We start from the raw sequence: 57,671 nt of genomic DNA, 5'->3' as shown, positions 1-57,671 counted from the left end.
GGAATTTTATGAGGATGAGGTTGATCCCCTCCTAACCCCCGTGACCATCGATCCCTCCCACCCATTTCCACGCGTGCTGAATAAAGCGCTCTGCATCGGCCTCCTGCTGCGACACAAGCGTCGAGGCATCAAGGCGCCTACTGCCCTTGGCGTGGTGACCGTACCTCGCGCGCTGCCGCGTCTGGTTTCACTGAAATCCCCAGAGGGCAGCTGCGACTTCATTCTGCTGCACGAGCTGGTTGAATCTCAGGTCGAGCGGATGTTCCGAGGGTATGAGGTGTTGTCTCGATCCGCATTCCGCGTCACCCGCAACAGCAATCTCTACATGCAGGAGGAAGAGTCCCGCTCGGTTCTCGAAAGTGTTCGCGCTGAGTTACATAACCGGCGTAAGGGCGACGCGGTTCGAATGGAGATTGAAAGCACGGCAACCGAAGAGATTGTTGAGCGGCTGCGTATCAACTTCGAACTTGAGCCTGAACAGGTTTTCAGAACCGATGGGCCTGTGAATCTATCGCGTCTCATGAATCTTTACTCTGAGGTGAAGCGGCCGCAACTGAAATATCCAGCCTTCGTTGCGAAAGAGTTCAAGTTGAGTGCAAAGTCCACCGACATCTTTGACGAGCTGCGAAAGCGAGACGTGATGTTGCACCATCCCTTCGACTCGTACAAGGCAGTCGAGGAGTTTATCGAGGCCGGAGCGAAGGATTCCAGCGTCATCTCGATGAAGCAGACGCTTTATCGCACGAGCAAAGACTCTCCAATCTTCACAGCGTTGACTGAGGCCGGACAGAGTAAAGAGGTGACCGTCGTAGTCGAGCTGATGGCGCGCTTCGATGAAGACTCAAACATCCGGTGGGCGCGAGAGCTTGAGGACGCGGGCGTCGGCGTTTTTCATGGCATCTTTGGGCTGAAGACGCATTGCAAACTTTCGCTGTTGGTACGGCGCGATCCCGATGGCGTCGTACGACGGTACGCTCACCTGGGGACAGGAAACTACAATCCTGTCACAGCTCGCTTTTACACTGACATCAGCCTCCTGACCTCTAAGCCGGAAGTAACCGAAGAGGTGCAGAAGGTCTTCAACTACCTGACTGCCGAAACCGAAGCAGAATCCTACAAGCCGCTGCTGGTCGCGCCGCTGACGCTCGCCGATAGCCTCGTTGCACTGATCGAAAGAGAGGCTGCTCACGCCAAGGCAGGTCGTCCAGCATCGATCATCGCCAAGATGAACGGCCTGTTGGATCGGCGAACCATAGAGGCCTTATACGCAGCTTCGAAAGCTGGCGTCGAGATCGATCTGATTGTCCGCGGCATGTGTTCCCTGCGTCCTGGGCTCAAGGGCGTCAGCGAAAGAATCCGAGTACGAAGCATCGTAGGTCGCTTCCTCGAGCACAGCCGTATTTTCTCCTTCGCAAACGGAGGCAAGGAAGAGGTGTACTGCGGAAGCGCCGACTGGATGCCGCGAAATCTGATTGAGCGATGCGAGGTGGTGTTTCCAATCACTCAGCCGGACCAACACAAGCGGTTGCGCGAAGAGATTCTTGCGGCCTACCTGGCGGACAACACGAAGGCCCGAATACTACAGCCGGATGGCGAATATGAGCGAGCATCAAAGAATGGAACTCAATTCAGCGCTCAAGACTACCTGATGCGAATCGCCGAGGGCGCGGACGAAAAGGTTCCAAACGAAAAAGTTCCTGAAGCTGTGAAACACGAGAAGGCTGCGGTCCACTAAATACTTTACGAATCCGAAACGCATTCGCTATTGAATTGTGATGTTGATGGTCGCCGTCTGGATGGTCGAACCGCCGGACGCTCTCACGATCACTGCATAACTTCCAGCCGAGAGAGAATTCGCAGCGTTGGGAGCGACTCCACCGCTACCGCAGCCACTCATGAGACCCAACATGAAGAGCACGACCAGCAAATTCAATGAGCGCCAGCGATGCGTATTCCATCCAGGCAGCATGAATGCAATCATCCCCGCGCAGACTGCCCCCAAAACTGGCATGAGGCCGTGAGAGATTGGCGGCTCCGCGGAGCGGCCGGCCAGAGCAATCGACGAGATTGTGAGGACCGTAGTTCCGACGACGGAATCAGTGGGCGCAATCGAAGCTGGAGTGAAGAGACACATTGCTCCCGAAGGAAGCCCTCCAGTGCAGGCAAACGTTATGATCGAGTGAAAGCCCCCAGCGGGCGCGACAGTCAGCGTGACGGCGCTCGAGTTCCTCCCCTGCGCCATGGTGATCGACGTCGACGACGAGGACAGAGTAAAGCCGCCGACTGGATCGAGAAGGGTAAGCGTGGCGGCTGGCGATGTGCTGGCTAGATGATTACGGTCGCCTGAGTAATTGACTTGAAGGGCGTGAGTCCCGGACTGAAGCGTATTCGTAAGCAGAGGAAGAGTAGTCGAAGCACCGGTCAAGGGAACGGGGCGGCCATAGAGATTGCCGTCAAGCAGCAGTTGCGCCGTTCCGCTGGGAACAGGAGACACCGGCGAGATGGTAGTCGTGACAGTCGCGCCAGTTCCTCTATCAACAGCAGCGGGCGACACGGTGATCGTTGCGATGCTCGGCACAGTCGCCGCACCAAGCGTGAAGGGAGTAGGTGATGAAACGGACGCTTGGTACATGGCGTCGCCAGAGTAAAGCGCCGAGATCAAGTGAACACTTGGTGCGATCCTCACAAGTTGGCTAGAAACGCTCACCACCCCAGAGGAGAGCGGCATCGGCTTGCTGATAGCTTGACCATCGCTGAGAAACACAACCGTGCCAGTAGGCAGCGGGTTGTTGGGGGAAACCGCGGCGGTGAAGCTATACGAATCCCCCTCCGCCACGCTCGAGTTCGATAAGCTCAGTGTCGTAGCGCTCATGCCAAGAGCTGAACTGGTGACATATACACTAACGGGCGGGAAAGTGGATGGTTGATAGTTCGCATCCCCTGAATAGCTGGCAGTAATTGTGTCGTTACCAATCGAGAGTTGACTGGCTGGAAAAGTGAAACTCACCAACCCATAGTCCGTGGTGAACGCAGGATAAGCATTCTGTGTGACAGACGCGCTGCCAAGGGAAGTCCCACCTGACGCGAAGGTAACTGTACCGCTGGGAGCGGCAACGCCAAAACCTCCAAGTCCGTTCGCAGCAAAGCCAAGTGCGTTGATCCGAGCCGTGAGTGTAATCGTTGCCGCCGCCGACACCAAGCCTGTGCTCGATTGAAGCACGCTACTAGTCGGCGCTTTTACGATCGTGAAAGTGAACGGGGCCGATTGGCTCGAATTAAAGCTTGCATCGCCGGAGTAAGTCGTGGCGAGCACATGCACACCCGGGGCCAGTGAGCGGCTCTGATCCTCAGTATTCGAGGCGGAGTTGAGTCGAAACGTGCCTCCATCGAGGGCAAAGCCTGAATCAGCAAGCGTGACGTTACCCGTGGCCAGTCCCTGTCCAGAGGCCCCCGCAACATCGACACGAAAAAGAAAAAAGCCGCCGTAAGGGTATGTAGAACCAGACGGAACTGGCACGACGGCGCCGTCGGCCGGACTGTAAAGAAGAGGCGTCAAACTCGTCGTGCTCGCCTCTGGGTTCACGGTTAGCGCAACGGCATTGGAATCGCTCGACGCGTAGACTCCGTCACCGCTGTAATGCGCCTGAACTGAATAAGAGCCACCAGGAAAGCTACTGAGCTGTGCGTTATAGCTTCCATTCTGGAGAGTCCCCGTCTGGACAGAACCATTCGACGCGAGGGCATTGATCGAAACGTTGCCGGTCGGGTTGCCTGCAGCTGAGGTTACGATAACGCTCGCCGCTATAGGGCTACCATGTGAGATCGCCGATGACGAGAGTCGGAGCGTCGTCGAACTCGCCGTGAAATTAGCATTTGTCCAGCTGTTGACAAGGTTCGCGGCATTGACGCTGCCCAGGCCTGTGGTGAGATCGTACCCTGCACCACTGTTGTAGCCGGAGAGCACGCCATATTTATCGGCAGCGCCATTCACAGTGCAGTTGGGACTGCCCTTAAGGCACGGCATCGCGATCGTGTCAGTAGTTATGTCGTTGAAGACACAACCAGCAGCCGGAGCTCCTGAGATTGCGCTACAAGCTGTACCAGCTTTTTGCTGTTGGCTCGCAAGGTTGTAGAGAACATAATTAGCGTTCCCTTGACGGCTGCCGGTCTTCTGATTGATCAGGGAGAGTATGCCCGCAAATGCAGGCGCAGCTACCGAAGTGCCTCCATATCCCGCAAAGTCATAGGTCGGAGCAGCATCGTTGCAGGGCTTGCCGTCCGTATTCGTGCTCTGCTGACAGACGACGTAGAACGCGCCAAAGAAACCTGCTCCAGCAAACAGAGAGACGTCGGGCATATCGCGAACTCCATCGGAAGGCACTCCAGCGCCTGTCTGCCAGGAGGGTTTGCCGTAGCTTCTCTTACAACTCGAAGGCGAAGATCCATCGGACTGAATACACGAGCTGCCCCCTCCCCCGCCCCCAACAACCGAAAGAAGACCATCCGCAAAAGCGATGCCGCTATTACAAATCTGTTCGGTTACCTGTCCGGAGAAAACACGAGAGGTCGCAAAGACCGTATTGGTGCAGCTCTCGTTCCACGGAGCCTCTGGGATATAGCCCTTCGCTGAAGCCTGGGTCGTTGAACTGTTTGCGATGTTCCAGAACGCAGCTCCGCCTTGGGGCGTATAAAAGTCAGTCCCGCCGACGGAGATGTTATACGGCGTGCTGCCAAGTCCGTTGACGCCAAGTCCATAGCTCGCACCGGTATCATCCGCAATATCGCAACCCGCTGCCCCGGTGTCTCCACTGGCCACCAGAACCGAAATACCTTGTGCCGCAGCCTGCTGCCAAAGCGCTTTATAGAACGCGTTACCAGACGTGCCAAGAAAGAGCTCGCACTGTCCGTAGCTATAGCTCATCACAGGAGCAAGATTGTTGTCGACGATATACATAGCCGAGAGATCGGTGCCTTGGGTAGTCTCAGTCCCTTCCGAAACCACATAATCGATGGTCGCTCCCTTTGCGATAGCAGCCGACCATTGTGTGTCGATATCTGCTTCTCCTTCGTCCGCAGTAACGCCGGGGTTAGGACCGTTATAGATGATGTTTAGGTATTCGGTTCCAGTCGGCGTGGCAGTATTGCCCACCGGCAGGTTGAAGAGCTTACGAAAGTTAACGAAGTCTGCAGGATTGATATCGGTCTGGCCGACAACAGCAATCGTCTGGCCGATGCCGTCGATGGGTGTGCTCGCGTTCCACAGCGGCAGCACGTTGTAGATTGTTGCGAAATCATACGGGGTCACGCCATAGATGGAGTTGCCTCCGCTATTGATGGTGAAGGCCGGCTGCACCTTGCTAGCGGTCTTTTCTGGAAGTCGAGTCGTTAAATTCGTAGCGGCATCGTGCCGAAAACTGCCAACTCTGTGGCTCGCAGGCTTCCGGGCAAAGCTGTTCAGCGAGGCAACGCCTGCCACTATCGGTTCGAGCGCAACCGGAATCTGCGGATCGGAATCATTGGCGAAGTGCTCCTTGCCCTGAACAATATACCGATGCATGTTGGTGCGAAACGTCGAGCGTACCGTTCCCGCGGTTCCGCTGAATTCAATTAACGTGCGACCGGAGTTCACTCGGATGTCCTCGAAGCCATGTGACGAAAGCCACGCGGTGACGGACTCGAGATCGTGGTCCGACGGACCAAACGTATCGCCGAAGCTCTCAGGGGTGAGCCACTGATGATACGTAGAGGAGCTCTTATCCTGCTGCTGGTCGATCAATCGCCGCAGCTCTGCCTCCTCCTCAGGACCGCGCCCGAGAACCAGAACCATGCGGCGAAGAGGAGCAGCATCGGCCATCGCGCCCTGATCAAACTCGGCGCGCGCCAGCGGGTGGGTATTTCCAACAAGCGTGACGCGGCGGCCATCATCAACGGCCTGCAAAATCCTCGACCTTGGAGAAAGCGAGGACTGCGCAAAACTCCACGCAGAAGGTCCAAGCGGCAGCGCAATCGCCGGAAGGAAAAGCAGCAGCTTTCCGATCATACGAATCATTCGTTCGTTTCCTGCTGCTAGAAAGGCAGAAAATTCTTAGCAGATAAATTGAAACAATGACTTCCAGGCACGATTCTTTCCTGCCCTCTATCGAGGGTCAAGAAACATCGTCAAGGAGATTTGCATATCTTGGAGAGCAGTTCCATTAAAGGAAAAGCCGCGCTCCACAGAGCGCGGCCTCGAAGATCCCATCTTCTTACTGCGGTACGGTGTAAGAGATCTGCACGCTATGCACCAAACTGCCACTTATGGCTGTAATAGTGAACGTATAGGTGCCCGGAGCCGAATTTGTCATCCCCGGAGTAGTTCCTCCTCCGCCGCCACCACCGCTCCCGCCAGAATTCGAACTGCTTCCTCCACACCCAACCGCAGTAAGAGCAGAGATAGAAAGAAGAGCGACTAGCAGCGCGCTCAAACGACGCCGACGCGGCAGCATAAGGAGACACAAGCCGGCAAGCGTAGCACCCGAGCCGGCGGCATACCAGGGCATCTTGCCTGAACCACCCCGGCGAGTGGGCCCGAACCCAGGTGCGATTGATTTCGCAGTTGCTGTCGGCTCAGAAGCCGTGACGACAAACGAAGTGGTAACACCTGCCGAGGTAGTGATATTTATCGGCGACACCGAGAAGGTGGTCGTAGCGGCCATTCCATCGGGGTTGGTGACAGTTAGGTTGACCGGACCCGTAAACCCGTTGAACGGCGTAATCGTAAACGTCTGGCCAGCAGCAGTAGCGCCACCCTGCACCGTCACATTCGCGCCACAAGTAGGAGCCGAAATGGAGAAGTCCGGGGTCTTACTGGAGACGACATCAACCGACGCAATCGCGCCGTTTGGATAGATCGTGAACGGAGTTCCATCCTGATAGACGACTCCGCTGAGACTGACCGGGGCAAGAAGCGTACCCTTCGAACCCGTATAGTTGCCATCGCCGGAATAACTCGCACTGATGACGTGTCCGCCCGATGAAAGGGCAGACGTGACAAGACTGTAGGTCGCAGCGCCATTCGCCAGCGTTGTTGTACTGCTCCCAACCGCTACATTATCGACAAAGAACTGAACAGTTCCGGTCGGCGTCGGACCCGAGGCAGTGCCCGTCACTGCCACACTCAGCGCAAGGCTACCGGAGGAGACCGAACAAACCGAACTGCCAGTGGCAGACGTCACAGTAAGCGCCGTCTTGCTTATGTTTGCCCCAACGCCCCCACCCCCTGTGCCAACCGGTACCACCCCGGCCCAGCCCGTGACCAGTTGATTGACGTCGAAACTGCCAAGACCAGAAGCCTGATCGTAGCCAGTTCCCGCCGTATAACCGATCGACCCGCCATTTGGACAGTTCGACGTTCCCTGAGTACAAGGAACAGAATTATTGCCAGAAGTGATGTCGTGAAAGACGCTGCCGTAAGTTGGACCATTGAGGAAGCCATAAAGCGTAGGTCCGATATTGCCAAGCCCACCTGTCCCCAGCTTTTGTTCCACCAGCGCCAGGATCCCCGCAAACGTTGGCGCCACAAAGGAGGTACCTCCGAACACGTTGGGTTGACCGTTGGAGGAAAGAAAACCGTTGGTGCAGGGTCCCACCCCCCCCAGGCCATCCCCCGAGCTGCAGACCAGATAGCCATCATGCATCGCCGCGGCGTTCAGCGAGATATCGGGAACATCCCTCGATGAGTCGTTGGGGACGCCTGTGCCTGTCTGCCAGAAGGGCTTAGAAAAGACGGCACTGGCGCCGCCGCCGCCTGCACCGCCCCCGGTACCACCTGGAGTGAGGCCCGCAGAAGCAGTGGTCTCATTCCATGGCACCTCAGGAATATATTTGATGGCCGACCCGCCAGTCGTCCCATTCGCGCTGCTCCAATAGGTGGCCGGCGTGTTTACGTCGCCACTGAACATCGTCCCACCAGCGGACGTGGCATAGGGTGAGCTGCTCGGAAAGTCGACGTTGAGCCCCTCGGTGGCGAGGCCGGTCAAGTCGCAGTCCGTCGCACCAGAATCACCGGACGAACTGATGACCGTCTGGCCCTGAGCGTTTGCCTCCTCAAGCAGCATGTTCAGGCTGCTCACCAGCGCCGATCCCAAACCGCTCTCGCATCCACCGTAGGAGATCGTAATAATAGGAGCTACCTTGTTAGTAACCGCATATCCAAGCGCAGCGTTGAAGATATCCGCATCGTAGATATACAAAATTGCAGCCCCGGGAGCAGCGGTTCCGGACCACTCGACATCGATATGCGCCTCATCCACATCTGGATTTGTCGGCGTCGAAAAGCCGGGATCGGTCTTGGCCAACTGCAACTTCAAATTGATCGCGGGAAGCCCCGCCGCCGTGCGGAACTGTGTAACATCGCTGTCCGGCAGAGTATTCGCCTCGTTGAAGTCGGTCTGTCCGAGTACCGCGATGTCTCCGCACACCGTACCGGAAGGCTTCGACCCGCACTGGCCGACCCCGGAACCCGTAAGGCCTGCCGATGTCGGAGGAAAGTCGTAGATCGTGTAAAGATCAGCCGGCGAGATGTAGTGGCTGGTAACACCACTGATCGTCTGCGTGTACAACGGCTGAGAGGGATCGATAGGAGAAGAGTTCCGCGCGCGCAACTTCGGCTTCGGCCTGAAATCGTTCAATCCGGTGATCGCGTTTACAACACCCGCAACGGCCGCCGGAAGAGTTGGATCCGTCATATTCGAAACATGCTGCTCGCCGTCTACAGTGAGACTATGTATGGATGTGCCGAAGGCCACCTGCGCCTGTGCCGCCGTCCCGCTAAAGCTGATGTAGTTGGAGCTGCGCGCAGTTCCCGTAATCGTAAAGCCCTGGCTGGTAAGCCACCCCGAGACCTTCGCTAGATCGGCGCTGCTGAGGCCGAAGCGGGCACCAAACTGCTCCGGTGTCAGCCATTGATGATAGCTCGCAGAGGCTGGATTTAGCTGATCGGCCAAAAGCTGGGTCAGATCCGCCTCCTGCGCCACAGTCATGCTGAACCGCAACGACATCTCCAGTCTCTTGCCCGCCGGGGCGACGCCAAGATCGGCAGCGCGTTTCGCCCGCCCCGTAATCGTACCGGTCAAAGGAGTGCGAGCCCCGCTGTTGACCGAACCAGCAATCCGGTTCTGAACAACAGCATGAGCAGAGGGAACAAACGTAGCGGCAACGAAGGCAATAGGGGCGATCAGATGAGAGAGACGGCGGCTGCGCATGGATATTCTTCTACCTTATTACCGGGTTACGGAGTGGCCTGCTGATACACACACTAAGTTCGAATCGCCTACGGCCCTGAGACAGGGACCGAGGTACATGCTTAGACAGACGATAAATCCAAATGTTGCGCCTACAAATGTAAAGAGATTATTTCGCCTATCTGATTGTGCCATTTCAGGAAGATAAGCCGAAACTGGGCCTGCCTATCCGCCCCAATCCCTTTCCCCGGCTATCGTCTCGAGCGGAAACGAAAAAAGACCAGTCGGAAAAACTCATCGACTGGCCTTCAATTCGAATCAAGCGACGCCTAAATGCTGTACTTCCCGGCTTTCAGGACATACTGAGCCACCTGCCGTCGGAGCTTGATCGTATCCGCCGAATCGTGTTTCGAGAGCCGCCGCAGGATCGTAAGCTGAGTCCGCAGCATATCTCCCTCCGCCACCGCCGCAATCACCTTCCGCGCCGCCAGCTCAATCACAGCCATAGCCTTATCTGCATAGATCCGCGCCATCGCAACATAGACATCGGTCGCGTCCCCAGACTGCCTGGCCGCAATCTTCTCTGCTCGCAGAATCGCACTCTCCATCGCGAAGACCTCGATGATCATGTCCGAGATCGCCCCCATCACCTCCTGCTCGTCCGCGATCTGCGTCATGTACTTCTGCGTCGCAGCACCCGCAACAAACAACGTCACCTTCTTCGCATTCGCCAGCAGGTTGCGCTCGTCACCCAGCGGTCCTTCGCGTTCTATCTTCTCGCTAGGCCCCGACATCACCTCGTCCATCAACTTCTTGATCGCCGGCATCAGCGCCAGCTTGCCGCTCATCGCCGACTTCATCAACCAGCCGGTAATAATCAATCGGTTGATCTCATTCGTCCCCTCGAAGATCCGATTGATTCGCGCATCGCGGTAAGCGCGCTCCGCAGGAAACTCTTCGACATAACCGTAACCAGCGAAGATCTGCAGCGTCTCATCGACCACCATATCCAGCATCTCGCTCGCCCACACCTTTACGATCGAGCACTCCACCGCATAGTCCTCGATCCGTTTCTGAATCTCCTTCGTATCGTTCTTGTCCACGCCGGCCAGAGCCTTATCGATCAGCCCCACCGTGCGATAACACACCGCGCCACCCACAAAAATTCCGGCCGCGCAGTTCGCAATCTTCTCCTGAATCAACCCAAACTCCGAGATTGACTTCCCGAACGCCTTACGATCGATCGCATACCGAATCCCATTATTCAGCGCCATCCGAGCGCCGCCAATCGCAGCGTTCCCCAACTTATACCGCCCCACATTCAGAATATTGAACGCGATATGATGGCCCTTCCCCACCTCGCCCAGAAGATTCCCAGCCGGAATCACACAGTCCGTCAAAATCAACGGGCAGGTCGAGCTGCCGCGAATCCCAAGCTTGTGCTCCTCTTTACCTTGCGTAAAGCCAGGGGTCCCCCGCTCAATCAAAAACGCCGTCAGCTTTTCCTTCCCTGCATCCGGCCCATCCGGAATCGCGCACTTCGCAAACACGGTAAACAGATCCGCAAAGCCTGCATTCGAGATCCACATCTTCTCGCCGTTCAGCGTGTAAGTCTTCCCATCCGCCGACAGCACCGCCTTCGTCTTCGCGTTCACCGCATCCGAGCCACTCGTCGACTCCGAAAGCGCATACGCCGACACGATCTCCCCCGAAGCAATCTTCGGCAGATACTTCTTCTTCTGCTCGGCATTCCCGTACCAGACCAGCGGCAGCGTACCAATGCCGGTATGCGCCGAAAACGCGACAGAAAAACTCGCCTGCTTCGAGATGTTCTCAGCAACAATGGCCGAAGTGGCCTTATCCATCTCCAGCCCGCCATACTCCTCAGGAATATCGATCGCCGTTAGCCCCAGCTCTGCAGCCTCCTTCAGCAGCCGCTTTGTCACCGAGAAATCCTTCGCCTCAATCGAATCAGACGCCGGCATAATCTCGTTCACAGCAAAGTTCGCCGTAGTCTCCGCGATCTGTTTATGCTCGTCGGTAAAGTCCTCGGGAAAGAAACAATCGGCGGGCGCCGGATCGCTGATCAGGAAGCTGCCACCTGCGATGCGGGCAGTGGTAGTCGGCTCAGGTGTAGTCATCGTTGCCATAGTGTTACTCCTTCTACGAATTCTGAACGTTCAAAAATGCAGACCTAACTCACTTCAGCGATCATCTCGCCGGATCCCAGAGAGTTCCATCGGACAACACACTGCTGACCCTTCCAGCGAAACGTCTCCAGTTCCGCTTCGGCCAACGTTACCGGCGGCTGCTCCACAATGATCCATCTCTCATGCGCCTTACCCTCAGAGACGTACTTCGCAAGAATCGAAACCTCATAGAGAGCCACTCCGCCGCCTTTCGCGTTGTTCACGAACTGAATCATCTTCGGCTGAACGTCTTCAATAGTCGCCGTCGCACATTTCCAGTTCTGTTCAATCTCTTCTCGATGCAGGCGCTTGATAAAAAACGTAACCGCAATAACAACTGCAATTACCGCGACGTACCCAATCACCACTCGAATTTGATGCCAGTCACTCCTACCCGCCGGACGCAACTTCGTCAGCGCTGTTCGATCCGGCATGGAGTATCGACGCATACTCTAATTCACAGCCTCATAGATCCCCGCAGCACCCATCCCTCCGCCAACGCACATGGTCACAATCCCATACTTCGCCTTGCGCCGCGGCATCTCGCGCAGAAGCGTCGCCGTCAACTTGGCCCCCGTGCAACCCAACGGATGCCCCAGCGCAATCGCGCCGCCATTGACATTCACCTTCGCAGCATCAATCCCCAGCACCTTCAGCACCGCAAGCGACTGCGCCGCAAAGGCCTCGTTCAACTCAAACAGATCGATATCATCCAGCGACAATCCAGCCATCTTCAAAACCTTTGGAATCGCATGAATCGGCCCAATCCCCATCTCCTCCGGATCGCAGCCAGCATAAGCGAACGCGATAAATTTCCCCATCGGCTTAATGCCCAACTGAGCCGCACGCTCCGCAGACATCACAACCGCCGCCGCCGCCCCATCCGATGTCTGGCTCGAGTTACCCGCCGTCACCGTCCCCTTTGCATGAAACACCGGTTTCAGCTTCGCCAGCGCCTCAAGCGAAGTATCGGCACGCGGGCCCTCATCCTGCTTGAACGTGGCCTCCGTCGTCTTGGCCTTCTTACCATTCGGCACAGTGCTTGTAACCGTAATCGGAACAATCTCATCGTCAAACTTTCCACTGGCAATCGCAGCCAGCGCCTTCTGATGGCTCTCATACGAAAACTGATCCATCTGTTCGCGGCTGATCCCATAGTGATTCGCAACCCGCTCCGCAGTCAGTCCCATCGACATGTAAGACCCCGGATAGTTCTCTACCAGCCACGGATTCACCGAAATCTTATTCCCGCCGAACGGAACATACGACATGCTCTCCGTACCGCCCGCCACAATGCAGTCCGCCGACCCGCCACGAATCCGATCAGCCGCCAGCGCAATCGACTGCAACCCCGACGCGCAGTACCGGTTGATCGTCATCCCCGCAGCCGTAATCGGCAAACCAGCACGGAAGCTCGCAACCCGCGCAACATTCATTCCCTGTTCCGCCTCAGGCATGGCGCAGCCCAGAATCACATCCTCAATCTCCGACTTGTCGAGTTGAGGAATACGCTCGAGCGCCCCCGAGATCGCAAACGCAGCAAGGTCGTCCGGCCGAGTCGTGCGAAGCGTGCCGCGAGGAGCCTTTCCAACAGCGGTGCGAACAGCGGATGCAATGATGACTTCTTTCATAACCACTTAACTCCTGACTTCTGCCTTCAGAGATGCTCCTGAAGTCTGTGAATGAAACCCAATCCCTGCCTGCGTTATCCCGCGAACGACAGATCCTAATTCCTCAGCGGTTTCCCCGTCTTCAACGTAAACGCAATCCGTTCCTGCGTCTTCTTCTCCCCGCACAACGAGAGGAACGCCTCACGCTCCAGATCCAGGAGATACTGCTCCGTCACCGGTGTACCCGGCGTGACCTTTCCTCCACACAAAGCATATGCCACCCAGTTCGCAATCTTCGCGTCATGATCGGAGATGTACTGCCCCTCCCGCATCGTCCACACCGCCAGCTTCAACGTAGCCAGCACGCTCTCCCCCGGCGCGGGAATATCGGTGCGCACAATAGGCGCACTATACCCAGCATCGGCAATCGCACGAGCCTTCGTCTTTGCATCCGTCAGCAAGCGTTCACGATTCATCGTGAGACCGTCGGACGCCCTCAAGAATCCCATGGACCGAGCCTCCGCCGCGCTGGTCGAAACCTTCGCCATCGCAATCGTCTCAAAGTTCTTCTTCAGCGCCTCAAAGATCCCCACGCCCTCGCCGCGCGCATCAGGACGTATGCTCGACCCCGCCTCCACCGACCGAATCGTCATCTCCTTGCAACCGCCGCCGCCCGGAATCAAACCAACACCAGCCTCTACCAAACCCATATACAGCTCCGAATGAGGCTGTCGCGCCGTCGCATGGAGCGCAATCTCAACACCGCCCCCCAGACACATCCCGTACGGCGCAACCACCACAGGACGCGGACAGAACTTGATCGCCTGCGTCATATTCTGGAACGCACGCACTGCCATCTCGACCTCATCCCACTCCTCTTCCTGCACGCCGAGCAGCAGCTGCATCAAATTCGCGCCAACCGAAAAGTTCGCCGAGTCCCCCGTAATAACAAACGCCTCGAAGTTGCCCACAATCTCACTCGTTGGCTTCAGCGTCTGCGTAATCAAATTGACGATGTCATCGCCCAGCGCATTCATCTTCGAATGCAACTCAATCCCCGCAACACCATCGCCCAAATCGATCACCGACGCGCCATGATTCTTCTTCACAACTCCATTCGCCTTCTTGATCACCCCCAGCGACGTCACGCCGTCCGCAGTCACCACCGGCTTATACGCGCCACTCACCGGATCGAAGAACAGCCGCCCCGAAGGCACCGAAGCATCATCCTGGTACCACGAAGGATTCGCCTCCCCATGCTTCTCCGCATAGGCCAACAGCTTCTCAACATTCGCAGAGATCGGCACACCGGCAACCCGCATCTTCTCCGTCGTAGCCTTCACACCCGCAGCATCGAACATCTCAAACGGCCCAAGCTCCCAATTGAAGCCCGTCTTCATCGCCTGATCGATCTCAACAATATTGTCCGCAATCTCCGGCACGCGATTCGCACTGTAAGTAAACAGCTCCGTCAGCAGTGGCCAGTAAAACGCAGCCGCCTTATCCTTTGTCACATCTGCATGCAGCAGCTGCGCGATGCGAGCATGCGTCGACTCCACATTCTTCGCCATCTCGATCGCAGGAAACTTCGGCCGCATGTTCGGCTTATAGTCCAGCGTCTGCCAGTCAAGAACATGCCGCAGGTCGCGCCCCTCCGCGTCCTTGCCTTCCTTCTTATAAAACCCCTGCTTCGTCTTATCCCCGAGCCACTTCCTCTCGAGCATCGTGCCGATAAAAGGCGCCAGCTTCACTTCAGCGCGCTCATCCTTAATCTTTTCTGCCTGCGCGGAAAAATTCGTAGCCACATGCGCCAGCACATCCACGCCAACCATATCGCCCAGCCGAAACGTCCCCGTCTTCGGCCACCCCAGCGCAGAACCCGTCAACGTATCAACCTCTTCAATCGTCAGCCCTTGCTCCTGCATCAGACGAATCGCGTTCCCCATCGAAAACGTCCCGATGCGGTTCGCAATAAAGTTCGGGGTATCGTGCGAATGAACAATCGCCTTCCCCAACCGCAGATCGCAGAAGTGCTCCACCGCCGCAATATCCGACGGGTCCGTGTCCGGCGTCCGAACCACCTCAAGCAGCCGCATGTACCGTGGCGGATTAAAGAAGTGTGTGCCGAACCAATGTCTCCGCAGCTCCATCGGCATGCCTTCCACAATCTTATGAATCGGAAGACCACTGGTATTGCTCGTAATGATCGAGTCCTTGCGGCGATGTTGTTGCACCTTCTCGAGCAACGCCCGCTTGATCTCAAGATTCTCCGCAACCACCTCAATAATCCAGTCGCAGTCAGCAATCAAAGCAAGATCATCGTCGAAGTTGCCAATCGTAATCAGCCGCGCGCTCTCCACCGCATAGAACGCCGCAGGCTTCGACTTCTTCAATCCATCCATCGCCGCCAGAACAAACTTGTTCCGCTCCTGCTTCGGCGCGCTCGCGTCGGTCCCCGGCGGAACGATATCCAGCAGCACCACCGGCAACCCGGCATTTGCAATGTGCGCCGCGATGCGCGACCCCATAGTCCCCGCCCCGAGAACGGCCACCTTACTGATCTGCCTGTGATCCTTGATCTGGTTGGGCTTTGCCGAACTCTGCGGCGTGGCTACTTCAAGAGTGCTGGAAGACATGTCAAAAGCTCCGGCGGGCAGTATGACCCGAACGATGCGAAGCATACTGAATGGCCATTCAGTCCGTCAAGTGAATATCCATTCATTTTTCAAGCCGCTCATTCTAAAAGGATATTCTGCCGTCATCCCAGCCGACCACTAATCTTCTCCACCGCCACCGTGGACGCCTCTAAACCAGGCTCCCATTCATTACCAACGCCACCGCGCTGCGCAACCGCGCCGTATTTCCTTCAAAAGCAGGCCGCAGTCTGGGCGGCTTCGAAAGCGCGTTCTGGTTCAGTTCGCCCTCAACAATCGGTCCAAACAAGTACCACGCTGCCGTGATATCCCCAACCACAACGATCTCGCTTGGCGCCAGCGCACTCGCAACCATCCTCAGCCCTCGCCCAAGAAACGAGGACATCTTCTCCAGCGCCTTTACCGCATTCGCGTCATGCGACTGAGCCATCTTCACCAGCGCAGCGAAGCTCGACGGCGCAGCGTTTCCACTCATCTCCTCGTAGTAGCGCAACCCCGCGCGATTCGAGCTGACAGTCTCCCAGCACCCGCGCCCTCCGCAGCCACAACGAGGCCCATTCATCTCCATCTGCACATGGCCAAACTCTCCCGCCATGCCGTTCGCTCCGCGCAGCAGTTGCCCATTGGCAAAGATCCCTGTTCCAATTCCCTCCGAAACATTCACCACCACCAGATCGTGCAACCCATCGCTATCGCCAAACCAAACCTCCGACAAGGCACAAGCATTCGCGACGTTGTCCATCTCAACCCGCAACCCCGTCGCCTTCTGAATGCGAGACTTGATACTCGAGATCGACCACTTCAGATTCGGCGCAAAGATCGGTTCGTCGCGAAGAGGATCGGCGCGGCCCGGCAAACTGATCCCGATCCCGTCAAACGACTTATCGCTATGCGAAGCCATCAGCTTGCGAATCGCCGCAATAATCGGCTGTATCGCCTTCTTCGGATCCTCCGGCAGCTCGACCACATTCTGCGCAACAATCTTCCCGCCAAGATCTGTCACCGCAACCGTTGTCTGTGATGGATGGATATCCAACGCAATCACAGCCCGCTGATGATTCAATTCGAGAAAGGTCGGTCTGCGTCCGCGTGGTGGCCGCCCCGTCGAACCCTCCAGAATCCACTTATCCTTTATCAGATCTTCGACGATCAACGAGACCGTGCTTCGCTGCAGGCCGGAGACGCGAGCAAGGTCGGCACGCGAAAGCGGTTGACGCGTTCTCACCAGATTGAATACCAGGTTCCGGTTAATCTGACGCGGTGTTTTGTTCGACGCACTCTGCCTGCGAGTGAAGGTGAACCGAGTGTTGGTCATCGTCTAGCTTTCGTGTCCCATAAAATCAGTAAGCCAAACCACGTCAAACCGTGTACTGAGCAACTCGAACGTCCGGCTATCGGTTCGAACCAAACTCGAGCCGCCCTTCGCTTGACGTCTTTGGCGACGAGTCTTTATACCACTGCGAGTCCAGCATTTTGTAGATACTTTGAATTATTGTCTCGAAAAACGATAATCGACGCCAAAATCCTCTATTTGAACATCGGAACAGCCGACTTGCTAACAAATGAAACTTCATCTTCTACAACATCGTCTAACTCGGCCGCAAGTCTCCACAGCCTCTACTCTCTCCAACGAGGACTGAGTCACGTCGACCGAAGCTGCTCTCAATCGTGAACAGCGCAGTGCACGAGAAACTCCCGGATTTCGATCTCGTCGTTGTTCATTCAAGAACTCGAGTATCAGATCACCCATGCTAGCCTTAACCTCACAGTGGCGACTTATCTAGAGCAATCGCTCACCAAGTTGAAAGAGTTCGAAGGCTGCATCCCCTGGATGTATCGCGACACAGTCGGTAAAGTCACCGTCGGCGTCGGCCTCATGCTCCCCGACGCGAAAGCCGCCGAATCCCTTCCCTTCCTCCTCGGCACCCGCCCAGCCACACCGCAGGAGATCGCCGCCGAATACAGCCGCGTCGACTCCCTCCCTCAGGGCCGAGCCTCCGCCTTCTACAAATCCGCCACCACCCATCTCATACTCCCCCAGCAAACCATCGACGCCAAACTAACCTCCGTCCTCCAGGGCTTCGAAACCGAACTCCGCAGCCATCTCCCGCACTACGACACCTTCCCCGACGCCGTAAAACTCGCGCTCCTCGACATGACCTACAACCTCGGCCCCGCAGGCCTCTTCAAAGATTTTCCCAACCTCATCGCAGCCGTCGACTCCGGCTCATGGGCCGAAGCAGCCGCCCACTGCATGCGCCGAGGCCCCAGCCCCGCCCGCAATGCCTGGACTCGCGAGCAGTTCCTCTCCGCAGTCGTCACCACCATCAAGGCCGAAGCCGACACCCTATTGAAGCGAATCTGGCTCGCCATACGTCAAACCTGGAACGCCTTATTCGGCTCCCGGCAATAGAGCCCGGCCTCGGGCTTCGATATAGTGAACTCTTGACTTGAAAAAGTCTGCGGAGGGCTTTTGGTACAGGTAAAACGTAGAATCGCCGCAATCTTCACATGTGCAATCGCGCTCAGCTGCATCGTCAGAGCGCAGGACCTCGCAAGCTTTGAAAAACGTACCACCGTAAAAGTCCTTCCAAACGGCCTCACCCTCATCGTCTGCGAGCGCCCCGAAGCCCCCGTCTTCAGCTTCTACACCCTCGTCGATGCAGGCTCCGCCGACGATCCCGACGGCGCCAGCGGCATCGCCCACATGTTCGAGCACATGGCGTTTAAGGGCACCACCGAGATCGGCACCACCGACTACGCCGCCGAAAAAATCGCCCTCGCAAAAGTCGAAACTGCCTACGCAGCCTATGACGCCGAGTACCGCAAACGCGTCGGCCAAAGCCCCGAAAAGTTAGCTCAACTCCTCAAAGCCTTCCAGGACGCACAAGCCGAAGCGCAAAAATTCGTCATCCCCAACCAGTTCTCCGAGATCGCCGAAGAGAACGGAGCCGTCGGCATCAACGCCAACACCACCGAAGACTCCACCCAATATTTTTGGAGCATGCCCTCCAACCGTCTCGAGCTCTGGGCCTACCTCGAAAGCCAGCGCATCGCCCATCCCGTCGAGCGCGAGTTCTACAAAGAGCGCAACGTTGTTCAGGAAGAGCGTCGCATGCGCGTTGACTCCTCCCCCGTCGGTCGCATGGTCGAGCAGTTCCTCGCCACCGCCTACGTCGCCCATCCCTATCGACGCCCCGGCGTAGGTTGGGAGAGCGAAATCAGCCAGGTCTCCGCCACCGAAGCCACCACCTTCCACGAAAAATATTACGTACCCGCGAACATCGTCATCGCCGTCGTAGGCGACCTCAAAGCCTCCGAGACCATGCCAGTCCTCGAGCGCTACTTCGCTCCCATCCCCACCGCCCCGCGCCCCGAACCAATGACCACCGTCGAGCCACCACAGGTCGCCGAAAAATCCGTCATCATCCGCGAGGCCACCCAGCCCTTCTACATCGAGGGCTACCATCGCCCTGACTACCTCGACCCCGACGACTCCGCCTACGACGCCATCAGCGACATCTTCTCGAACGGCCGCACCGCTCGCCTCTTTCGCTCTCTCGTGCGCGACCAGTCCATCGCTGCAGAAGCCCAGGGTTTCAGCGGCTTCCCCGGCGACAAGTACCCCGGCCTCTTCGCCGTCTACGCCGTGCCCCTCCCCGGCCACTCCCCCGAGGAGATGCGCGCTTCCATCCACAAAGAACTCGATCGTCTCAAGACCGAAGACGTCACCGACGCCGAACTCGAGCGCTTTAAAACCCGCGCCCGAGCCGACATCCTCCGCGGCCTCGCCGACAACGAAGGCCTCGCCCACCAGCTCGCCGAGTATCAAACCCGCTTCGGCGACTGGCGCGAACTCTTTAACCAGCTACAAAAGATCGACGCCGTCAGCAAAGCCGACATCCGCCGCGTAGCCAACAAGATCTTCACCGACAACAACCGAACCAGCGCACGAATCGAATTCGTCCCACCGCAACGCAGAGCACCGCAAGCCGCCGAAGGTGCAGGAACAGGAACTCCAGGAACAGCCATGCTCACCGCACCCCCAGCGCCGACCGCACAAACCGCCGGAGGTACGAAGTGAAGCATCTCTCCTCGCTCGTCCTCACCGCAGCCGCCTCTTCGTTCCTTCTCACCACTCTCGCTGCCTCTGCGCAAACCGCACCAGCCGCAACGCCAGCCAGCACACAAACCCAGCCATGGAAACAAATCCCCATCCCACCACTCCCCGCCTTCAAACCCGCGCAGCCTCACCGCGTCGAGCTTGAAAACGGCGTAGTCCTCTTTCTTCAAGAAGACCACGAGCTCCCCTTCATCAACGGCACCATCCTCATCCGCGGAGGCAGCCGCGACGAACCCAACGCCAAGGTAGGCCTCACCTCCCTCTACGGTGAAACCTGGCGCACCAGCGGCACCGCCACCATCAGCGGCGACAAGCTCGACGACGTCCTCGAAGACAAAGCCGCCTCCATCGAAACTGCAGGCGGCACCGCCTCCACCTCCATGAGCTGGTCCAGCCTCAAGGGCGACTTCGACACCGTCTTCGCCCAGAGCATCGACCTCCTCCTTCATCCCACCTTCAAAGCCGACAAGCTCCAGCTCGCCAAACAGCAACTCGAAACCGGCATCGCCCGCCGCAACGACGACGCCGGCGGCATCGCCAACCGCGAAGCCATCCAAATCGCCTACGGCCCTCACAACCCCTACGCCCGCGAGCTCGAATATGCCACCGTCGACGCCGTCACCCTCGACGATCTCAACGCCTGGCACAAAAAAACAGCAGTCGGCAGCAACATCATCATCGCCCTCTCGGGTGACTTCGACTCCGCCGCCATGGAGACCAAACTCCGCGCAGCCTTCGCGCCCATCCCCCGCGGCGACCGCTTCCAGTCCGTCAAAGCCACCTTCACCGACCCCAAACCCTCCGTCAACTTCGTCTCCAAAGACGACGTAAACCAATCCAACGTCCTCATCGTCGGCCTCGGCACCGAGCGTAGCAACCCCGACTACTACGCCCTCTCCGTCATGAATCAGGTTTTCTCCGGCGGCTTCGGCTCACGCGTCGTACAAGACGTCCGCACGAAACTCGGCCTCGCCTACACCGTCGAAGGAAACTACGGCGCCTCCTACGATCACCCCGGCGTCTTCGTCGTCGAAGCCGCAACAAAGAGCGCAACCACCGTAGCCGCAACCAAGGCGCTCCTCGCCGAAATCGACCGCCTGAAAACCGAACCACCCACCCCCGCCGAGCTAAGCAAAGCCAAAGACCAGGTTCTCAACTCCTTCATCTTCCACTACGACTCGCCTGACAAGACTCTCGGCGAACAAGTGACACTCGCCTTCTACGGCTATCCCGCGGACACTCTCGAGAAGTACAAAGCAGGCATCGAGAAAGTCACAGCAGCCGACGTCTCACGCGTAGCGAACAAATACATCGACACCAACAAACTCGCCATCGTAGTAGTAGGCAACGAGTCTCAAATCACTCCGTCGTTAGCCACTCTGGGCCTCGGCGCCGTAAAAAATCTAGACATCACGATCCCATCCCCGCCTGGCGGCAAGCCAGCAGAATAACCACGCGAAGCAATCACAAGTCACGAAGTGACCGCCGCCCGCGCAGGGCGCCCGTCCGGCAGGACACAAGCAGCAGCTCCCAAAGAGTTCTTACCTGAGGGGACCGATGGCGCTATCCTTGATAGCGTCGTCGTTCCCGGAGGTTCGTCATAAAGAACTCGCTCCCGTTCCTGCTAGTTGCTGTCTCTTCCCTGTTCAACGTCCTCCCCCTAATAGCCCAGCAGCGTCCTCCCGCCACGCCACTCATCACACACGACCCATACTTCAGCGTTTGGTCCACCACAGACAACCTCACCGACTCCGACACCACCCACTGGACCGGCACCCCCCAACCCATCACCGGCATCGTCCGCATCGATGGCAAGCCCTTCCGCTTCATGGGCCACCACCCCGACACCATCCCCGCGATGCAGCAGACAGCTCACTCCGTCGCACCAACGCACACCACCTACGACTTCCGCCAAAGCGGCATCAACCTTCGCTTCGTCTTCTTCACCCCCGCCATCCTCAGCGATCTCGACGTCCTCTCCCGCCCCGTCACCTACCTCACCTGGACCGCTGAATCGACTGACGCAACACCCCATCAAGTCTCAGTCCTCCTCGACGTCGATCCCGTCATTGCCGTCAACGAACGCAGCCAGCAGGTCAACTCCTTCCGCAATCAAACCTCGTCGCTTAACGTGCTCTCCACCGGTTCGCAGGACCAAAAGATCCTCAACCGCTCCGGCGACGACCTCCGCATCGACTGGGGCTACTTCCATCTCGCCGTGCCGAAGGACGCCAACTACACAACCTACCTAGCACCACATCCCGCCACAGCCTTCGCCTCAACCGGCCAGCTCACAACCACCGACACAATGGACATGCCCGAGCGCGCCGACCACTCCGCCTCCGCGCTCTCCGCCATCATCGACTTCGGCTCCGTCTCGCAACCCGTCACCCGCCACGTCCTCCTCTCCTACACCGACACCTACGCAATCCAGTACCTCCAGCGAAATCTCCGCTCCTACTGGCAGCGCAACAACCAACCCCTAAACCAGATGCTCGATCAAGCCGAACAGCAATATCCAGAGCTCGAATCACGCGGCGAAGCATTCGACAAAGAACTCACCGCCGACCTCACTAAAGTTGGCGGCGAACACTACGCCTACATCGCGATCCTCACCTACCGTCAAGCCATCGCCGCGCACAAGCTCGTAGCCGACGCCAACGGCGACCCCATGCTCTTCGCCAAAGAGAACTTCTCCAACGGCTGCATCGCCACCGTAGACGTTCTCTATCCCTCCGCCCCGTTCTTCCTCTTCTTCAACCCGAAGCTCCTCGAAGCCCAGCTCCTCCCCGTCCTCGAATACTCCTCCCTCGCCCGCTGGAAGTTCCCCTTCTCCCCCCACGATCTCGGCCAGTACCCACTCGCCAACGGACAGGTCTACGGCGGCGGAGAAAAAACCGAAGAAGACCAGATGCCCGTCGAAGAGACCGGCAACATGATCATCCTCGTCGACGCGGTCGCCCGTGCCGAAGGCACGCCACAACTAGCCCAACGCTACTGGCCCCTGCTCACCAAATGGGCCGAGTACCTCAACATCCACGGCCTCGACCCTGAAACTCAGCTCACCACCGACGACTTCGCCGGACACGTCGCCCACAACGCCAACCTCTCCATCAAAGCCATCGACGCCCTCGCCGCATACGCCGACTTAGCCCATCTCCTCAAACAAGAGACAGTCGCAAAGCAATATCAAGCCACCGCAAAAGAGATGGCGCAAAAGTGGATCACCATGGCGAAGGAAGGTGACCACTACAAGATCGCCTTCAACAGCCCCAACACCTGGAGCCAGAAGTACAACCTCGTCTGGGACAAGATCCTCGACTACAACCTCTTCCCCAACAGCGTCCGCGACAGTGAAGTCGCCTTCTACCTCACCAAGCTCAATCTCTACGGCCTCCCGCTCGACAGCCGCGCCGACTACACCAAGCTCGACTGGTCCATCTGGACCGCAACCCTCGCCTCCAACCCCAACCAGTTCAACGCCATCATCGACCCCATCTATCGCTGGATCAACGAAACCCCCACCCGCGTCCCCCTCACCGACTGGTACGACACCAAAACCGGCAAACAAGTAGGCTTCCAGGCCCGAAGCGTAGTAGGCGGCGTCTTCATCAAAGCCCTCTCCGACAAAGAACTCACCACCAAGTGGCGAAAACACAGCGCGGCCATCATCCCTTAAGACCTGCTAAGCTCTTTCGCCGTACAAGGAACGCCAATGCCAACTTTCAGGCCCGCTCTTATAGTCGTCGCATCAGCCCTCCTTGCCTCTACGTCTCTCTTGCTCTTCGCTCAGCAGCCCTATCAGATCATCGATCACTGGAAAGTCGGCGGCTCGGGCGGCTGGGACTATCTCCTCGCCGACTCGCCCTCTCACCTTCTCTTTCTCACCCACGGCTCGCGAGTCGAAGTTCTTGACACCACCACCGGGAAGGCTGTCGCGGCAATCACCGGCATGAAAGCCACTCACGGAGTCGCTCTCGACGACTCGGGTAAATTTGGCTATATCAGCGATGGTGGCAACAATAGCGTCGTAGTCTTCGATCGTCAAACCTACAAGGTGGTCGCTACTGTCCCGGCCGGCACAAACCCCGACGGCATCGTGTTCGAACCCGCAACCAGGACCGTCTGGGCCTTCAACGGACGCAGCAACAACGTCACCGTCCTCGACGCAGCGACCAACAAAGTAGTATCCACACTCGAGGTCCCCGGCAAACCCGAGTTCCCCGTAGCTGATGATCGCGGCTCTGTCTACGACAACATTGAGAGCCGCAATGAACTCGTTCGCTTCGACGCGCGAACCAGAAAAATCACCGCAACGTGGTCTCTCACCAACTGCGAATCACCCTCAGGCCTCGCAATCGACAGCCAACATCGCAGACTCTTCGCCGTGTGCGACGGCAATAAGATGGCAGTGGTCGACGCAGACAGTGGCAACCAACTCGCTTCGCCCGAGATTGGAGGCAGGCCCGACGCGGCCTCCTTCAGCTCCACCCGTCAGCTGGCCTTCAGCTCCAACGGCATCGGCACCCTCACCATCATCGACGCAGGGGACCACTACAGGGTCGTCCAGAATCTTCCAACCGCCGTCGGTGCTCGCACCATGTCCTACGACGAGCTCACCGATCGCGCCTTCCTCGTCACCGCCCAGCTTGGCGTGGCTCCTGCGCCAACAAAGGAGAACCCGCACCCACGCCCCACAATTGTTCCCGACACCTTCGAGGTCCTTGAAGTCGGCCGTAAAAAGTAACAAACAAGGATACGAATTACTCTGTTTGGCATTTACTCTTTCGGCCCCAGCAGGACCTGCAGACCCACATACGCGATCCAACTCGGTTGGCTGTTTGAAGGTGAGATCGATTGAAAGCTGCGTCCCCCCATCAGCAGCAAATTCAACGTTTTTCCCCTGTTAAGTGCCTGTCGTCCACCCAGCCCCAGCGTCGTCTGTCTCTGCTTGGACATGCCCGTCGCAAACTGCCCCACCCCTTGTCCCGGACCGATCCGGTTGGCATCTTGTTGGTCATACAACTCCAGGTACGCCTCGGTCCGATCACCGAACTCATGTCCTATCAGCAGACCCCGCCCCCAGCTCTGCGGTAGGGCATGATTGCCAAAGTTGTACCCAACCTCTCCGTCATACCGTATTGGTCCAATCCGCCCATTTACCTCCAGCGGCAGAAAAAAATTCGGTCCCGGCGCCACCACGCCACGCGGCACGGCCCGAGTCGGATTGTCGAGAAACAGCTGCGGATAAGTCGACAAGCTGAAGCTCACCTTCCCCTCAGGAGAATTCGCCTCCCCTGGCGAATCGCCCGACGCTTCAGCTGGAGCTGTCGTTTCATGATGGCCGAATGCCCCTAACAACCCGGTGCCAAATCGACCCTTAATCCAAGGGCTCGTAGGATAGCGCTCGTAAAATCGCCACTTGATCCCAAGCAGACTCTCGCCCAACCCACCAATCACCTGACCAGCCTGCGGTGAACCCGAACTCACCCCCAAAGGCCGCGTCTCTTCTATCGCAATTGGAATCTCATACTTCAGTTGAATCCGGTCGCCAAGCCCATAGTTGATATCGAAGTCGGGTACCTGGTACGCGCCAGCACCCGGGTTCCGATCGCCGATCCAGCCGAAGTTAATCTCCCAATGTCTGTTTCCCGGCGTCTCAGGATCGTCCGTGCGAAACGGAGGTCCGCCCTGCGCGGCAGCCGAACCTATGAAAACTAGCAGCGCTCCAAAAAACATCAGCACCGAACAGCGCGCAAACCATCTACGGCTACCCAGCGGCATTGAATCGCTTCCGGGAAAACGGAACCCCTAACTTCATCTATAGATTCTAACGGCCTCGCCGCATCTTCTAGCGACACGCAAACCCGCAGCGACTGGGTACTCACAAACCAAAATCGACAGCCCACTCGGTTCTGGGCCGACACGCTCATGAGACCATAGTCTTCTATGAGCACCAACGAATTCGCCATCGCCATCATGGCTGCAGGAAAAGGCACCCGTCTCAAAAGCAAGCACCCCAAAGTCCTTCACGAAGTCGGTGGTCGCGCCCTTCTTCTCCATGTCATCGCCGCAGCCGAAACCGCAGTCACCCCCGACCACATCTACTGCATCATCGGCCACGAGTCCGAAAGAGTAAAAGCCGCCGTCGCCGCCACCGGAGTCAAGTTCGTCCTCCAGCCCGAGCAGCGCGGCACCGGCCACGCCATGCAGATGCTCAAAGCCGACTTCGAGCGCTCCGGCGCTCCCCTCCCCAAACATCTCCTCGTCCTCTCCGGCGACGTCCCCCTCATCCGTCCCGAAACCATCGCCACTGTCCGCGACACGCATCTCCGTGAGCACGCCGCCATGACCATCCTCACTGCCGTGCCCGCCGACCCCACCGGCTACGGCCGCGTCCTCCGCGCCAACCCCAACAAACCCGAAGTCACCGCCATCGTCGAACAAAAAGCCCTCACCCCCGACCAGCTAAACGCGCCGGAAATCAACTCAGGCATCTACTGCTTCGAAACCCAGGCCCTCTTCAACAAACTCGACGCCCTCAAAACCAACAACGCCCACGGCGAGTTCTACCTCACTGACGTCGCCGCCATGCTCGTCGCCGAAGGCAAACGCGTCGTCGCCGTCAAAGCCCATAGCGTCGACGAAGTCCTCGGTGCCAACACCATCGCCGAGATGATGCACCTCGACGCCGCCATGCGCCTCGCCACAGCACGCAGCCTCATGGCCTCCGGCGTCACCATCTTCCGCCCCGAAACGTGCGTCATCGACTCCGCCGTCACCATTGGCCCCGACACCGTCATCGAGCCCTACGTCCAGCTCCTCGGCGCCACCCACATCGGCAGCGACTCCCGCATCCGCTCCTACTCCGTCATCCAGAACTGCACCATCGGCAATAACGTCACTGTCCTCAACGGCTGCGTCTTCGACGACTCCGAGATCGCCGACAACGCCAACATCGGCCCCTATGCACGTCTCCGTCCCGAGAGCCGCATCGGCGAAGGAGCCCACATCGGCAACTTCGTCGAGACAAAAAAAACCACCGTAGGCAGAGGCACGAAGGCCGGCCACCTCAGCTATCTCGGCGACGCCACCATCGGCGACGGTGTCAACATCGGCGCCGGCACCATCACCTGCAACTACGACGGCGTCCACAAGCACCCCACCACCATCGGCGACGGCGCCTTCATCGGCTCGGACTCCAATCTCGTCGCCCCCATCAACATCGGAGCCGGGGCCTACATCGCCGCCGGCAGCAGCATCACCGAAGACGTCCCCGAGGGCGCATTAGCGTTAGGCCGCAGTCGCCAAACCACCAAGTCCGGCTGGGTCGCCGCACGCAAAGCCGCCAAACAAAAAGCCTGAACCACCCAGCAAGCCGCAATCAGCGAGCGCAAAACTACGCGCGTGCCCGCCTTCCAACGATTGATATCCTTCGTCATGGATTACTTCCTCTGTTCGTCACGTCTCGGATTCCGCCATTGGACTGCCGCTGACTTGCCGCTCGCCGAATCACTTTGGATGGACTCTGGCGTCATGACCCACATGGGCGGCCCCATGACGGCCGAGCAGGCAAAGGCGCGACTCGAAGTTGAACGTACAAGGCAGACTGCTCTCGGAATCAGTTACTGGCCCATCTTTCATCTCGTCAGCGGAGAACACGTAGGTTGCGCTGGGCTGAGACCATTTCACGACGAACACCGCGTCTATGAATTGGGCGTGCACATCGCACCAAAATTCTGGGGCGGACGATTTGGAGAAGAGGCGGCACACGCTGTCATTGAGTACGCCTTTGAAACGCTGGGCGCTTTGGTGCTTACCGCAGGCCACGGTCCCAAGAACATAAACTCAAAGGATCTCCTGGAGCGGCTCGGCTATACCTTTTCCCACGAGGAGCCCTGGGGCGCACAGGAAATCATGCATCCGTTTTACCGCCTCAAGCCAGAACAATATCGCCGCTGAAATACGCAACGACGAACCTCACTTATGAGCAGGCTCCGACCACGGCGGCACGACACCCATTATCCGCGCATACGCAATCTGCTGCCCCATATGTTCGTTGTCGTGAACAATAATCCTCAGATACATCCCATCCACCGTGACCTCTTTGCCCTGGATTTTCACCTTCCGCTGAAGGTCTCCCGGCTTCAACTGAGCACGCGCCATCTTCACCGCCTCTAACGACCGCCTTAACCACGCAATCACATCCGCCTTCTTGGTCACAACCTTCTCAACATCATCGGACATCATCTCCGGCGGCATAGCCGGGCCAGTAACGCCGAGCAGATAAAAATTTGCCTGAGCGATATGCATGTACACCTCGCTGACTGACCTCACCCCCGGCGCAGGACGCCACGCAAACTTGTCCGCCGGCGTAGCCTCCGCCAACTCCACCAGCTGCTTGGACACATGCGCCCACTCTCCGTCGTACCCCTCCCACAGTCCTTCCATTTCAGCGTGAAGAGAAGTGGTGCACATCACAAGGAGAAGCAGCAGCGTCTTCATCAATCCCTCCGAATCGTCCTAAGCTGAAGCGTCATCCTTCGAATCCCGCTCTCTGCGGATCGAAAGAGCACTACGGACCAATGGCGCCAAACTACATCCGCCTGCACCGTCTGTCAAAATCCCATTTTGAAAAACACAAAAAAAAGTCGAAATCCATGGCACATTTTTTTGCGTTTTTTAAAGCGCGTCCGAAAAACCATGTTCACCACGCAAACCACCACGTTCTCACCATCAACTCACCACAACAAAACCATGCACTTTCCCACGACCCCCTTAAAAAATGCAGCAAAACCGCAAACAGGACACTCTGAATCCATAGACGAATTTTTTCTCAAACAAGCACCTGATTCCTCCGCCTGGACCGCCGATAGAGACGTATAAGCCATTGGCATTTAGCCAGCTACATCACACCGTCACTCCGCGAAAGTATCCATCCATGCCGCAGGAACGAATCCTGGTAGTCGACGACGAAGAACCCGTTAGAGCAGTCGCAGCAGCCCTTCTCGCCACCAGCGGATACACCGTCAACACCGCTGAAAGCGCCGAAGACGCACTCACTCGCCTTCAGCAGGACCCCGACTACGACCTCGTCCTCTCCGACATCATGATGCCCGGAACGGACGGACTCACCTTCCTCGACCATCTCTGCACCGACCACCCCCGCATCCCCGTCGTCATGTTTTCCGCCATCAACGACATCTACGTCGTCACCAGCGCCTTCCGGCGCGGCGCCATCGACTATCTCCTCAAACCCTTCGAGCGCGCCGAACTCGAAAGCGTCGTCCTCAGAGCCATCGAACACGGCCGCCTCCGCAAACAGAACTCCACCTACCGGCATAACCTCGAAGCCATCGTCAACACCAGAACCGGCCGCCTGCGTTCCACCATGCTCGACCTCGAACGCAGCTACGACATCACCCTCGAAGCCATGGGCGATGCACTCGATCTCCGCGACCAGGAGACCGAAGGCCACTCTCGCCGCGTAACCGCCTACACCAACACCCTCGCCCACGCCATGGGTCTCAACTCCGAAGAGCTGCGAGTCATCGCACGTGGAGCCTTCCTCCACGACATCGGAAAGATCGCGACGCCCGACGCCATTCTTCTCAAACCCGGCAGACTCACCGCCGAAGAGATGGCCATCATGAAGGAGCACTGCGAACGCGGCTACGAGATGGTCCGCAAAATCTCCTTCCTCCGCGACGCCGCCGAGATCGTCTACGCCCATCAGGAGCAGTTCGATGGAAACGGCTATCCACGCGGCCTGCGTGGCGAAGAGATCCCCCTCGGTGCGCGCATCTTCGCCATCGCAGACACACTCGACGCCATGACCTCCGACCGGCCCTACCGCAAAGGAACCAGCTTCGCCAAAGCCAGAGACGAGATCAGCCGCTGCGCCGGAACACAGTTCGACCCCCAGATCGTAGAGGTCTTTCTCTCCATCCCCCCAGAAACCTGGTCAGACCTGCGCGCCGCAACCGAGATGCAAACGCCCGCCCCATCTCCTTTTCGCGGCAACTGACCACTCAGTTGCGCAGAACAAACAAAGGCAGCTAGCATCGCAGGGCGAGGTGTCTCTCAATGAAGAAAGCAATGGATGCGGACGAGATCAAGGACGTTCTGAAAGCCAACCCTGAGTGGAATCTCAAAGACGGCAAGCTCATTCGCAAATGGAGTTTCAAGGACTTCATTCAGGCGATGGCCTTCGTGAACCGCGTGGCTACACTTGCTGAGGCTGCCGGCCATCACCCCGATATCGACATTCGCTACAACCACGTAGTTCTCGGCCTGGTCTCGCACGATGCCGGTGGAATCACCCAGCGCGACGCCTCAATGGCCAACAAACTCAGCAAAGAGTTCCCCACGGCATAGCTTTTTATTCAGTGCACAAGCCGCAGAGTACCCCCGAATTGCCGAAAATTAGTCGCCAAACCGTGAAAAACTGTAATTTCATAGGAACTCTCCAACGTATTTTTTTTTGCGTAGAAAATAAGTGAAAAGACGAGGTATTTTTTCAAATCATTGAATAAATTGAGCTTATTTCGATTTATGAAATCCCGCACCCATGGAAAGTGTGTTCCAGATCACCAAATTTCTATGATTGAACATATTTCTCTTTCTTTTCCTCCATATTGTGGTATCTTCAATTCAACGAAGCGCGAACGTTCCGCTCGTGAGATTTTTCAGCCCGCACCATGGCTGACACAAGTTGCGTCACTGGCCTCCCGGCACGATCAAAACACCGTTCGTGCCGCATTTTTTTGCTTTCAACTCCCCTCTAAAATTCAATTTCCACAACTGCGTTGCTCTTGAGGCGATGCACCTCCCGCTATCGCCCAGCAACGACTTCGATCGAAACGGGAAGCCCGGTCGATACGGAGCCTGAGGGACTGCCATTTTCTGTCAAGCCCCACCGCACCACAAGCCACTGAAGAACAACGAGATAGCTCTGGCACATGAGTTATGGTCGAATCCTTATAATTAACTCTAGTGCTCCCGGTTTCTTTGTTTGAGGGTGAACTCGCGACAAGCGGTTCCGTAAACCATTTAGATGGAATATTTTAGCCGTAAGCTATTTAGATTGAATATTTTACAGGCATATATCCCGTGTAAGCTTAAGAAAATAAACGAGTTGCTCCCAAAATAACCCCCCCCGGGGGGAGGGGTACCCATTACAACCCAACTGCCAGAAGTAGAGATTTTACTGATGAAAAGAGCTCTGGATACGCTACAGAAAGAGACTGATCTAGAATACGGAAATGAAGCGAATCCTCGGATGCATCGCGTTAGGTCTGGTCACCATGGTGGCCTCCGCCCAGTGGTCGAACCCCTCGGAAGACATTCCAGCCTACAACGCATCTGCTCCGACAAAGCCCCTTCCTCCGGTGCTTAGCGGGAACCAACTAACCGGAGTCTACTTCTCGCATCCCTATCAGGTAACCGCCTACAAGATGGCCGCGGCCATCCCTGCCGTACTGCATCAGCAGCCTTGCTACTGCCACTGCGACCGAGAGATGCGCCACAACAGCCTGCATAGCTGCTTCGAAGGCACCCACGGCGCCGCCTGCTCCACCTGCATGAGAGAGGCAGTTTACGCTTATCAACAAACGAAAAAGGGACAGACTCCAGCACAGATTCGCGCCGGTATCGAACGCGGGGAGTGGCAGGAAGTCGACCTTGCAAATGCAACCATGTAGCTCCGCTGCATCTTAGCGGAAAAGTTTTAGCAGCCGAGTATGCTTGCACTATGACTTGGGTCTTCTGGGCCGTTCTATCGGCTGTCTTCGCTGCGGCAACCGCATTGCTGGCTAAAGTTGGCGTTGCGGGAATCGACTCGAACCTCGCGACCGCGATCCGAACCACAGTGATCTTGATCTTCACCTGGGCGATCGCGATCGCCTTCGAGAAGCATCACGCCCTCGCGCAGATCGGTCGGCGCAGCTGGATCTTTCTCGTGCTCTCGGGCATCTGCACAGGCCTGTCGTGGCTCTGCTACTTCCGCGCTCTGCAAATAGGACCCGCTTCGAGTGTCGCGCCGGTCGACAAGCTCAGTGTGGTGCTGGTCATCCTCGGCGCGTGGCTGTTCCTCGGCGAACACCTCACTCCGCTGAAGATCGGTGGTGCCTCGCTCATCACCGTCGGCGCCGTAATCCTGGCCTTCGCGTGATGCGGTGTCTAACAAGGTAAGAGTTATAATCGACGTAGTTCTTTGTAGCGCCCAATGCAATGTTGGTGCCAGCTCCAGATGGGGGCGTCACGGCTTCGACGGGATTGCTTGTGGCAGAGAGGCATGCCGGGGTGTGGACACCCGTAATCGCTCACAAAACTATAAGTGCCGAACCTCAGTTCGCTCTTGCTGCTTAATTAATTAAGTAGCCGATCGCTCAAGCTTCGCCTACGGGCCTGTACCGATCGTCGCACAGTAGGCTGGTCTTCCCTGCTCCGTCTGAGCGGGTCGGACGAGATCAATCAGACTGGTCGTCGTCGCATCTTCGTCCGTTCTAAGCGACGATGACGAGACAAAGATGAACTGGAAAAAGCATGAAAGCTCTCTGTTGGAAGTTTTTTCGGACGTGGGTTCGACTCCCACCGCCTCCACCACTTCTAAAGTGTTTATTCTAAAGCCACCTTCGGGGTGGCTTTTACTTTTGTGTCAAAAACGTGTCTACTGTGTCTCATTGGAGCATTCAGAGAGCAGGACTCAATGACCACTACGCCGACCATCACGATTTTTGTCCGGCATTCGAAGGGCTGCAAGTATGCAGGGGATGAGTTCGCCAAGCGATGCGATTGCAGAAAGTGGCTTCGCTGGACGGCGACCGGCGAACCCCGCCAACGGCGTCCGGCAAATACCCGGTCGTGGGCAGAAGCTGAACACGTCAAGCGGGACATTGAAGACCAACTGACCGGTAGAACGGTAGTGCCGGACACGCCGGGGGTCAAGAACATGCGAGCGGCCGTCGAGGTCTTCATCGCTGACAAGAAAGTCGAGAACCTCTCCGCGGACCTCATACGCAAGTATGAGCGGGAGCTCGGACGCTTGGCGTCGTTCTGCGAGGGTCGTGGCGTATATACCCTTGCGGGAATCAACCGCGAACTCATCACCCGGTTCTGTTCGGATTGGAAAGACCTGTACCCGTCGAGTCTCACCCGGAACAAGCTGGCAGAACGTTACAAGTCTTTTCTAAAGTTCTGCCGTGTCGCGGGATGGCTGGTTGAGGTTCCCGTATGGCCGAAGATGAAGGCTGAAGAGGTTCCCACGCTCCCTCTGACTGCCGACGAATATGAACGCCTACTTGATGCCGTTTATGTCGTCGTCAAGGCACCGCAGAATCACGTTGTGGAAAATCAAAGCCAAGAGTATTGGATCAAGCGGGTACGCGGTCTGTTCCTCCTCATGAGGTCGAGCGGTCTGTCGATCCAAGATGCTCTCACACTTCCCCGCTCTGCCCTCATTCACGATGCAACTGGTCACCGCGTTGTGACCCAGCGCACCAAGACCGGAACCGATGTCAGCGTTCTACTTCCACCAAACATAGCGGCTGAACTGCTTGCGGTGCCGAACGACAACAACCGCTTCTTCTTCTGGAGTGGGCTCGGCTCGCCCAAGTCGATCAGTGGCAATTGGGGCAAACGTTTTGTTGCCCCCTGCTTCGATGAGGCCAAAATCACGGGCGGCTACATGAAGGCACACCGACTCCGCGATACCTTCGCCTGTGAGCTTCTCAAGGCCGGTGTGTCCCTGGAGCATGTGAGCAAGCTGCTAGGACACACTTCAATACGCACGACCGAGAAAAGCTATGCCGCATGGGTGCCTTCAAGGCAAGAGGTCCTAGACAACGCGGTTATCTCAGCCTGGGCGGCCCCCGCCCCAAAACGTCTGGGTAGAAAGCGAGCTGCATAGACAGGCAAACAGCTACAAATTGACGCACTAAGTTGAGGTGCTAGCGCCGCAAGGCATAGAGGTTCAAGTCCCCTCCTCCGCACCAATCCTTAGATTCAAGAACTTACGAGAAGGTCAGCCCTCACCGGCTGGCCTTCTTTCTCGTCACTGTAACCATTTTTGTAACCACTGCGAGAGAAGTGCTCTGCCTGCTGTTTCTCTGTGAGGGTTCATCGGGATGACTGAATCAAGGGCTACGCACGTTCGCGCGAAAGCGCTGCCTGCCACTTCCGGCTTGGGAACCTAACCGTGGAATTTCGGCGGACCACCGCGCGCTGCGTCTTGTTCGTCGATTAACTCCATCGCCTCAAGAAGGCCTCGCTTAACATCCGCAGGAAGATCCTCGAATTCGCCTGTTGGCCCACTCGACGAACCGCTGCCTCTGGGCGAAATAAGGTGTTTCTCGTGCAGCCGCGCGATGACTGAATCTTCTGACGTGAATCTATCTGTGTAGTAGCCGACCCTCTCTCCGGCCTCTCTCGCCGCCATCGTCTCCTTTCGTGCAAGCACATGACACTTCAGATCGGCCTTGAGCTCGTCTCCCCAGACGAACGATGCTTGTGTTGTCGTGGCTGGCCATAGGTCCCGCTGCAGCTTGTCATGAGAAACAAAGACCATCCCGAAGGGTGCGTAGAACAGATACTGAAGATCGAACACGTTGGTAGGCCGCTGTGTGACGAACTTGAGTGCGGTGCAGCAACAAAGCGCCATGCAAAGCCGGGTCACTGAAACCGAGAATGGCGCCCAAGGCTTGATTCTCGGCAACAAGCCTGCGATCGCCAACGTCCTACCCAATTCGCGGATCGCGGTGGGCGCCTCGGTGAAGTGGTAAACCATGTTCAGAAGGTTGCCCTGCTCTGATGGTCTGCTTATGACATCGTTAATCCCTGAGATCACGTCAGCGGTGTTCTTCACTTCGGGCAGATATCTCGCGCAGAACTCCGTCCACGACTCGCTGATCTCTCCAAGGTTGATCTCGGCTGATTGATTGCGCCAACTAGCAGCCAGGTACTTATCCGTCTCGCTGAAATTACCTGCCGCCCAAGCACCCCACATCTCCCGATCTTGCCGGGAGTCGTAGATGATGCCGCGACCGTCCCTGCGGGCCATCACATTCGGAGCCGTAGGGTCCACAACAACAGATCCAGCCATCGGGAATTGGATCGCTTGGCTCAGTTCCCCAAGAGCGAGCATGCGCCAGTGCGCCTGCATAACTCCATGGTTGCTCACCATCTTCCGCGCGAGCGCCTTTACCATCTCCTCCGGTATGCGCCCAGGCTTAGGCTCTGGGTGAGCTAGGTCCGCGAGGATTTCTGACACAAGGACCGGTGTCACAAAGATCTCGAATTGGAGGTCGAGCTCGTCGACTTCATCTGGCGACAGCATCTGCAGAAACGATTTGTCGAATGTCAGGATCGGCCCCATCAAAAGTTCCTCCCTTGCACCTTTATCGCGCCTCCAGCGCGACAGCTTCGATAAATCTCTTTATCAACTCGACTTTTCAATCCAGAGATGAAAGCTTCGCGCGTCAACTGCGCTCGGTCTGCGCTCGCGCATTGATGGTGGAAATCCCCTTCAAATCTTGTCGGACTTTGCACAGAACGGAACCAATCCCCACCGAGCCAAGATTAGTCGCGTGCGCCGGTGTTCTTGCTCTGCCTGATGATGTGTTGGTTGCTGTGGAGGAACAATGTAATCTGCGTCCGACATCGGCAGATCGGACGGGTTAGGTTCTGCTTCGAACCACTCCGCGATTCTCTTCCTGTCAGCCTTCCTCACATACCGTCCGCACATATTCCGTTCTCTCCAAGTATTACGAAACGTTCACGCGCTGGCGCTTGGTATCGTATTCGATTGAGGGCACCATGTTTCGTCATTCCAAGGCATATCGCGCACGCTTAGTACCTCTACTGTGTGGCCCGCCGCCCTCAGCTTGCTGCTAAACGATTCGAGATGAGCTGCTCCGCAGATAGCGATAATGCGCGTGAGATCACATGCACTCGTAATGCTTTCAATCACCAACTGCCAATGACGCTCACGCGGTTCATCAATTCGATAAAGCCAAGGTTCTCCCGCCGAACGCGCGGGAATATAGCGTGCCCTAACGTCTTCAGGGATATCCATGTAGACCCAAGGAACCTCAGTGTCCATAAACCGCTCGGATACCGCACTCTCAGGTAGGTTCATTTCATCAAAGATCAATTCTGGCTGGGAGTCGCTAACGCAAACTCGCACCCATGCACCAAACAATCCGCGCTGCTCTCCCAGAGTTTTCACTTGATCTGGTGAGAAGCACTTCGCATCGCGTTCAGAGGCGTGCTGATACTGGTGTATAGCACCAAGCAAAAGGACATTGAGCATTGACATTTTCTCCTATGCAGTTGGCTTTGGAACCTCGCGTGGTTGGTCGACTATCGCGCCTACCTGCCTGTCATTTGCATTGCCTAGAATCCAACCATACCCGGTAGACGGCTCTGGAGAAAAGCTGGACCAGACTGGCTCTGTTTTTAGCAAACCATTGGCACCCTTGAGTCGAAAGACCACACTTGTATCGTTGTAACCAGCTCGTCCCAGTAGGAGCTCAGTGCAATCAATACGCACAGGAACGAGTGGGCCAGGCATCACGAGTTGCGGTCGGAAGACTGCAAGTCTCGACACAATAAGATAAAAAGCGTACAACATGAAAAGATAATTTACGTACAGCCGAAAAAGCTAAGGAAGCGACATGGCCACCCCGTCAGAAAAACTCGCACAATCTCTGGAGGCTCTTGCCAAACTCCAGACGGCGGACGGAGCCATAGCGATCCGTGCGAGGGACATATCCCGAACGCACAGAGAACGGCTGCTCGCTCAGGGCTTTCTCCAGCAGGTTTTGAAGGGCTGGCTCATCCCGAGCCGCCCAGACGAGGCGAAGGGTGAAAGCACGGCTTGGTATGCCTCCTACTGGCAATTCTGCGCGGTCTACCTCAGAGAGCGTTTCGGAACGCAATGGTGTCTCTCGCCCGAACAATCCCTGTCGCTTCACGCGGGTAGCTGGACTGTACCTCGCCAACTGATGGTGAGGGCACCCAAAGCTCGCAATGCCGTAACCAAACTCCCGCATGGCACTTCCCTACTGGATCTTCGCTCCGCCCTGCCGGCAGCTGCTGATCGGCAGGTTGTGGACGGCCTACAAGTCTTTTCACCAGAGTCCGGTCTCATCGAATGCTCGGCAAATTTCTTCACCCACAATTCGACGGACGTGCGGGCTGTCCTGCTGATGGTCCGTGATGCCTCCGGGCTACTGGCCCGACTGCTGGCGGGAGGACACACCATCATTGCGGGGCGTCTGGCCGGAGCTTTCCGTAACATCGGGCGCGATCGCATCGCGGACGACATTGTGAAGACGATGACTGCTGCCAGTTACGCTGTTCGTGAAAACGATCCATTCAGCGATAGGCCGAACCTCGTCCTCCGTACCCGTGAAACATCCCCGTATGTAAACCGAATACGACTGCTTTGGCAGAAAATGCGGGAGCCGATTATCGAGCGATTCCCCAAAGCGCCGGGGACCCCGCGCAATATCGCGGACTACTTGAAGCGGGTTAACGAGACCTATGTCACTGACGCTTACCATTCGCTGTCTATCGAAGGCTACCGCGTCACGGCAGACTTGATTGAGCGAGTTCGCGCTGGCTCATGGAACCCTGAGACGAATGAAGGCGACCGCGAGCAGCGGAACGCGATGGCGGCGCGTGGATACTGGCTGGCATTCCAGTCCGTGCAGCAAGGCGTTGGACAGGTTCTGCGAGGCGATAACCCCGGCCAAGTCGCGGACGACGAACATGGAGCATGGTATCGGGAACTCTTCGCGCCGAGCGTCGCATCCGGCATCTTGAAGCCCGTTGACCTTGCCGGGTATAGGAGCAGCCAGGTCTACATTCGTAAGTCCATGCACGTTCCTCTCAACCGCGCTGCCGTGAGGGACGCTATGCCAGCGTTTTTTGATCTTCTTCGGGAAGAGACTCACCCGGCAGTGCGCGTCGTGCTGGGTCATTTCGTCTTCGTCTACATTCATCCCTACATGGACGGAAACGGTCGCATTGGGCGTTTCCTGATGAACGTGATGCTGGCTTCGGGCGGATACCCATGGACAGTCATACCCGTTGGGGAGCGGAACTCCTACATGGCTGCTCTCGAACGGGCGAGTGTCGGAGAAGACATACTTCCCTTCACCGACTTCATAGCGTCGCTGGTGCGCAAGGCCCTAGCGGGAGAGCCCCCTCCCCCCGTGCCAAAGTCCACCTAGCACTATCCCCGTGCAACCGGACGAACCGGTCGCACGAAGGTTGCTGTGAGTAGTGGGAGAGTGGCGATATTGTCTGGCTGAGATTGCGCCTGGACGACCAACTTGATGCGGGTACCGGTCTGGAGCTGTTTGGCGAAGTGGCCCTGCTTGCCGAAGGCGACGACGTTGTAGTGAAAAGCCTGAAGGTTGCTGTCGCAGATGATGGCGACTCCGAAGGCGGTGTATTTGCGGCCGGTCTTGGACGTGCGGCTGGTGGCTGAGTTGCTGATGGTTCCGAAGAAGGTAATGGTCTGTTGGGTCTGCATGGTGTTTCTCCTTTTGCCCGGTCAATCGGGACACATCCCAAAGGGCGCAAAGGTGCGCTGCTCCCAAGTCGCGGCATAGCCGCGTTGCCAAGGGCAGAAGTTTTTGGAAAGGGACCTATCGTGTCAGCCTTGCGAAGCGAGGCATACACCTTCCGGTCATCGTGCGGTATCTGCGCAATGTCAACCTTCTTGCCGTAAATGCTGAGGAATGAGATTGGTACAGTCCTTGAGGACTGCCATCATGCCAAGGCCAAGCAAATCGACCTTTATGAGCCCCATGTCGCTGACATCCTCTTTATCCCACTGAATAACATTGCGGCCCGGCATACTCGCCGGTTCAATCGGGACGACTGAAGCGAGCTGGCCTTGCGCGATAATCATCCCGCCTGAATGCTGCCCCAAGTGGCGCGGCAAGTCGAGCATTCGAATGGACAGCTCAAGATACTTGGCTATCGAATTACGTCCTCCGGACGGGCCGTCGGTGTATGGCAGCGAGGCGGTTCTCGCGCACTTAGTAGAGGGAACTGCTCAGATTCACTCGATCGAGATATCCGACCGTCACCTTTGCGGATCAAACGAAAAGGTGTCTCTCACTGCGAACTATAGAACCACGTTTTCCCTTGCGGGGACCCCGCTCCCAGGCAGGCTGCGGGAAGCCACAGATGGGAGTTGCGAAAGCAAACTGGTCGATGGCTAGTCTTTCTCGTGAGTTGGTCGTCGTCGGCCACGACCGATCAACCTGAGCGCAAGACACCCTCTCCACATGGTCCAGCCTCAACCGAGTGACATAGTCACATTGGAGGCCACTCGCTATGAGCAAGAAAGCCAGAATACGTTTCACCGGGACACGCAGCAACACCAAAAGGCCTTCGCATCTCATCTGGACCTGAGAATATAATCCACATTCGCAGATTATGGCCTTGACTTCCGGCACCAGACTCGGTCCGTACGAAATCCTCGCACCGGTCGGTGCTGGTGGAATGGGTGAGGTCTATCGCGCACGGGACACGCGCCTTGGACGGGACGTCGCCGTCAAAGTTCTTTCAACTCTCCTTTCTTCCGATCCTGATCTGAAACTACGCTTCGAGCGCGAAGCGCGAGCCGTCTCTTTGCTCACACATCCCAATATTTGCTGCCTGTACGACATCGGCTCTCAGGATGGGACCGATTTCATCGTCATGGAATATTTGGAGGGTGAAACCCTCGCTGTTCGATTGAGTGCTGGTCCTCTCCCCTTGCCGCTGTCCCTGAAGATAGGCGTGGAGATCGCCGATGCTCTCGACAAAGCTCACCGCGAGGGCATCATCCATCGTGATTTGAAGCCTGGCAACATCATGCTCACCAAATCTGGCGCAAAGCTGATGGACTTCGGCCTGGCCAAGCCTTTCACCTCAACGTTAGGTGGCGTCACTCCAGCCCCGATCCCCTCACAGGATCCGCCGAAGATGGGCGCGTCCGCTCTGACCTTGCCCTACGCCCCCTCCACTGAGCACGGCACAATCGTGGGAACGCTCCTCTATATGGCTCCGGAGTCGATTCAGGGCCGACCAGCAGATTTCCGAAGTGACATCTTCAGCTTTGGCTGCGTGCTGTACGAGATGATATCGGGCAGGCGAGCTTTTAACGGCGAATCAAGACTCAGCATTGTGGCTGCCATTCTGGAAAAAGACCCGCCGCCCATGGCCAGCTTGCAGCCTCTCACTCCGGTTGCGCTCGAACATGTGGTCCTTAGTTGTCTGATGAAAGACCCTGAGGAGCGCTGGCAAAGCGCGCGAGATTTATCGAGAGAGCTGAAGTGGATCTCCGCAGGAGTGGGCCTCACAAGAGCGCCTGAATCCACGCCGCGTCATCGGGGAAAATTGGGGGAAAGACTTGCGTGGGCGGTGGCGGCTCTATGTATCGCCCTGTTGACCTGGCTCGGAGTCGCCTATTGGCGCAGCATACAGTCGGTGGAGACTCGGCATCTTCACCTTTCCTTACTTCCGCCGCTCTCTACCTCGTTCGTCCCCTACAATTTCGCTATCTCGCCCGACGGCCGGCGACTCGCGTTCGTGGCTGCCGCACAGGATGGTGGAACCACTTTGTGGATCCGTTCCCTGGCTGCTGGGGCTGCGCAGCAATTGACTGGAACGGAAGGTGCGTTGTACCCCTTCTGGTCACCAGATAGTCGTCAGGTCGGCTTCTTCCAGGCGTCCAAACTGAAGAGCGTTGATCCGAGCAGCGGCGCCGTCCAGATCCTATGCGACGCACCCGGTGGGGCAGGCGGGGCATGGAACAATCGGGGCGCCATTATCTTCGCTGGATCTACGTCCAGCGGCTCCATCTCCGGAATTTCGAAGGTATCAGCCTCGGGTGGTGAACCGCAGCTGGTCATCAAGGGTAGCGAGTCGAACGCCTCTATATTTTGGCCGTCCGCTCTTCCTGATGGAGACCACTTTCTATATTTCATTATCGGGAGCTCTAACTCCCGACGGAATCAGGGAATCTATGTCGGTTCTCTTAGTTCGCAGGAACCCAAATTGATCTCTTCCGAGATCGTCGGTAACACTCAGTTCGCGTCCTCCCGTCTCTACTACGTCCGTGACCGCAGCCTCATGGCGCAGCCGTTCGATGTCAAACGGCTGCAGACTACGGGTCCGCCGCAAGCTGTCTCGCGACAGGAACTGGAAGTTGCACCGGTCTTTGCCCACGCGGGATTCTCCATCTCGGACGACGGTGTGGTGGTCTTCCAGTCGGCAACCGAAAGCGTTTCCAGGCTCTCCTGGTTTGACCGTTCCGGAAAAGGACTGGAAGAACTACCCAGAACCGGCTATCGCGATCCTGCTCTCTCCCGCAATGATTCTCTGCTCGCAATCTCGTCTGACGATGATCACAACGGCAAGCACTACATCCATATTTACGATATCGCCAGGGGTACAAGCACCCGCGTCTCAGATGGAGGGACAGAAGTATTTCCGGTTCTCTCGCCTGACGGCAAAAGGGTGGCATATGCAGGAAATGATGGAAGGACTTCTCAGTACATCGACGTTGCGGCTACCGATGGTTCGGGCAAACTGGAGCGACTCGCAGCATCCGATTTTCTGATTCCCAACGACTGGTCGGCGGGTGGGCGTTTTCTCGTCTTCATGAATATTCAGAACGGTGCGTCGGAGCTGGACATTCTTGACCTCAGTAACCATTCGCAGACAGCCTACGCACCGGGTACGGAAGCACAGTTTTCTCCCGATGGGAAATGGATCGCCTTCTCCGGACAAAAGGCGATCTCGGGAGAGGATGCTGAAGTGTATGTAGGCCGTTTCCCTGGCCCAGGCAGGCGCATCCAAATATCCAATCATGGCGGCGCACAAGCGCGCTGGAGTGCGGATGGAAAAGAACTTTTTTATATGACCAACGACAAAAAGCTGATGGCGGTAGCGATGGACATGTCGCATGGCGAGCCGGTGGCGGGCGTACCCCACGTCCTTTTCCAGACGCGAATTAGCGCAGCACGTACCGTACTATTCCAATATGCCGTCTCCCGCGACGGCAAGCGCTTCCTGATCAACTCGACGCCGTCCACAGGAGCCGCTCCGCTGACGGTACTGATGAAGTGACTTCGAATCCTTGTCCATCGCTTTCGCTTTTGAACGGGCCACGGTTGGCGATTTCGCGAGCTTCGAATCTGGCCTTGTACAGGCTCGGCTCCCTGTTCTCACCAATTGACACAGTTTCCGGATTGCCCGTCAGCCGGGAGGAACTGTCAGCCGGAACTGCGAATCGCTCCTGCTATGGTTCGCGATCGTCGCAAAACCACAGATGCCCGCATGGGCTAGCTTCCGAAGGCGGAGATCACTGGCCTCTGCGGGCGCTCTTGCAAAGAAGGTTGGAGTTGATAGGAACAGACGAGGGGATGGCCTAGTTCTGTTCATCTACACTGTACCTATTTCATGCCAACGCTCACGAATGTCGACCTGGATACCCTTCGCACCTTCTCCGTTGCCCACGATCTGGGTGGCCTGGCGCAGGCTGCGGAGCGCCTTGGCCGTACGCCTTCAGCGATCAGTCTGCAGATGAAGCGGCTGCAGGATGAACTCGGCACGCCTCTGTTTCGCAAACGTGGACGCGGCCTCGCATGACGGAAGCCGGGGAAGTTGCCCTCAGCTACGCCCGCCGCATTCTGGCACTCAATGATGAATTCGTTGAGACCATGCAGGTGCTAACGTCGCGGGGCATATTCGCGTCGGCTGTACGGTGGACTTCGCCTCGATCCTGCCTTCTGTTCTTTCCCACTTCGCATCGCTCTACCCGCAAATGCAGGTCGAACTCCGTATTGAGGGTAACGCGGCTTTGGCCGAGGCGATTGAAAGGTCGCAGATTGACCTCGCCGTTGTCATTGGTCACGAAGAACGTGCCGCGGCGCGGACGGTTGGGGAACTCGATGTCGTCTGGATTGCTTCCTCCAGCTTCACGCCATCGCCAGGTCAACCCTTACCGCTCGCCGCTCTTGGCCCGCAGTGCATCTTCCGCAGGCGTGCGATACAGCATCTCGAAGGCGCGAACATACCTTACCGTATCGCCGCCAACAGTCCCAGCCTTGACGGTCTTTGGGCTGCACTGCTTGGTGGCCTCGGCATCACGTCACGCACCGCGCTCAACCTTCCTGAAAGTCTCGTATCCTCAAGGTCGCTCCACAATCTTCCTGCGCTGGGACGCCTGTCCGTCACACTAGATCGTCATTCGAACTCGAGTGGCGTTGCCACGGATCGCATGGCATCGCTTCTCACGGGGGCGCTTGGAGCAGTACTGCGATTGCAGACCAAGGCCAAGGCTCGTCGCAACGTTGGCAATTCCATCGGTGGTCAGCTTGCCGGAGGGAAGATCAAACATAAGCTTTCCTCACCTGTGTGTTGAGAACAATCAAATTGTACGCCGGGTATTGCGTTGATAGATTGGCCGCATGATCAGACGCTTGTTGTTTCTCGTCATGCTTCTATTGGCCTCTCTTTTCGCGCACGCGCAAACGCCATCGATCGTCGGGACATGGGCCCTCGCCGGAGCGGACAAGATCCTTCCCGATGGGACACGCGTCTCCGACTTCGCGGCCAACCCGCACGGGCTTATCATCTTCACCGCCGACGGCCATTATGCGGTTGAGATCTATCGCGCGGACCGCTTGAAGTTTTCCACTGGAGACAAACTGAAAGGAACTGCCGAAGAGTACAAGGATGCTTCACTCGGGATGAGCGTCCACTTTGGCCGTTATCCCGTCGATCCTGCTATGGGCACCATCAGCTTCCATATCGATCGAGCTTCCTTTCCCAACTAGGACGACACGACGCAGGTACGCCCCTATGAAATGACAGGCGATGAACTCAGGTGGAAGGTTCCCGCTCGTCCTGATCGCTCCATCCCGCTCACCGTCCTACGACGAATCAAATCGGAGAACTAAAAATGACTGTGCCGATCAAAGTGCGATGGATATACATCGGCGATAGGTAACGGAAAACGCTCCTCTCGCCACTTTACTCCCGGTTGGTCGGCAGACAGGAAGTTATCCAAGCGCCAACCTCTACATGCCGGATTGCCGTCACTCGGGAGTGACCGTAACTTCCTACGACGTATCGAACTAATTCTGACCGGGAAATGTTCATGTGAACGTAATCCATTTAGGCGGGGTTATAGCTTTTGAAGCCTGCATTGGTCATTCCGCGTTGCGCCTCGGGGTTCTTCATGAATGTCTCCCAGACGAAGGCGGATCGCGCGTTTTCAGCCATGAGCATGGTAATGCCAGTGTCGATTCCGACGATGTCGGTGTCATACCATTTCTTCAATGGATTGAAGGCATCCACGAAGCCGTAGCGGCTCCAGGCCTGAGGGTAATGGGTTCTGATGTTTTTGAGGACACGGATGGTGGCCTCGGGCAGAAATGGAAGCGAGCCTCCGGGGGCCGCGGGAACTACGGTTCCATCGATTGGACCCATGGCCGGTGGGCCGCCCCAGATTACGTAGCCTTTGTCGGAGTCGGAGGCGGTGATGCCCCAGAGGTCGTCGCTGTAGTCGGGAAAGCTTTTGCCCAATTCGATGCAGAAGCGCCGGTGAACTTCGGTGGCGGTGGTCGAGTTCTGAAAATAATCCGCGTACTTGTCGCGCTTGTGCCGAAAGTCGAACCAAGCCTGGGAGTACTGGTGCACGAAGAGCGGGGCGAAGGAGCCGATGTAGCGCAGGCCGCCATATTCGAAGGTGGTTCGTTTCCAAGCCAACCACGCCTCGGGCCGCAATGGGTGAGAGGAAGAACCCATTCCTAGCAGATAGATCATCATCAATTCGCTGTAGTAGTCCCACTTGTACGGCAGGAAGCCCATCTCAGGTGTCCAGCCCATGGAGAGCAGGGTGGTGTCTTCTGAGAGCCAGGTCCAGTCCACCCGGTCGAAGATTGCCTCTGCCAGTTCGATCATGTCGCGATCCTGAAAGTGCTCGCGGCAGGTGAGGATGCCGCAGAGCAATAATGCCGTGTCGACAGAAGAGACTTCGGAGTCCCAGATTCTTTCGCCGGTATTGATGTTGGCGAAGTGATAGAAGAATCCGCGGTGCGTCGGCAGCTTCCTCCAAAGAAATACGAGTGTCGCGATGATGCGAAGGCGCGCGTCCTGGTGAGAGATGTAGCCGCGTTTTTCTGCGATGCAGATTGCGGTCAGTCCGAAGCCGGTGGACGCGACGCTTGCGACGACACCGGTGTCGTTTATGTGGACGTTGCAGCGATCTTTGATTAATCCGGTCTGCGGATTGGCTTGCTCCCAGAAGAAGAGGAAGCTGCTGCGTTCAAGGTCGTCCAGAAACTTATCATCCTCAGGCGAAAGGGCGGTTGGAGGAGGGAGACGTGCTGGTTCCTTACCCCGTCTGTCAGTTCGTTGCACGGACGCCTGCGCCCAAACAGGAAGCGGTTTCCATTGAGCGAATGGCAGAGCCAATGAGACACCAGCCATCTGGCGCAGCAGCCGGCGCCGGGAAGTTAGATTCTCGATGTCATCTGCACTTTTATCTGCGCTCATTCAAGCCATCCGCATTCGTCCGGGAAACCAATTCTGGCGACACATGTATTGAATAATAGATGCACAAATGCGCCTGTAAGTGCAGCCCCCCGGGCAGCACGTTCTCCAGGTTGTGCGTCCAAGTATTTATCGGTGCTGAATGACGGCAAAGAAAGTTGTCTGGACGATCATCGCAGTGGCGGCAGCCGTGGTGCTTGGGTTGTTCCTGCGCACGAACCGGTTGAGATCGATCAACGTGCGGCAATCAATGCCGATTGAAGGAGCAGTGATCCAGCACGATGCCGACACGAAGAAGCAGGTGCCAATAGCAAATGTTGTGATCACAGCATCGGATAGCGTGGCGAGCGCCACGACCCGATCTGAAGCCTCGGGCTATTTCAACCTGGTCCTGCAAAAAGGAGTGTTGTCCGGGAAGCCGATTATGGTCAGCTTCCGGCATCCGTCCTACGAACCACTTGATATGACTGTGCAGACAGGAAGGTTGGAGATTAAGAATGCGCTTTATGTCGCGGCAATGATTCCGATCCCTCCTAAGACCATGGCTGGACCCAGCCATCCGGAGGCGGTGGTGACCAATATCCGGGTGAGATATACGCTCAATTCCCGGACCGAAACAAATGTGGGCAGCGCAGTCAAGACCTTTCAGGTTTTGAATACGGGAAACGTGCCCTGCAATCATCAGGCTCCGTGTTCACCGGATGGGAAATGGAAGGCCGCTTCTGCTTCGGAATCGCTGGATGCGGGAGCGGACAGTACGTTCAGCAATGTAAGAGCCTCCTGCATCGCGGGGCCGTGTCCGTTTACGCGGATCGATTCAAGCGGTTTTATTCATGGCGGACGCAACATCACTGTTTCGGCCCTGGACTGGTCGCACACGGCGACCTTCCTGATGGAGGCTGAGGTCTATCACTCGGCAATCGACTCCAATGTCCGGCAGTTGTACCCGGTGATCTTTGGCCGAACTCTGAACTTTACGCTGCCCCCCACTCAGGAGGGCGTGAGCCTTGAGGCTGAGATCGACGGCTCTCCGATGGTATTCCCGCTGGGGCCGGCGCTCAATTTGAGCTGGGCCACATGCACTGTCCGAACTGATACGGCAAAAGAGAAGACCACAGTGTATGGTTGTGAACTTAAGCCGGGGTATCGGTTCTGATTCGCGACAGGCGTGAGTGCCACTTGAGATAGTGGATCTGCGAGCTGGATTTTTGAGGGAGCATCGTTGCCATACGCAGGCGACGGTGACCTAGTATGAACAAGGTCAGCGTGCATCGATCCACCTGAAGAGTAGATTCCATTCTGATCAGCAATTCACCCGATGGGCGGTGAGTTACGGGCGCCCAGTATGGTGGAGCGACTTCCGCTAAATGCGCATGTGTTGACTGAATTGAACCTGCGCCCGAACGGTCAACGGGTAAGGTGCGGTTTGCCCGTCGACCGGGAGGAATTAGGTAGCTGGAGGGCTGAACCGGGATGACTTCCGCATGACTGGTCGGTCCGGATTCCGCCTGACTCACATGGCAGGTAGCTGACGATCGAGTTCTTGCTATACAATCCGATGCCATTGGACGGGAAGGGCGCAGTCTGCGAATGCCCCTCCGCCGTGGAGGGACTTGTGCCAACTCCCGACATAGTCTGGAAAGACGGCAAGTTCGGCCAAACATCGCGGCGCGACGCCTGGTGGCTTTCTCCGACGGCAGTCCTCTTGGGTTTCGGCGCGTTTCTCGTCTATGCCAACTGGGCGGCGTTCCAGAACAGTCATTACACCTACGGTCCGTATATCTCACCGTTTTACTCACCCGAGCTTTTCGGCAGCTCGCCACACGCCTTGTTTGGCCCGAAACCGGGATGGTATCCGAACTTTCTGCCCTTTTCTCCGGCGCTGTTCATTCTCTGGATTCCAGGCTTGTTCCGTGTGACTTGCTACTACTACCGCGGCGCGTATTACAAATCGTTCTGGGCCGATCCTCCGGCATGTGCGGTGAGTGAGCCCAGGAAGAGTTATTTGGGGGAAAGAACCTTTCCGCTCATTATGCAGAATTTTCATCGCTACTTTCTGAGGCTCTCGTACATTGTCTGGGGCTTTCTGGTCTACGACGCGCTGAGGTCTTTCTTTTTTCCTGAGGGATTTGGGATCGGGGTTGGGAGCCTCGTTTTGGTCGTGAATGTCGTGCTCCTGGCCGGATACGTATTCGGGTGTCATGCATTCCGACACCTGATCGGCGGAACATTTGACCAGATCTCGGATCACCCCGTTCGGCACAAGATCTACAACTTCGGGAGTCGATTGAACTCGGGGCATAAGAAGTGGGCATGGGCGAGCCTTCTTTGGGTTGCTTTTTCCGATATTTACGTCCGTCTCTGTTCGATGGGCATCTGGCATGACTGGAGAATTCTCTAGATGCCGGAATTCCAGCGGTGCTCCTACGACGTACTCGTGATTGGAGCTGGCGGAGCAGGCCTGCGCGCCGCCATCGAAGCTGGAGCCGCGGGTGCGAAGGTGGGCGTGGTCTGCAAATCGCTACTCGGCAAAGCGCATACCGTAATGGCCGAAGGAGGCATCGCGGCAGCGCTGGCCAATGTCGACGATCGCGATAACTGGCGGGTTCATTTCGCCGATACGATGCGTGGCGGTCAGTACCTGAACAACTGGCGTATGGCCGAGCTCCACGCTAAAGAAGCTCCGGAATGCGTCCGCGAACTCGAAGCATGGGGCGCGCTTTTCGATCGCACAACGGACGGCAAGATTCTTCAACGAAACTTCGGCGGACACCGATACCCCAGGCTGGCCCACGTCGGCGACCGCACCGGGTTGGAGATGATACGCACACTCCAGGACCACGGCATCCATGCTGGGATGGAAGTCCACATGGAGTGCACGGTACTCAGCCTGCTGCTCGACGGAAATCGCATTGCAGGAGCTTGCGGATACGACCGCGAGAGGGGCCGCTTCCAGTTGTGGGAGGCGAAGGCAGTGGTACTGGCCACCGGCGGAATCGGGCGTGCCTTCAAGGTGACCAGCAACAGTTGGGAGTATACAGGCGACGGCCTTGCGTTGGCGTATCGCGCCGGCGCCGAACTCCAGGACATGGAATTCGTTCAGTTTCACCCCACCGGCATGGTCTGGCCGATCAGCGTGAGCGGCATTCTCGTAACCGAAGGTGTCCGCGGCGAAGGCGGCATCTTGCGCAACAGCGAAGGCCGCCGATTCATGTTCGACGACATCCCTGACCTCTATAAGGAGCAGACTGCGCACTCTGAAGAAGAAGGCTGGCGGTATACGCAAGGCGATAAGAATGCGCGCCGTCCGCCTGAGCTGCTCACCAGGGATCATGTTGCGCGGTGCATCAATCGCGAAGTCAAGGCAGGTCGAGGTTCGCCGCACGGCGGTGTCTTCCTCGATATTTCCTGGATCAAGGAGCGCATGCCGAAATCGGAGGAGCATATCAAACGCAAGCTCCCCAGCATGTATCACCAATTCAAGCAGCTTGCCGATCTTGACATCACGAAGGAGCCGATGGAAGTCGGTCCAACGACTCACTACATGATGGGCGGAATTCGCGTCGATGGCGATTCGCAGATGTCCAATGTGCCAGGACTTTTCGCCGCGGGGGAGGCGGCAGCAGGATTGCATGGCGCGAATCGGCTGGGCGGGAATTCCCTGTCTGATCTCGTTGTATTCGGAAGGCGTGCGGGGCGCTTTGCCGCAGAATTCGCCAATGCCAACGGCCCAGTAACGATCGACGAGGAGGAGATTCAGACCACCGCAACGGCGGCCCTCGCTCCCTTTGACCGTGGCCCTGCCGGCGAGAACCCATACCAGATTCAATACGATCTGCAGGAAACCATGCAGGACCTAGTCGGGATCGTGCGAGTCGAGAATGAAATGCAACAGGCGCTCGACGCGATCGGGCAATTACGCGCGCGAGCAGAGCGAACAGGCATAGCAGGCAATCGGGAGTACAACAACGGCTGGCACACGGCGATCGATATCGGAAACATGATGATCGTGTCCGAAGCCATTACCCGTGCCGCGCTGCTGCGAAAAGAAAGTCGCGGCGCGCAGTTCCGCGAAGACTTCCCCAACAAGGACTCGGAGTGGGGAAAGTACAACATCGTCATCAGTCGAAGCGCAGACGGTGAGATGCAAGTCGAGAAGCGCGTACTTACGCCGATACCGAATGAGTTAAAGAAGGTGATTGAAGAGATGAAGTAGCAGGAGACGAAATAGATGGCCACACCAGCGACATTTCGCATCTGGCGCGGAAACTCCACAGGCGGCGCATTCCAGGATTACACAACATCCGTGGAGGAGGGCATGGTTGTTCTGGACGCAGTGCACCGCATCCAGGCGCAGCAAGCACCCGACTTGGCGGTGAGATGGAACTGCAAAGCCGGCAAGTGTGGATCGTGCTCCGCCGAAATCAACGGCATGCCCAGCCTCATGTGCATGACCCGGCTAAGTGCCATCGACTTGAGTATTCCGGTCATCGTGGAGCCAATGCACGCGTTTCCGGTCATACGCGATCTGGTCACGGATGTTTCGTGGAATTTCCAGGCCAAGAAGACGATCAAGCAATTCAAGCCCCGGCCACCCGACGCAGCCGATGGAACATGGCGCATTCAGCAGGCCGACGTCGAGCGAGTGCAGGAGTTTCGCAAGTGCATCGAGTGTTTTCTCTGCCAGGACGTATGCCACGTTCTCCGGGAACACAACAAGCACGACGAATTTATCGGTCCGCGTCTGCTCGTCTATGCTGCGGCACTCGAAATGCATCCGCTTGACACAGAAGACCGGGTCAGCGATTTGAGGCACAAGCACAACATCGGTTACTGCAACATCACGACGTGTTGCCGGCAGGTCTGCCCCGAGTCGATCACGATTACAGAGAACGCGATTATCCCGCTCAAAGAGCGCGTGGTGGACCGTTACTTCGATCCCCTGAAGCGGTTGTTCCGCATCCTCTAACTAAAACTTGTTTCTTTCACTACCGGAGAGATTTGCTATCTCGGACGGGCGTCCTGGACATCAAAGGGAACCAATTCCTGTTCCAATTCTCCCCATTCATAGGCTGGATTTTGAAGCAGCCGCACGCAACGATTCCAGCGAAGGATCGCATCGTCGTTCCCTGCCGGGCGGATTTTCTCAGCTTCTGTAAAATGGTGCAGAGCATGGTCGAAGAGCGCCACCAATGAGCGAGGTAGTTGTCCAGCGTTGAGCTGGGCTTTTGCGCGCCGCTCGTGCAGAATCCCAGTGTAGTAGAGGCGCTCGTACGGATCCTTGAGTTGCCGGAAGATCTCTTCGGTTTCCCGGTAACGATCAGACCCACGACCGGTGAACTGATCTGTAAGGGCGAGACCAAGTAAACGCAATGCAGGCTGATGCTGCGGTTCGATGGTCAAGATATCGCGACAGATCGACTCTGCCTCTTCCGGTTCGTTGAGCGAGCGATAGAGTTCAGCCTTCGAGACGGCCTCAGCAATCCCACCTGTCGAAATGCGCTTAACCATATATTCCATGGCACTTTCCCTCCATGTTCAATTTTCTCTGGCGCCGTGAATGTTGCGAACCGAGCCCTATGTTCCCGTCCGGCAATTCCACCAACGGCCAGATTGGAAGTCAGCTGCGCCTGGATCCAACACCCGCGTCAAACGAAACCACGCTGGGCATCAGCAGTACACGATAGTCGGCTGTCGCCCCGTTTTTGCCTATCGTCCTGAAAACCTCAAGGTCGCGCCTGCGAATGAGCCTTTGGCAGCGATCAGCATCCCTAATTGTTCAATATCCTCTGCGAAGAATTGATTCAGATCGTCCACCACCTCAAGGACACGGATTTTGAACGGGGTCATCGCGCCTGCCTTTTTGACCACGACATTATGCCCCTTTCTCTAAGCGTAGTCCAGACTTGATTAGAGCCTCGCCGAGAAGGGCAACGCATAACTGTGGTCTGTTGCAATGGCTTGGTTGAATTCAGAGATGGCATCCACCATGGAACTGCCGTTGCGCAGATTCCAGTCTTCCAGACCACGGAGACAGGCGGCTTGAGCCTCGGGCTTGACCAAATGGGTGTACCTTGTTCGCTCTTTGGCCATTACTTTTACCTGGACCTGGCTGGCAACGGCTGCGGCAATATCACTTTCCAGCTGAAGCAGGTTGCTCAAGTCGCTGTCGTAGTCGGACGCCCAGAGGTGGGTCTGGTCGCTGGCCTAAATCAACTGCGCCGTGATTCGCATTCGATCTCCGACGTGGCGAACACTGCCCTCCAATAGATAACCCACGCCTAGTTCGCGGGCGATCTCCGCGGCGCTCTTCTGCGTTCTTTTAAATCTCATGGTTGAGGTGCGGGCGATTACGCCGAGGTGCTCAGGGTCGAGTCCGCCCAGCTGTGTAATCATCTCTTCGGTCATGCCATCGGCAATGTACTCCTGGTTCGGATCGCCCGTGAGGTTCTCAAAGGGAAGAACAACGAACATCACTTTATTGGCCTTACTGTGACTTCTAGTCCGCAAAACAGCCACCAGCGCGCAAGGCCGACGATTCCCAAAACGAAGATCCAAATTAGCCACCGCCCGCTGAGGTGTAAACTTCGAATGACGTCGGGCATCTGTTCGGAGCGGGCTTTCGCTGGTTGAGTCGCAGTGGCTACGAGCTGATCCGAAGCTTTGATTGAGATCGGAGCCGGCCCAATGCCGTCAGCGGATACTTCAAGAGAACTTTGGCTGGTGGGAGTTACGTCCGGCGACTGTGGCAAGCTGCTAGAGATTGAACCTATAAAACGATACCCCTTGGCCGGAATCGTCAAGATATAGCCAGGGCTCTCAACGGTATCATCCAGCGCCTGCCGAACTTTACGCACGGCGACGTTGATCGCCGTATTGGTGTCAATGAAGATCTCGCTTTCCCACAACTTTTCGGCTATCTCCTCTCGGGTAACAAGTTCCCTTTTCCGACCAACTAGCAGAATCAGCAACTCCATCGGAATCCGTTCCAGCGGCACTCGCTCGCCAGAGCGCTGAAGCTCAAAGGCCCCCACATCTAACTGGAATTCACCAAAGTTGTAACGTGCGCTGTCCATAATTTGCGGGTGACTCAACCTGGAGCCGGAAGCATAAGACGAGAAGATCTGTCACATGACGATCGAAAGGAATTCTGAAGGAGATCTGAAGGAATTCTCCATTGCCGTAGTACGGGCCGCCGAGCTTAAATTCTTCCACCGCGCCGCAAAGGCCGCGGCAATTGGGAGGATTGTATGACGAAAATCACAAGACGGCATCCAGGAAGCGGTGAATCGCTACCGAATAACGGCGATCCCGACGTCATCCTGTAGGGCCTGAAAAGTCGGGTTATCGGAAAGTTCAATATCGTAGTTTCCGAAAGCCCCGCTTTCCATTCATTTGAATGTTGCGGCGAGTCGAGCTCGATAGCGCGGAATGAGCCTGTCGTTTTGCTCCACCAAAACCGCCGGAAGGTATATTTTGAGATATCACATATATCACCTTTCGGGAGCCGCCCTTGACGCCGATCTCATTAGCCCGCCTGACCCGCAACGTTATCTGTCCTATTCTTCTCGTCGCGCTCTCGACCATCGCCGCCCACTCTCAACCCACTCCCACCAAGTGGCCCAGTCAGGACGGCACTTACGTCATTAAGAACTTCCGCTTCGGCACCGGCGAAACCCTCCCCGAGTTGAAGCTTCACTACCTCACCCTAGGCCAGCCGCACCGCGACGCCGCCGGGCATACCGATAATGGCATCCTTCTCCTCCACGGCACCGGCGGCGACGCCCACTCACTCCTCAACCCAGTCTTCTCCGACGTCCTCTTCGGTCCCGGCCAGCCCTTCGATATCACAAAATTCTTCATCATCCTCCCCGACGACATCGGCCACGGCGAATCCTCCAAGCCATCCGACGGCCTCCACATGCACTTCCCCCAGTACGACTACGACGACATGGTCGCCTCCCAGCACACCATGCTCACCGACGGCCTCCACGTCGACCACCTCCGCCTCATCCTCGGCACCTCTATGGGCTGCATGCAGTCCTTTGTCTGGGGCGAAACCTTCCCCCAGTTCTCCGACGCTCTCGCACCCTTCGCATGCCTCCCCGTCGAACTCGCCGGCCGCAACCGCATGTGGCGTTACATGGCCATGGAGTCGATCAAACACGATCCAGCATGGAACAACGGAGAATACACCACCGAGCCCGCCGAAGGCCTTCGCGGCGCCAACGACCTCATCATCATCGCGGGCGGCGCTCCCCTACAACTCCAGAAAAACTTCCCCACCCGCGTCCAGGCCGAGGCCTTCATCGACCGCGCCATCGCCGCCGACATCGCCCGCACCGACGCTAACAACTTCCTCTACTACGTCAACGCCTCGCGCAACTACAACCCCGCGCCAAAGCTAGCGACTATCACCGCGCCCGTCCTCTGGATTAACTCCGCCGACGACTTCATCAACCCACCTGAACTCGGCATCGCCGAAAAGATGGTCACCAGGATGCCGAGCGCAAAGTTCATCCTCATCCCTATCTCCGACGCCACCCGCGGTCACGGAACCCACACCCAGGCCATCGTATGGAAGCAATACCTCATCGACTTCCTGGCCCAGACAGAAAAGACGGCCGAGAAGAAATAACACCTGCGAAGCGAACCCGATCGCCGAAACGGCTTGCTTGGCCCCGCAGCCAGCCGTTCCTGAACACTCAATAAACCGCAATGATCAACCAACTGTAAAGTTGAATGCCCCAGAAGCTGTAACTTCATCATCAGCGGTGGAGCCTCCCAAATGAACTCATGCGGTTATGCCTAGGCCTAAGCTGAACACCTAGCAGCCCGTCAGGTTCCTTGAACTAGGCACTTCGGCAAGTTCGTCACGAAGTTGCCTATAACCGCGTTTTTCATGAATAGGGGAATGAGGGCATCCGCTAACATCATATGAGTGCCCATCGAGCGAATCCAAATCGTATTGTTACCTGGAATGGACGGCACGGGCGATCTCTTCAAGCAAGGATGTAGTCTTCTGTAATCGGAGGAGGATGCCATGCACCTGGTCTGTCGTCAGTGCTCCACGCGATTCACGACAGAACTGCAATTGATTCCGTTCGATACGCGGAACGAGATCGTAGAAGAGGCCCAAAACGAAGGATAAGTTTCTTTACCAAGGCCGAATCTGGGTGGATGCAGGAGACTTTGCGGTAGCCCGGGTGGAAACAGAGCCCGCAAAGAACCCTCCTTCTGGACGAAGGATAGCGAAATTGAACAGGTGTACATGAAAGTCGACGGGTTCTGGCTTCCTGAACGCAACCACAGCATCACCGAGATCCGGCTTGGAACCGCCGAATTGACGATTCACTACAGCAATTACCGAATCATGAGTAAAGAGCAGGTCAGCAACTTGTCAACTCCGGAATCGGCTCGGACGGCAGATACGATCCACGCGCAACGCTGATGATCATTGATAACCTCATTCGACTGTTGTGTATTAGTTGGCAATCGCGACAGCACTCATCTTCTTTACTTTCGCGAAAATATAAGTCCCATTCATGGGGAAGAGGTAGTGGGTCATCGTTGAAGCGAGCGCTGCAGATGAACAGATCATAGGGGCAGGTCCGCCCCCCCACAGCTCAGCCGCGCATTCGAAGTGCGTACGTACTAGGGTCTGTGCCGAGTGTGGACGCTAATGTACGTATTCCTATGTCTTTGGCGATCTACGCCGTGAATCACGGGCAAACCGCACCTTACTCCCTTCAGGGTGGGCTGCTGCAGCCGTGACCGCGTCTGTATTGACCGCCGCTCGGAACTCAAATATTCATGGATCCTAGAGCATTATCAGGACCCATCTCCGTTCCCACGGCTCGATGAGCGCATTGCCCTGTTCTCGCCAACTTAGATTCTTTACGAGCGCTCGAAGCGAATTAGAGACATGAAGCGTGAGCAGAACAGCACAGATCTTTGCTTCCTGTTGGTGCGACGCTTTGGAACGCGAATATGGGTTCCTGAAACGGAATACGCTTGACAGTATCGAAATCGGCCTATATTCCACCTGAGCTTATAATTCCTTTGGAGGGGTTCCTTTTCTTCTTCAAATCGGATGTGTGTACTGGATTTCCAGAAACACCCTTCTGGGGCGGGACCATCCAAATGGTTGATCTGAAGAGCACCGCCTCTGACGCCGTCGATTTTCTGGAGAAAGCCGGATTGGGGCGAAGAATCGTTCAATTTAGGCCCAAGCAGGACTTCTTTTCACAGGGTACTCCTGCCGACTCCATTTTCTATCTTCAGAAAGGTCGCGCCAAACTTACTGTTGTTTCAAAGAGCGGTAAAGAGGCCACCATCGCGCTTCTCTCTGTCGGCGATTTCGTTGGAGAGGAATCGCTCGCGAGCGTAGGTGGAGTGCGTATGGCCACTGCCACCGCCATTACCCCATGCATGGCGCTGAAGATTGAGTGGGGGAGATGGTCCGTGTCATGCACAAGGAACATGCATTCTCTGACCTATTCCTGAAGTTTCTGCTCGCCCGCAGTATGAGGACCCAGGCCGATCTTATCGATCAGCTTTTCAACTCGAGTGAAAAGCGTCTAGCGAGAATTCTCCTGTTAATGGCAGAGCTTGGCATGCTAGGCGAGCCGGAACCGCTGATTCCGCCGATCACCCAGGAAACGTTGGCGGAGATGATCGGTACTACCCGGTCGCGTGTCAGCTTCTTCATGAATCGCTTTCGCAAGCTCGGCCTGATTGAATACAACGGGCGCATCCGCCTGCACAAGACACTGCTGAATGTGGTTTTACATGATGAACTACCCGAACAGGATAACGCGGAGAAGCCCCGTATCGGGGACACCCCACGGACTCAAGGCCGAGCAGGCGCTCTCAAATGAGAGCAACACGCGGGAGGCCAATCACGCATTTGCTGGACCCGGTTCGGAGAGCGGCCCCATTTTTGTCATAACCAATACCTGCAGCAACGTGGCGGTGTGACGAACGTTTCCCGAAATAGTCATGAGGGCTTCTGAGACGGTTGGATGTTCGTCCGCCAGCGTGTCGAGACGCTCACTCACGTTATGGGCCTTGACAACATCCGCATCGGCAGGTGCGGCCTTGGCGATCTCCTCTGCGCGCCGGAACTGTCGCCAGGGTAACGAAGCTCATGTAGTCGGGGGCGACGGGGTTGGTGATGTCGACAAGGATCTTGCCTGCCAACTCTTCGCCGTATTGCTTCACCACGTCGAGAACGGCGGAGTAAGGAACCGCCAGGATGACAATGTCCCCGGCCGGGGCGGCGCCGAACGTTCCTGTCGTCGCGCCAGCTCCGACCTGCTCGGCCGGCGCCCGCGCCTTTGCGGCGTCGCGTCTCATGACCTCGACGGTGTGTCCGGCCCTGGCGGCAAGACCGCCGATCGCCGCGGTCATGCTTCCTGTGACGATGATGCTGATAATGCTCATGTGCAGTCTCCTTGTGACGTGGGTGGTGCTTCCGCTCTGAATGGGTCCAGTGCGCTGTATCATTCAGATATGATCTGGATCACCGGCCCAAATCGATATTTCATGATGTGGATCACTGATCCATTTGTCAAGGGAGCCCATGCGAGCTGATGCTAGAAAGAATTACAGCCACTTACTTGCAGTGGCGCGCGCGACGTCGTCACCGAGAACGGTGTCGATGCGTCTATGCGCGATATCGCCCGCCGGGCTGGGTTCGGGTTAGCCACGCTGCTTCGTCACTTCCCGACGCGGGAAGCCTTGTTCGAAGCGTTGCTTTGTACGAATCTGGACGCACTGACGCAGAAGGCAGACGAACTCGAAACGGCGAATTCACCTGACGAAGCACTCGTGTCCTGGTTTCGCGAATGGGTGGGTTTCGCCCAGAGCTACAGGGGAGTTGTCGTCCTGATAGCGGCTGCCCACACGAACCCCGACTCCGCTCTTTATGCTTCATGCGCAGCGATCCACTCAGCGAGCGCGCGATTACTGCTCCGTGCTCAGGCTAAGGGAACGGCGCGCGCCGATATTAATGGGGACGATCTGTTCGCCCTGATGGCGGCTCTCGGCTGGGCAGTCGACCAACCCTCGTTCGCGCCGCTGGCCGATCATCTCTTTCACATTATCGCGAGCGCCATCCTGACTAGCGGATCGCTCGAGATCACCTCGGTGACGGACTCCGGATTAATCCCGTGAAGTCGGCTTATATCTACAATGGTCAGCTGGCGACGATAACAGATGGGATGAGAAGGCCGGTCTCCAGCGGGATGCGTTAAGCTCCCAGTTATCGACGCGCTGGAAGCGCGGGAGACAAGGAGACCGGCGAT

At 56.9% G+C, this 57,671-nt stretch carries 48 protein-coding genes, 1 other RNA gene and 1 pseudogene (1 of these 50 running past the window's edge); 28 read left to right on the top strand and 22 right to left on the bottom strand.

The window, feature by feature from the left end; all coding sequences use genetic code 11:
* Positions 1–1,735, top strand: the 3' portion of a protein-coding gene (ppk1, locus tag HDF14_RS23965) for a polyphosphate kinase 1 (RefSeq protein ID WP_183981288.1). The gene continues 446 nt to the left of window position 1, outside the view; 1,735 of the gene's 2,181 nt are visible here — the last part of the coding sequence; the start codon falls outside the window, past its left edge; it ends in the stop codon at positions 1,733–1,735.
* Positions 1,736–1,762: 27 nt separating this feature from the next.
* On the opposite strand, the gene HDF14_RS23960 is transcribed toward ppk1, so the two are convergent.
* The 7 genes from HDF14_RS23960 to HDF14_RS23930 all read right to left on the bottom strand — a co-directional run bounded on the left by HDF14_RS23960 (position 1,763) and on the right by HDF14_RS23930 (position 16,989).
* Positions 1,763–6,049 (bottom strand): Ig-like domain repeat protein, encoded by a 4,287-nt coding sequence (locus HDF14_RS23960; RefSeq protein WP_183981287.1) that lies wholly within the window; start codon positions 6,047–6,049, stop codon positions 1,763–1,765.
* A 196-nt stretch (positions 6,050–6,245) separates the two neighbouring features.
* Entirely contained in the window at positions 6,246–9,242 is a 2,997-nt protein-coding gene (locus HDF14_RS23955; protein WP_183981286.1) for a protease pro-enzyme activation domain-containing protein, read from the bottom strand.
* A gap of 308 nt (positions 9,243–9,550) precedes the next feature.
* The gene (locus HDF14_RS23950; RefSeq protein ID WP_183981285.1) at positions 9,551–11,371 is read right to left on the bottom strand and encodes an acyl-CoA dehydrogenase family protein; all 1,821 of its coding nucleotides are present in this window, start codon (positions 11,369–11,371) and stop codon (positions 9,551–9,553) included.
* Positions 11,372–11,415: 44 nt separating this feature from the next.
* Entirely contained in the window at positions 11,416–11,844 is a 429-nt protein-coding gene (locus HDF14_RS23945; RefSeq protein ID WP_183981284.1) for a hypothetical protein, read from the bottom strand.
* 18 nt (positions 11,845–11,862) lie between these two features.
* Positions 11,863–13,041: a thiolase family protein gene (locus tag HDF14_RS23940; protein ID WP_183981283.1), complete on the bottom strand. Its 1,179-nt coding sequence runs from the start codon at positions 13,039–13,041 to the stop codon at positions 11,863–11,865.
* A gap of 95 nt (positions 13,042–13,136) precedes the next feature.
* The gene (locus HDF14_RS23935; RefSeq protein ID WP_183981282.1) at positions 13,137–15,656 is read right to left on the bottom strand and encodes a 3-hydroxyacyl-CoA dehydrogenase/enoyl-CoA hydratase family protein; all 2,520 of its coding nucleotides are present in this window, start codon (positions 15,654–15,656) and stop codon (positions 13,137–13,139) included.
* Positions 15,657–15,825: 169 nt separating this feature from the next.
* The gene (locus HDF14_RS23930; RefSeq protein WP_183981281.1) at positions 15,826–16,989 is read right to left on the bottom strand and encodes an ROK family transcriptional regulator; all 1,164 of its coding nucleotides are present in this window, start codon (positions 16,987–16,989) and stop codon (positions 15,826–15,828) included.
* Between the two features lie 399 nt (positions 16,990–17,388).
* On the opposite strand from HDF14_RS23930, the gene HDF14_RS23925 reads away from it, so the two are divergent.
* The 5 genes from HDF14_RS23925 to HDF14_RS23905 all read left to right on the top strand — a co-directional run bounded on the left by HDF14_RS23925 (position 17,389) and on the right by HDF14_RS23905 (position 24,544).
* Entirely contained in the window at positions 17,389–18,087 is a 699-nt protein-coding gene (locus tag HDF14_RS23925) for a hypothetical protein (protein ID WP_183981279.1), read from the top strand.
* A gap of 60 nt (positions 18,088–18,147) precedes the next feature.
* Positions 18,148–19,758 carry a M16 family metallopeptidase gene (locus HDF14_RS23920; protein WP_221304861.1) on the top strand — a complete coding sequence of 537 codons (1,611 nt, stop codon included), beginning with the start codon at positions 18,148–18,150 and terminating at the stop codon, positions 19,756–19,758.
* Positions 19,755–21,248, top strand: coding sequence for a M16 family metallopeptidase (locus HDF14_RS23915; RefSeq protein WP_183981278.1), 1,494 nt, complete (start codon positions 19,755–19,757; stop codon positions 21,246–21,248). The genes HDF14_RS23920 and HDF14_RS23915 overlap by 4 nt, the downstream gene beginning before the upstream one ends.
* Positions 21,249–21,397: 149 nt before the next feature.
* Positions 21,398–23,476 (top strand): glutaminase family protein, encoded by a 2,079-nt coding sequence (locus HDF14_RS23910; protein WP_183981366.1) that lies wholly within the window; start codon positions 21,398–21,400, stop codon positions 23,474–23,476.
* A 36-nt stretch (positions 23,477–23,512) separates the two neighbouring features.
* Complete coding sequence (locus tag HDF14_RS23905) at positions 23,513–24,544, top strand: YncE family protein (RefSeq protein ID WP_183981277.1); 1,032 nt, start codon at positions 23,513–23,515, stop codon at positions 24,542–24,544.
* 32 nt (positions 24,545–24,576) lie between these two features.
* Here the strand turns inward: HDF14_RS23905 and HDF14_RS23900 are convergent, their stop codons facing one another.
* A complete protein-coding gene (locus HDF14_RS23900) occupies positions 24,577–25,581 on the bottom strand; it encodes a hypothetical protein (RefSeq protein ID WP_183981276.1) in 1,005 nt (334 codons plus the stop codon).
* A gap of 165 nt (positions 25,582–25,746) precedes the next feature.
* On the opposite strand from HDF14_RS23900, the gene glmU reads away from it, so the two are divergent.
* Positions 25,747–27,162 carry a bifunctional UDP-N-acetylglucosamine diphosphorylase/glucosamine-1-phosphate N-acetyltransferase GlmU gene (gene glmU / locus HDF14_RS23895; protein ID WP_183981275.1) on the top strand — a complete coding sequence of 472 codons (1,416 nt, stop codon included), beginning with the start codon at positions 25,747–25,749 and terminating at the stop codon, positions 27,160–27,162.
* 75 nt (positions 27,163–27,237) lie between these two features.
* The gene (locus tag HDF14_RS23890) at positions 27,238–27,759 is read left to right on the top strand and encodes a GNAT family N-acetyltransferase (protein WP_183981274.1); all 522 of its coding nucleotides are present in this window, start codon (positions 27,238–27,240) and stop codon (positions 27,757–27,759) included.
* Between the two features lie 18 nt (positions 27,760–27,777).
* On the opposite strand, the gene HDF14_RS23885 is transcribed toward HDF14_RS23890, so the two are convergent.
* A complete protein-coding gene (locus tag HDF14_RS23885) occupies positions 27,778–28,302 on the bottom strand; it encodes a DinB family protein (protein WP_183981273.1) in 525 nt (174 codons plus the stop codon).
* Between the two features lie 436 nt (positions 28,303–28,738).
* Here HDF14_RS23885 and HDF14_RS23880 point away from each other — a divergent pair, with 436 nt between their 5' ends.
* The 6 genes from HDF14_RS23880 (at position 28,739) to HDF14_RS23855 (ending at position 33,706) form a co-directional block, all read left to right on the top strand.
* On the top strand, positions 28,739–29,824 hold the full coding sequence (locus HDF14_RS23880; protein ID WP_183981272.1) for an HD domain-containing phosphohydrolase: 1,086 nt from the start codon (positions 28,739–28,741) through the stop codon (positions 29,822–29,824).
* Between the two features lie 59 nt (positions 29,825–29,883).
* Positions 29,884–30,174, top strand: coding sequence for a 4a-hydroxytetrahydrobiopterin dehydratase (locus tag HDF14_RS23875; RefSeq protein ID WP_183981271.1), 291 nt, complete (start codon positions 29,884–29,886; stop codon positions 30,172–30,174).
* A gap of 887 nt (positions 30,175–31,061) precedes the next feature.
* On the top strand, positions 31,062–31,499 hold the full coding sequence (locus HDF14_RS23870) for a CYCXC family (seleno)protein (RefSeq protein ID WP_260698546.1): 438 nt from the start codon (positions 31,062–31,064) through the stop codon (positions 31,497–31,499).
* A gap of 50 nt (positions 31,500–31,549) precedes the next feature.
* Positions 31,550–31,969 (top strand): EamA family transporter, encoded by a 420-nt coding sequence (locus tag HDF14_RS23865; protein ID WP_183981270.1) that lies wholly within the window; start codon positions 31,550–31,552, stop codon positions 31,967–31,969.
* Positions 31,970–32,049: 80 nt separating this feature from the next.
* Positions 32,050–32,403: a transfer-messenger RNA gene (gene ssrA / locus HDF14_RS23860) on the top strand.
* 103 nt (positions 32,404–32,506) lie between these two features.
* Positions 32,507–33,706, top strand: coding sequence for a tyrosine-type recombinase/integrase (locus tag HDF14_RS23855; protein WP_183981269.1), 1,200 nt, complete (start codon positions 32,507–32,509; stop codon positions 33,704–33,706).
* Positions 33,707–33,988: 282 nt separating this feature from the next.
* Here HDF14_RS23855 and HDF14_RS23850 read toward each other — a convergent pair whose 3' ends face one another.
* The 3 genes from HDF14_RS23850 to HDF14_RS23840 all read right to left on the bottom strand — a co-directional run bounded on the left by HDF14_RS23850 (position 33,989) and on the right by HDF14_RS23840 (position 36,106).
* The gene (locus HDF14_RS23850; protein ID WP_183981268.1) at positions 33,989–35,170 is read right to left on the bottom strand and encodes a hypothetical protein; all 1,182 of its coding nucleotides are present in this window, start codon (positions 35,168–35,170) and stop codon (positions 33,989–33,991) included.
* Positions 35,171–35,320: 150 nt separating this feature from the next.
* Complete coding sequence (locus HDF14_RS27765) at positions 35,321–35,539, bottom strand: SOS response-associated peptidase family protein (RefSeq protein ID WP_183981267.1); 219 nt, start codon at positions 35,537–35,539, stop codon at positions 35,321–35,323.
* Between the two features lie 30 nt (positions 35,540–35,569).
* On the bottom strand, positions 35,570–36,106 hold the full coding sequence (locus HDF14_RS23840) for a hypothetical protein (protein WP_183981266.1): 537 nt from the start codon (positions 36,104–36,106) through the stop codon (positions 35,570–35,572).
* Positions 36,107–36,470: 364 nt separating this feature from the next.
* On the opposite strand from HDF14_RS23840, the gene HDF14_RS23835 reads away from it, so the two are divergent.
* Positions 36,471–38,033 carry a Fic family protein gene (locus tag HDF14_RS23835; protein ID WP_183981265.1) on the top strand — a complete coding sequence of 521 codons (1,563 nt, stop codon included), beginning with the start codon at positions 36,471–36,473 and terminating at the stop codon, positions 38,031–38,033.
* Between the two features lie 2 nt (positions 38,034–38,035).
* Here the strand turns inward: HDF14_RS23835 and HDF14_RS23830 are convergent, their stop codons facing one another.
* Both HDF14_RS23830 and HDF14_RS23825 read right to left on the bottom strand, forming a co-directional pair.
* Positions 38,036–38,338 carry a single-stranded DNA-binding protein gene (locus HDF14_RS23830; protein ID WP_183981264.1) on the bottom strand — a complete coding sequence of 101 codons (303 nt, stop codon included), beginning with the start codon at positions 38,336–38,338 and terminating at the stop codon, positions 38,036–38,038.
* A gap of 180 nt (positions 38,339–38,518) precedes the next feature.
* Entirely contained in the window at positions 38,519–38,761 is a 243-nt protein-coding gene (locus tag HDF14_RS23825; protein ID WP_406707265.1) for a hypothetical protein, read from the bottom strand.
* Between the two features lie 491 nt (positions 38,762–39,252).
* Here HDF14_RS23825 and HDF14_RS23820 point away from each other — a divergent pair, with 491 nt between their 5' ends.
* The 4 genes from HDF14_RS23820 to HDF14_RS23810 all read left to right on the top strand — a co-directional run bounded on the left by HDF14_RS23820 (position 39,253) and on the right by HDF14_RS23810 (position 43,643).
* Complete coding sequence (locus HDF14_RS23820) at positions 39,253–41,931, top strand: protein kinase domain-containing protein (RefSeq protein ID WP_183981263.1); 2,679 nt, start codon at positions 39,253–39,255, stop codon at positions 41,929–41,931.
* A gap of 333 nt (positions 41,932–42,264) precedes the next feature.
* The gene (locus HDF14_RS26965) at positions 42,265–42,453 is read left to right on the top strand and encodes a helix-turn-helix domain-containing protein (protein WP_260698545.1); all 189 of its coding nucleotides are present in this window, start codon (positions 42,265–42,267) and stop codon (positions 42,451–42,453) included.
* 115 nt (positions 42,454–42,568) lie between these two features.
* Positions 42,569–43,228 carry a LysR substrate-binding domain-containing protein gene (locus tag HDF14_RS23815; RefSeq protein ID WP_313899678.1) on the top strand — a complete coding sequence of 220 codons (660 nt, stop codon included), beginning with the start codon at positions 42,569–42,571 and terminating at the stop codon, positions 43,226–43,228.
* 46 nt (positions 43,229–43,274) lie between these two features.
* A complete protein-coding gene (locus HDF14_RS23810) occupies positions 43,275–43,643 on the top strand; it encodes a lipocalin-like domain-containing protein (RefSeq protein WP_260698544.1) in 369 nt (122 codons plus the stop codon).
* Positions 43,644–43,983: 340 nt separating this feature from the next.
* On the opposite strand, the gene HDF14_RS23805 is transcribed toward HDF14_RS23810, so the two are convergent.
* Positions 43,984–45,366, bottom strand: a complete 1,383-nt coding sequence (locus HDF14_RS23805) for a glucoamylase family protein (RefSeq protein ID WP_183981262.1) — start codon at positions 45,364–45,366, stop codon at positions 43,984–43,986.
* 139 nt (positions 45,367–45,505) lie between these two features.
* Here HDF14_RS23805 and HDF14_RS23800 point away from each other — a divergent pair, with 139 nt between their 5' ends.
* The 4 genes from HDF14_RS23800 (at position 45,506) to HDF14_RS23785 (ending at position 50,332) form a co-directional block, all read left to right on the top strand.
* Positions 45,506–46,519, top strand: coding sequence for a carboxypeptidase regulatory-like domain-containing protein (locus HDF14_RS23800; protein WP_183981261.1), 1,014 nt, complete (start codon positions 45,506–45,508; stop codon positions 46,517–46,519).
* Between the two features lie 459 nt (positions 46,520–46,978).
* Positions 46,979–47,764 (top strand): succinate dehydrogenase, encoded by a 786-nt coding sequence (locus HDF14_RS23795; RefSeq protein WP_183981260.1) that lies wholly within the window; start codon positions 46,979–46,981, stop codon positions 47,762–47,764.
* Complete coding sequence (locus HDF14_RS23790) at positions 47,765–49,579, top strand: fumarate reductase/succinate dehydrogenase flavoprotein subunit (protein ID WP_183981259.1); 1,815 nt, start codon at positions 47,765–47,767, stop codon at positions 49,577–49,579.
* A 15-nt stretch (positions 49,580–49,594) separates the two neighbouring features.
* On the top strand, positions 49,595–50,332 hold the full coding sequence (locus HDF14_RS23785) for a succinate dehydrogenase/fumarate reductase iron-sulfur subunit (protein ID WP_183981258.1): 738 nt from the start codon (positions 49,595–49,597) through the stop codon (positions 50,330–50,332).
* A gap of 35 nt (positions 50,333–50,367) precedes the next feature.
* Here the strand turns inward: HDF14_RS23785 and HDF14_RS23780 are convergent, their stop codons facing one another.
* From HDF14_RS23780 to HDF14_RS23760, 5 genes are all read right to left on the bottom strand, one after another.
* Positions 50,368–50,883 carry a hypothetical protein gene (locus tag HDF14_RS23780; RefSeq protein WP_183981257.1) on the bottom strand — a complete coding sequence of 172 codons (516 nt, stop codon included), beginning with the start codon at positions 50,881–50,883 and terminating at the stop codon, positions 50,368–50,370.
* A gap of 189 nt (positions 50,884–51,072) precedes the next feature.
* Positions 51,073–51,234 carry a hypothetical protein gene (locus HDF14_RS23775; RefSeq protein ID WP_183981256.1) on the bottom strand — a complete coding sequence of 54 codons (162 nt, stop codon included), beginning with the start codon at positions 51,232–51,234 and terminating at the stop codon, positions 51,073–51,075.
* A 39-nt stretch (positions 51,235–51,273) separates the two neighbouring features.
* Positions 51,274–51,525: a hypothetical protein gene (locus HDF14_RS23770; RefSeq protein ID WP_183981255.1), complete on the bottom strand. Its 252-nt coding sequence runs from the start codon at positions 51,523–51,525 to the stop codon at positions 51,274–51,276.
* A gap of 45 nt (positions 51,526–51,570) precedes the next feature.
* The gene (locus tag HDF14_RS23765) at positions 51,571–51,837 is read right to left on the bottom strand and encodes a hypothetical protein (protein ID WP_183981254.1); all 267 of its coding nucleotides are present in this window, start codon (positions 51,835–51,837) and stop codon (positions 51,571–51,573) included.
* Positions 51,837–52,457, bottom strand: a complete 621-nt coding sequence (locus HDF14_RS23760; protein ID WP_183981253.1) for a winged helix-turn-helix domain-containing protein — start codon at positions 52,455–52,457, stop codon at positions 51,837–51,839. The genes HDF14_RS23765 and HDF14_RS23760 overlap by 1 nt, the downstream gene beginning before the upstream one ends.
* 419 nt (positions 52,458–52,876) lie before the next feature.
* Between HDF14_RS23760 and HDF14_RS23755 the strand changes: the two genes are divergently transcribed.
* From HDF14_RS23755 to HDF14_RS26955, 3 genes are all read left to right on the top strand, one after another.
* Entirely contained in the window at positions 52,877–54,001 is a 1,125-nt protein-coding gene (locus tag HDF14_RS23755) for an alpha/beta fold hydrolase (protein ID WP_260698543.1), read from the top strand.
* 1,505 nt (positions 54,002–55,506) lie between these two features.
* Complete coding sequence (locus HDF14_RS26960; RefSeq protein WP_260698542.1) at positions 55,507–55,869, top strand: Crp/Fnr family transcriptional regulator; 363 nt, start codon at positions 55,507–55,509, stop codon at positions 55,867–55,869.
* The gene (locus HDF14_RS26955; protein WP_260698541.1) at positions 55,833–56,243 is read left to right on the top strand and encodes a Crp/Fnr family transcriptional regulator; all 411 of its coding nucleotides are present in this window, start codon (positions 55,833–55,835) and stop codon (positions 56,241–56,243) included. The genes HDF14_RS26960 and HDF14_RS26955 overlap by 37 nt, the downstream gene beginning before the upstream one ends.
* Before the next feature lie 21 nt (positions 56,244–56,264).
* Here HDF14_RS26955 and HDF14_RS26190 read toward each other — a convergent pair whose 3' ends face one another.
* Both HDF14_RS26190 and HDF14_RS23745 read right to left on the bottom strand, forming a co-directional pair.
* Entirely contained in the window at positions 56,265–56,423 is a 159-nt protein-coding gene (locus HDF14_RS26190) for a hypothetical protein (RefSeq protein ID WP_221304860.1), read from the bottom strand.
* A gap of 1 nt (position 56,424) precedes the next feature.
* Positions 56,425–56,808: an NADPH-dependent F420 reductase gene (locus HDF14_RS23745; protein WP_221304859.1), complete on the bottom strand. Its 384-nt coding sequence runs from the start codon at positions 56,806–56,808 to the stop codon at positions 56,425–56,427.
* 195 nt (positions 56,809–57,003) lie between these two features.
* Between HDF14_RS23745 and HDF14_RS27760 the strand changes: the two are divergent.
* Together HDF14_RS27760 and HDF14_RS23740 are read left to right on the top strand one after the other, a co-directional pair.
* Positions 57,004–57,108, top strand: a pseudogene (locus HDF14_RS27760) (TetR family transcriptional regulator); the annotation flags it as partial.
* Entirely contained in the window at positions 57,106–57,540 is a 435-nt protein-coding gene (locus HDF14_RS23740) for a hypothetical protein (RefSeq protein ID WP_406707266.1), read from the top strand. The pseudogene HDF14_RS27760 and the gene HDF14_RS23740, both read left to right, overlap by 3 nt.
* Positions 57,541–57,671: the final 131 nt, after the last annotated feature.

Source organism: Tunturiibacter gelidiferens, assembly GCF_014201335.1.
GTDB classification, from domain to species: domain Bacteria; phylum Acidobacteriota; class Terriglobia; order Terriglobales; family Acidobacteriaceae; genus Edaphobacter; species Edaphobacter lichenicola_E.
The sequence above is the reverse complement of the archived record's forward strand: the minus strand, read 5'-3'. Positions and strand labels throughout refer to the sequence as shown.

Coding starts and splice junctions, on each gene's coding strand:
- HDF14_RS23960 (WP_183981287.1), bottom strand. CDS start 6,049: ATGATTCGTATGATCGGAAAGCTGCTGCTTTTCCTTCCGGCGATTGCG.
- HDF14_RS23955 (WP_183981286.1), bottom strand. CDS start 9,242: ATGCGCAGCCGCCGTCTCTCTCATCTGATCGCCCCTATTGCCTTCGTT.
- HDF14_RS23950 (WP_183981285.1), bottom strand. CDS start 11,371: ATGGCAACGATGACTACACCTGAGCCGACTACCACTGCCCGCATCGCA.
- HDF14_RS23945 (WP_183981284.1), bottom strand. CDS start 11,844: ATGCCGGATCGAACAGCGCTGACGAAGTTGCGTCCGGCGGGTAGGAGT.
- HDF14_RS23940 (WP_183981283.1), bottom strand. CDS start 13,041: ATGAAAGAAGTCATCATTGCATCCGCTGTTCGCACCGCTGTTGGAAAG.
- HDF14_RS23935 (WP_183981282.1), bottom strand. CDS start 15,656: ATGTCTTCCAGCACTCTTGAAGTAGCCACGCCGCAGAGTTCGGCAAAG.
- HDF14_RS23930 (WP_183981281.1), bottom strand. CDS start 16,989: ATGACCAACACTCGGTTCACCTTCACTCGCAGGCAGAGTGCGTCGAAC.
- HDF14_RS23905 (WP_183981277.1), top strand. CDS start 23,513: ATGCCAACTTTCAGGCCCGCTCTTATAGTCGTCGCATCAGCCCTCCTT.
- HDF14_RS23900 (WP_183981276.1), bottom strand. CDS start 25,581: ATGCCGCTGGGTAGCCGTAGATGGTTTGCGCGCTGTTCGGTGCTGATG.
- glmU (WP_183981275.1), top strand. CDS start 25,747: ATGAGCACCAACGAATTCGCCATCGCCATCATGGCTGCAGGAAAAGGC.
- HDF14_RS23890 (WP_183981274.1), top strand. CDS start 27,238: ATGGATTACTTCCTCTGTTCGTCACGTCTCGGATTCCGCCATTGGACT.
- HDF14_RS23885 (WP_183981273.1), bottom strand. CDS start 28,302: ATGAAGACGCTGCTGCTTCTCCTTGTGATGTGCACCACTTCTCTTCAC.
- HDF14_RS23880 (WP_183981272.1), top strand. CDS start 28,739: ATGCCGCAGGAACGAATCCTGGTAGTCGACGACGAAGAACCCGTTAGA.
- HDF14_RS23875 (WP_183981271.1), top strand. CDS start 29,884: ATGAAGAAAGCAATGGATGCGGACGAGATCAAGGACGTTCTGAAAGCC.
- HDF14_RS23870 (WP_260698546.1), top strand. CDS start 31,062: ATGAAGCGAATCCTCGGATGCATCGCGTTAGGTCTGGTCACCATGGTG.
- HDF14_RS23865 (WP_183981270.1), top strand. CDS start 31,550: ATGACTTGGGTCTTCTGGGCCGTTCTATCGGCTGTCTTCGCTGCGGCA.
- HDF14_RS23855 (WP_183981269.1), top strand. CDS start 32,507: ATGACCACTACGCCGACCATCACGATTTTTGTCCGGCATTCGAAGGGC.
- HDF14_RS23850 (WP_183981268.1), bottom strand. CDS start 35,170: ATGGGGCCGATCCTGACATTCGACAAATCGTTTCTGCAGATGCTGTCG.
- HDF14_RS27765 (WP_183981267.1), bottom strand. CDS start 35,539: ATGTGCGGACGGTATGTGAGGAAGGCTGACAGGAAGAGAATCGCGGAG.
- HDF14_RS23840 (WP_183981266.1), bottom strand. CDS start 36,106: ATGCTCAATGTCCTTTTGCTTGGTGCTATACACCAGTATCAGCACGCC.
- HDF14_RS23835 (WP_183981265.1), top strand. CDS start 36,471: ATGGCCACCCCGTCAGAAAAACTCGCACAATCTCTGGAGGCTCTTGCC.
- HDF14_RS23830 (WP_183981264.1), bottom strand. CDS start 38,338: ATGCAGACCCAACAGACCATTACCTTCTTCGGAACCATCAGCAACTCA.
- HDF14_RS23825 (WP_406707265.1), bottom strand. CDS start 38,761: ATGCTCGACTTGCCGCGCCACTTGGGGCAGCATTCAGGCGGGATGATT.
- HDF14_RS23820 (WP_183981263.1), top strand. CDS start 39,253: ATGGCCTTGACTTCCGGCACCAGACTCGGTCCGTACGAAATCCTCGCA.
- HDF14_RS26965 (WP_260698545.1), top strand. CDS start 42,265: ATGCCAACGCTCACGAATGTCGACCTGGATACCCTTCGCACCTTCTCC.
- HDF14_RS23810 (WP_260698544.1), top strand. CDS start 43,275: ATGATCAGACGCTTGTTGTTTCTCGTCATGCTTCTATTGGCCTCTCTT.
- HDF14_RS23805 (WP_183981262.1), bottom strand. CDS start 45,366: ATGAGCGCAGATAAAAGTGCAGATGACATCGAGAATCTAACTTCCCGG.
- HDF14_RS23800 (WP_183981261.1), top strand. CDS start 45,506: ATGACGGCAAAGAAAGTTGTCTGGACGATCATCGCAGTGGCGGCAGCC.
- HDF14_RS23790 (WP_183981259.1), top strand. CDS start 47,765: ATGCCGGAATTCCAGCGGTGCTCCTACGACGTACTCGTGATTGGAGCT.
- HDF14_RS23785 (WP_183981258.1), top strand. CDS start 49,595: ATGGCCACACCAGCGACATTTCGCATCTGGCGCGGAAACTCCACAGGC.
- HDF14_RS23780 (WP_183981257.1), bottom strand. CDS start 50,883: ATGGAATATATGGTTAAGCGCATTTCGACAGGTGGGATTGCTGAGGCC.
- HDF14_RS23765 (WP_183981254.1), bottom strand. CDS start 51,837: ATGTTCGTTGTTCTTCCCTTTGAGAACCTCACGGGCGATCCGAACCAG.
- HDF14_RS26960 (WP_260698542.1), top strand. CDS start 55,507: ATGGTTGATCTGAAGAGCACCGCCTCTGACGCCGTCGATTTTCTGGAG.
- HDF14_RS26955 (WP_260698541.1), top strand. CDS start 55,833: ATGCACAAGGAACATGCATTCTCTGACCTATTCCTGAAGTTTCTGCTC.
- HDF14_RS23745 (WP_221304859.1), bottom strand. CDS start 56,808: ATGAGCATTATCAGCATCATCGTCACAGGAAGCATGACCGCGGCGATC.